The 51,262-nt window shown below is 44.0% G+C and carries 48 protein-coding genes; 26 read left to right on the top strand and 22 right to left on the bottom strand.

Features of this window, described 5'->3' with window-relative positions; translation table 11 throughout:
* From QQ041_RS20240 to QQ041_RS20230, 3 genes are all read left to right on the top strand, one after another.
* A partial coding sequence (locus tag QQ041_RS20240; protein WP_285954925.1) for a sigma-54-dependent Fis family transcriptional regulator occupies window positions 1-950 on the top strand: 950 nt, incomplete at its 5' end.
* Window positions 940-2,967, top strand: a complete 2,028-nt coding sequence (locus QQ041_RS20235) for a cache domain-containing protein (protein ID WP_285954924.1) — start codon at window positions 940-942, stop codon at window positions 2,965-2,967. The genes QQ041_RS20240 and QQ041_RS20235, both read left to right, overlap by 11 nt.
* 261 nt (window positions 2,968-3,228) lie before the next feature.
* Window positions 3,229-4,848 carry a methyl-accepting chemotaxis protein gene (locus QQ041_RS20230; RefSeq protein ID WP_285954923.1) on the top strand — a complete coding sequence of 540 codons (1,620 nt, stop codon included), beginning with the start codon at window positions 3,229-3,231 and terminating at the stop codon, window positions 4,846-4,848.
* Window positions 4,849-4,986: 138 nt separating this feature from the next.
* On the opposite strand, the gene QQ041_RS20225 is transcribed toward QQ041_RS20230, so the two are convergent.
* Window positions 4,987-5,874, bottom strand: a complete 888-nt coding sequence (locus QQ041_RS20225; RefSeq protein ID WP_048612067.1) for a mechanosensitive ion channel family protein — start codon at window positions 5,872-5,874, stop codon at window positions 4,987-4,989.
* A gap of 1 nt (window position 5,875) precedes the next feature.
* Entirely contained in the window at window positions 5,876-8,221 is a 2,346-nt protein-coding gene (locus QQ041_RS20220; RefSeq protein WP_285954922.1) for an ATP-binding protein, read from the bottom strand.
* A gap of 451 nt (window positions 8,222-8,672) precedes the next feature.
* Here QQ041_RS20220 and QQ041_RS20215 point away from each other — a divergent pair, with 451 nt between their 5' ends.
* A complete protein-coding gene (locus QQ041_RS20215; RefSeq protein WP_086711529.1) occupies window positions 8,673-10,256 on the top strand; it encodes an ABC-F family ATPase in 1,584 nt (527 codons plus the stop codon).
* A 133-nt stretch (window positions 10,257-10,389) separates the two neighbouring features.
* Here QQ041_RS20215 and QQ041_RS20210 read toward each other — a convergent pair whose 3' ends face one another.
* Together QQ041_RS20210 and fdhD are read right to left on the bottom strand one after the other, a co-directional pair.
* Complete coding sequence (locus QQ041_RS20210) at window positions 10,390-12,279, bottom strand: methyl-accepting chemotaxis protein (RefSeq protein WP_285954921.1); 1,890 nt, start codon at window positions 12,277-12,279, stop codon at window positions 10,390-10,392.
* 297 nt (window positions 12,280-12,576) lie between these two features.
* The gene (fdhD, locus tag QQ041_RS20205; RefSeq protein ID WP_285954920.1) at window positions 12,577-13,416 is read right to left on the bottom strand and encodes a formate dehydrogenase accessory sulfurtransferase FdhD; all 840 of its coding nucleotides are present in this window, start codon (window positions 13,414-13,416) and stop codon (window positions 12,577-12,579) included.
* Between the two features lie 354 nt (window positions 13,417-13,770).
* Here fdhD and QQ041_RS20200 point away from each other — a divergent pair, with 354 nt between their 5' ends.
* The 11 genes from QQ041_RS20200 (at window position 13,771) to cobB (ending at window position 25,366) form a co-directional block, all read left to right on the top strand.
* Window positions 13,771-14,235: a DUF3305 domain-containing protein gene (locus QQ041_RS20200; RefSeq protein WP_285954919.1), complete on the top strand. Its 465-nt coding sequence runs from the start codon at window positions 13,771-13,773 to the stop codon at window positions 14,233-14,235.
* Window positions 14,225-14,923: a DUF3306 domain-containing protein gene (locus tag QQ041_RS20195; protein ID WP_285954918.1), complete on the top strand. Its 699-nt coding sequence runs from the start codon at window positions 14,225-14,227 to the stop codon at window positions 14,921-14,923. The genes QQ041_RS20200 and QQ041_RS20195 overlap by 11 nt, the downstream gene beginning before the upstream one ends.
* A gap of 299 nt (window positions 14,924-15,222) precedes the next feature.
* Window positions 15,223-16,884: a 4Fe-4S dicluster domain-containing protein gene (locus tag QQ041_RS20190; protein WP_285954917.1), complete on the top strand. Its 1,662-nt coding sequence runs from the start codon at window positions 15,223-15,225 to the stop codon at window positions 16,882-16,884.
* A 9-nt stretch (window positions 16,885-16,893) separates the two neighbouring features.
* Window positions 16,894-17,526, top strand: a complete 633-nt coding sequence (locus QQ041_RS20185; RefSeq protein ID WP_285954916.1) for a molecular chaperone TorD family protein — start codon at window positions 16,894-16,896, stop codon at window positions 17,524-17,526.
* Window positions 17,527-17,602: 76 nt separating this feature from the next.
* Complete coding sequence (locus QQ041_RS20180; RefSeq protein ID WP_004733728.1) at window positions 17,603-17,803, top strand: twin-arginine translocation signal domain-containing protein; 201 nt, start codon at window positions 17,603-17,605, stop codon at window positions 17,801-17,803.
* Window positions 17,804-17,813: 10 nt separating this feature from the next.
* Window positions 17,814-20,669 carry a formate dehydrogenase subunit alpha gene (locus QQ041_RS20175; protein ID WP_285954915.1) on the top strand — a complete coding sequence of 952 codons (2,856 nt, stop codon included), beginning with the start codon at window positions 17,814-17,816 and terminating at the stop codon, window positions 20,667-20,669.
* Between the two features lie 11 nt (window positions 20,670-20,680).
* Window positions 20,681-21,289 carry a formate dehydrogenase FDH3 subunit beta gene (gene fdh3B, locus QQ041_RS20170; RefSeq protein WP_048658735.1) on the top strand — a complete coding sequence of 203 codons (609 nt, stop codon included), beginning with the start codon at window positions 20,681-20,683 and terminating at the stop codon, window positions 21,287-21,289.
* A 13-nt stretch (window positions 21,290-21,302) separates the two neighbouring features.
* Window positions 21,303-22,376 carry a formate dehydrogenase subunit gamma gene (locus tag QQ041_RS20165; protein WP_048658736.1) on the top strand — a complete coding sequence of 358 codons (1,074 nt, stop codon included), beginning with the start codon at window positions 21,303-21,305 and terminating at the stop codon, window positions 22,374-22,376.
* Entirely contained in the window at window positions 22,360-22,776 is a 417-nt protein-coding gene (locus QQ041_RS20160; RefSeq protein ID WP_048658737.1) for a hypothetical protein, read from the top strand. Before QQ041_RS20165 ends, QQ041_RS20160 begins: the two co-directional genes overlap by 17 nt.
* Before the next feature lie 376 nt (window positions 22,777-23,152).
* Window positions 23,153-24,373: an ammonium transporter gene (locus QQ041_RS20155; RefSeq protein ID WP_285954914.1), complete on the top strand. Its 1,221-nt coding sequence runs from the start codon at window positions 23,153-23,155 to the stop codon at window positions 24,371-24,373.
* A 258-nt stretch (window positions 24,374-24,631) separates the two neighbouring features.
* Window positions 24,632-25,366, top strand: coding sequence for a Sir2 family NAD+-dependent deacetylase (gene cobB / locus QQ041_RS20150; RefSeq protein ID WP_146489746.1), 735 nt, complete (start codon window positions 24,632-24,634; stop codon window positions 25,364-25,366).
* Window positions 25,367-25,461: 95 nt separating this feature from the next.
* Here the strand turns inward: cobB and QQ041_RS20145 are convergent, their stop codons facing one another.
* The 5 genes from QQ041_RS20145 to potA all read right to left on the bottom strand — a co-directional run bounded on the left by QQ041_RS20145 (window position 25,462) and on the right by potA (window position 30,618).
* Window positions 25,462-26,499: an extracellular solute-binding protein gene (locus QQ041_RS20145; protein ID WP_008217941.1), complete on the bottom strand. Its 1,038-nt coding sequence runs from the start codon at window positions 26,497-26,499 to the stop codon at window positions 25,462-25,464.
* 210 nt (window positions 26,500-26,709) lie between these two features.
* Window positions 26,710-27,744, bottom strand: coding sequence for an extracellular solute-binding protein (locus tag QQ041_RS20140; RefSeq protein ID WP_239715871.1), 1,035 nt, complete (start codon window positions 27,742-27,744; stop codon window positions 26,710-26,712).
* A gap of 147 nt (window positions 27,745-27,891) precedes the next feature.
* Entirely contained in the window at window positions 27,892-28,662 is a 771-nt protein-coding gene (potC, locus tag QQ041_RS20135; RefSeq protein WP_004733706.1) for a spermidine/putrescine ABC transporter permease PotC, read from the bottom strand.
* Complete coding sequence (gene potB / locus QQ041_RS20130; RefSeq protein WP_017059630.1) at window positions 28,662-29,519, bottom strand: spermidine/putrescine ABC transporter permease PotB; 858 nt, start codon at window positions 29,517-29,519, stop codon at window positions 28,662-28,664. Before potB ends, potC begins: the two co-directional genes overlap by 1 nt.
* Window positions 29,503-30,618, bottom strand: a complete 1,116-nt coding sequence (gene potA, locus QQ041_RS20125) for a spermidine/putrescine ABC transporter ATP-binding protein PotA (protein WP_048658741.1) — start codon at window positions 30,616-30,618, stop codon at window positions 29,503-29,505. Before potA ends, potB begins: the two co-directional genes overlap by 17 nt.
* A 329-nt stretch (window positions 30,619-30,947) precedes the next feature.
* On the opposite strand from potA, the gene QQ041_RS20120 reads away from it, so the two are divergent.
* The 4 genes from QQ041_RS20120 (at window position 30,948) to ttcA (ending at window position 34,573) form a co-directional block, all read left to right on the top strand.
* A complete protein-coding gene (locus tag QQ041_RS20120; RefSeq protein WP_285954913.1) occupies window positions 30,948-31,775 on the top strand; it encodes a hypothetical protein in 828 nt (275 codons plus the stop codon).
* Window positions 31,768-32,616, top strand: coding sequence for a glucosaminidase domain-containing protein (locus QQ041_RS20115; RefSeq protein WP_285954912.1), 849 nt, complete (start codon window positions 31,768-31,770; stop codon window positions 32,614-32,616). Before QQ041_RS20120 ends, QQ041_RS20115 begins: the two co-directional genes overlap by 8 nt.
* Before the next feature lie 122 nt (window positions 32,617-32,738).
* Window positions 32,739-33,389: a DUF2987 domain-containing protein gene (locus QQ041_RS20110; RefSeq protein ID WP_285954911.1), complete on the top strand. Its 651-nt coding sequence runs from the start codon at window positions 32,739-32,741 to the stop codon at window positions 33,387-33,389.
* A gap of 290 nt (window positions 33,390-33,679) precedes the next feature.
* The gene (gene ttcA, locus QQ041_RS20105; RefSeq protein WP_017059635.1) at window positions 33,680-34,573 is read left to right on the top strand and encodes a tRNA 2-thiocytidine(32) synthetase TtcA; all 894 of its coding nucleotides are present in this window, start codon (window positions 33,680-33,682) and stop codon (window positions 34,571-34,573) included.
* A 121-nt stretch (window positions 34,574-34,694) separates the two neighbouring features.
* On the opposite strand, the gene uspE is transcribed toward ttcA, so the two are convergent.
* The 10 genes from uspE to ccoN all read right to left on the bottom strand — a co-directional run bounded on the left by uspE (window position 34,695) and on the right by ccoN (window position 43,679).
* A complete protein-coding gene (uspE, locus tag QQ041_RS20100; RefSeq protein ID WP_285954910.1) occupies window positions 34,695-35,645 on the bottom strand; it encodes a universal stress protein UspE in 951 nt (316 codons plus the stop codon).
* 132 nt (window positions 35,646-35,777) lie between these two features.
* Window positions 35,778-36,524, bottom strand: coding sequence for an FNR family transcription factor (locus QQ041_RS20095; protein WP_017632474.1), 747 nt, complete (start codon window positions 36,522-36,524; stop codon window positions 35,778-35,780).
* Window positions 36,525-36,610: 86 nt separating this feature from the next.
* A complete protein-coding gene (locus QQ041_RS20090) occupies window positions 36,611-37,285 on the bottom strand; it encodes a sulfite exporter TauE/SafE family protein (RefSeq protein WP_285954909.1) in 675 nt (224 codons plus the stop codon).
* Window positions 37,275-37,511 carry a cbb3-type cytochrome oxidase assembly protein CcoS gene (ccoS, locus tag QQ041_RS20085; protein WP_285954908.1) on the bottom strand — a complete coding sequence of 79 codons (237 nt, stop codon included), beginning with the start codon at window positions 37,509-37,511 and terminating at the stop codon, window positions 37,275-37,277. Before ccoS ends, QQ041_RS20090 begins: the two co-directional genes overlap by 11 nt.
* Window positions 37,511-39,883 carry a heavy metal translocating P-type ATPase metal-binding domain-containing protein gene (locus tag QQ041_RS20080; protein ID WP_285954907.1) on the bottom strand — a complete coding sequence of 791 codons (2,373 nt, stop codon included), beginning with the start codon at window positions 39,881-39,883 and terminating at the stop codon, window positions 37,511-37,513. The genes ccoS and QQ041_RS20080 overlap by 1 nt, the downstream gene beginning before the upstream one ends.
* A gap of 5 nt (window positions 39,884-39,888) precedes the next feature.
* Window positions 39,889-40,368 carry a FixH family protein gene (locus QQ041_RS20075; RefSeq protein WP_123301700.1) on the bottom strand — a complete coding sequence of 160 codons (480 nt, stop codon included), beginning with the start codon at window positions 40,366-40,368 and terminating at the stop codon, window positions 39,889-39,891.
* An 85-nt stretch (window positions 40,369-40,453) separates the two neighbouring features.
* Window positions 40,454-41,428, bottom strand: coding sequence for a cytochrome-c oxidase, cbb3-type subunit III (gene ccoP, locus QQ041_RS20070; RefSeq protein WP_086711456.1), 975 nt, complete (start codon window positions 41,426-41,428; stop codon window positions 40,454-40,456).
* A complete protein-coding gene (locus tag QQ041_RS20065) occupies window positions 41,428-41,604 on the bottom strand; it encodes a CcoQ/FixQ family Cbb3-type cytochrome c oxidase assembly chaperone (RefSeq protein WP_004742291.1) in 177 nt (58 codons plus the stop codon). Before QQ041_RS20065 ends, ccoP begins: the two co-directional genes overlap by 1 nt.
* A 9-nt stretch (window positions 41,605-41,613) precedes the next feature.
* On the bottom strand, window positions 41,614-42,234 hold the full coding sequence (ccoO, locus tag QQ041_RS20060; RefSeq protein ID WP_004742292.1) for a cytochrome-c oxidase, cbb3-type subunit II: 621 nt from the start codon (window positions 42,232-42,234) through the stop codon (window positions 41,614-41,616).
* Between the two features lie 11 nt (window positions 42,235-42,245).
* Complete coding sequence (gene ccoN, locus QQ041_RS20055; protein WP_009846707.1) at window positions 42,246-43,679, bottom strand: cytochrome-c oxidase, cbb3-type subunit I; 1,434 nt, start codon at window positions 43,677-43,679, stop codon at window positions 42,246-42,248.
* 252 nt (window positions 43,680-43,931) lie between these two features.
* Here ccoN and QQ041_RS20050 point away from each other — a divergent pair, with 252 nt between their 5' ends.
* The 5 genes from QQ041_RS20050 to QQ041_RS20030 all read left to right on the top strand — a co-directional run bounded on the left by QQ041_RS20050 (window position 43,932) and on the right by QQ041_RS20030 (window position 48,389).
* Window positions 43,932-44,297, top strand: coding sequence for a hypothetical protein (locus tag QQ041_RS20050; protein WP_239715884.1), 366 nt, complete (start codon window positions 43,932-43,934; stop codon window positions 44,295-44,297).
* 111 nt (window positions 44,298-44,408) lie between these two features.
* Window positions 44,409-45,593 carry an FIST signal transduction protein gene (locus tag QQ041_RS20045; RefSeq protein WP_285954906.1) on the top strand — a complete coding sequence of 395 codons (1,185 nt, stop codon included), beginning with the start codon at window positions 44,409-44,411 and terminating at the stop codon, window positions 45,591-45,593.
* Window positions 45,593-47,317 carry an ATP-binding protein gene (locus QQ041_RS20040; protein ID WP_285954905.1) on the top strand — a complete coding sequence of 575 codons (1,725 nt, stop codon included), beginning with the start codon at window positions 45,593-45,595 and terminating at the stop codon, window positions 47,315-47,317. Before QQ041_RS20045 ends, QQ041_RS20040 begins: the two co-directional genes overlap by 1 nt.
* A gap of 446 nt (window positions 47,318-47,763) precedes the next feature.
* Window positions 47,764-48,186: a phage protein gene (locus QQ041_RS20035; protein WP_016787066.1), complete on the top strand. Its 423-nt coding sequence runs from the start codon at window positions 47,764-47,766 to the stop codon at window positions 48,184-48,186.
* 26 nt (window positions 48,187-48,212) lie between these two features.
* The gene (locus QQ041_RS20030; RefSeq protein ID WP_016787067.1) at window positions 48,213-48,389 is read left to right on the top strand and encodes a hypothetical protein; all 177 of its coding nucleotides are present in this window, start codon (window positions 48,213-48,215) and stop codon (window positions 48,387-48,389) included.
* 106 nt (window positions 48,390-48,495) lie between these two features.
* On the opposite strand, the gene QQ041_RS20025 is transcribed toward QQ041_RS20030, so the two are convergent.
* Entirely contained in the window at window positions 48,496-49,668 is a 1,173-nt protein-coding gene (locus QQ041_RS20025) for a hypothetical protein (RefSeq protein ID WP_285954904.1), read from the bottom strand.
* Window positions 49,669-49,963: 295 nt separating this feature from the next.
* On the opposite strand from QQ041_RS20025, the gene QQ041_RS20020 reads away from it, so the two are divergent.
* Both QQ041_RS20020 and QQ041_RS20015 read left to right on the top strand, forming a co-directional pair.
* The gene (locus QQ041_RS20020; protein WP_029224563.1) at window positions 49,964-50,212 is read left to right on the top strand and encodes a type II toxin-antitoxin system Phd/YefM family antitoxin; all 249 of its coding nucleotides are present in this window, start codon (window positions 49,964-49,966) and stop codon (window positions 50,210-50,212) included.
* Window positions 50,202-50,492 carry a type II toxin-antitoxin system RelE/ParE family toxin gene (locus tag QQ041_RS20015; protein WP_017059652.1) on the top strand — a complete coding sequence of 97 codons (291 nt, stop codon included), beginning with the start codon at window positions 50,202-50,204 and terminating at the stop codon, window positions 50,490-50,492. The genes QQ041_RS20020 and QQ041_RS20015 overlap by 11 nt, the downstream gene beginning before the upstream one ends.
* An 8-nt stretch (window positions 50,493-50,500) precedes the next feature.
* Here the strand turns inward: QQ041_RS20015 and QQ041_RS20010 are convergent, their stop codons facing one another.
* Together QQ041_RS20010 and QQ041_RS20005 are read right to left on the bottom strand one after the other, a co-directional pair.
* On the bottom strand, window positions 50,501-50,758 hold the full coding sequence (locus tag QQ041_RS20010; protein ID WP_285954903.1) for a hypothetical protein: 258 nt from the start codon (window positions 50,756-50,758) through the stop codon (window positions 50,501-50,503).
* A gap of 203 nt (window positions 50,759-50,961) precedes the next feature.
* The coding region (locus QQ041_RS20005; RefSeq protein WP_285954902.1) for a response regulator at window positions 50,962-51,262 on the bottom strand (301 nt) is incomplete at its 5' end.

The following is a 51,262-nucleotide window of genomic DNA, read 5'->3' as shown; positions in this document are numbered from 1 at the left end:
AACTATTGATCAGTCAATTTGCACCGTCTCGAGCATCAGTTTTAATAGAAGGTGAGTCAGGTACGGGTAAAGAGTTGGTTGCGCGTGGTGTACATGAAGCCAGCAAACGCACCGGACCATTTGTACCAATCAACTGTGGTGCGATTGCCCCGGAGCTTCTCGAAAGTGAATTGTTTGGACACACCTCTGGCGCATTTACTGGTGCGAAGAAAAACCGTGAGGGTCTGTTCAGAGTCGCAAGTGGTGGCACCTTGTTCCTTGATGAAATAGGTGAAATGCCACTGCCAATGCAAGCTGCGTTGTTACGTGTGTTAGAACAAAGAACGATTCGTCCAGTCGGTAGCGAGAAGGAAATTGCCGTTGATGTACGCGTGGTGGCAGCAACCAACAGAAATCTTCAGGAAGAGGTTGATAAAGGGCACTTTCGCCGCGATCTGTTCTACCGACTCAATGTACTTAAGATTGATGTTGTGCCACTAAGAGAGCGCCCATCAGACTTGATTGAGCTTGTTCCATATTTCACTCGTCTATTGTCGAATGAACTTGGCATGCCGGTTCCCAATTGGGCACATGAAGATATCTTGGCGATGAATGAATACGAATGGCCGGGGAATATACGTGAACTTAAAAACTTAGTCGAACGATGCATTCTTTTAGACAAGCCACCAGCACACTATTGGCGCGAGATTAATGGCGATCCTGTACCGGCTAGCATTTCAGTGACGGTGTCACATGGTGCGGAAATACCAAACTTAAATAATGCAGACGCTGCCGAGGGTTACCCAAACACTTGGACACTGAAAGAAGTGGAGAAGTCTCATATAGAACAACTTGTGAGCTTCCATGACGGTAATAAATCGGCTGCTGCGAGAGATCTTGGCGTCGCTCGTAAAACCCTAGAGCGTAAATATAAAGATTGGAACACAGAAGGCTCTGAATATGCCGATTAGACGCCATTGGTGGTCAAAGTGGGCGTTCCGGTTCAAAACCATGGTTCGCTATCGCTTATTATTCCTAACATCTGCTCCGATCATTTTGACCTTGTGTGCACTTGTGGCTATCACTCTCTATTGGTCTGTTCATTACACGTGGCAGGGGGCACTGATTGATGTCGATGAGCGCTTAGACGTGGCAGAGAACAGTATTCACTTGATTCAAAATCAGCAGGCATACAACGTTCGTGCGTTTGCTGAGTCTTATAATTTCCGCGTCAAACTCGCGAGTGATATTTCTAAAAAGGATCTCACGCGTTGGGTTTCTGAAAACAAATCTCGCTATGAGCTCGACTTTCTGCGCTGGCGCAGTGTCGAAAGTATGGCAAAGAAACTCGAATATCTAAATTTGACTCACAAGTCTTCGTTTTTCAGCGTCTTAAGCCGTAGCGAACTCAACCATCTCGATCGGGATCTTGCTAAAAAAGCGGAAGTTCCGATGCTTAATGGCCAAGAAGTTGAGACCCGCGGATTGGTAAGTCGAACCGTTGTGCCCGTAAAAGATGGCAATGATAATGTAATTGGTTTTCTTGATGGCGGGATTTTGCTTAATAACAGCACTCAACTTGTCGACCAAATCAGCAATCTTATCTATCCCCAAAGAGAAGACTTTAATCGTCATGTCGGTACCGTCACGGTCTTCCTTGATGATCTTCGTGTGAGCACCAACGTTCCTTTAAGCAGTGAAGACAGTGTAGGGCGGGCAATAGGTACGCGAGTTTCTCATGAGGTTCACTCAAAAGTCCTGAACGAAGGCAAAGAGTGGCTAGATCGAGCGTATGTGTACGATGCTTGGTACATCACGGCTTACCAACCGATCCACGACCAGTTTAATAACGTAATCGGCATGCTGTATACCGGCTATCTAATATGGCCGCTCATCGAAACTTACCTGACTAACCTTGGCGAAATCAGCATTATCATTGTGTTGCTGTTGCTTGCTTCTGGGTTGATCGTTCACCGTGGTGCTCGGGATCTTTTCGACCCAATTGAAAGAATTCATAAAGTGGTGAAGCTCGTGCAATTGGGTAAAGACAAACGTATCGGTACGTTAGGCTTAGATGACCAACACGAGCTTACTCTGCTCGCCAAACAGTTCGACAAGATGCTAGATCTGCTGCACGAACGTAATCAAGAGATTCAACAAGCGGCGTTAGAACTCGAGTGTAAAGTTCACTCTCGTACCGCCAGTTTGAAAGAGAAAACTGAAGAACTGGAACTGCATATCAAGCTTCTCAATCAAGCCCGAGATAAGCTGGTGGTTAATGAAAAATTAGCAGCACTCGGTGAACTCACGGCAGGCATTGCTCATGAGATCAATAACCCAACGGCAGTAATTCTTGGCAATGTTGAACTGATGAAGTTTGAACTCGGTGATGAAGTGGGCCGCGTCGATGAAGAGGTCCACGCCATCATGGAGCAGATTGACCGAATCCGAAATATTACACGAAGCCTACTACAATACAGCCGGCACGGTGGCGTACAAGACGAAATCACGTGGCAGCATATCAATCCAATTGTGGATGAAAGTATTACGCTCGTAAAGACTGGCGCGAAGAAGAAAGGCATTGTGTATGTCTCGCAATTGAATGCTAGAACCTCCGTAGAAGTGAACCGAAACCAATTGCTGCAGATTCTGGTTAACCTACAAATGAATGCGATTCATGCAATGGACGGACAGGGCACGTTAACCATTTCGAGTGAAGATTGGGTTGAAAATGGCGTGTCTCATGGCGCTATCGTTCATGTTCAAGATGAAGGCTGCGGCATTAAGGAAGAGCAACTGAAACGCATTTTCTCGCCTTTCTATACCACCAAAAGAGACGGTACAGGCCTAGGTTTGTCAGTTTCTCAAAGTATCTTGAGCCAAACGGGTGGCGAGATCCGAGTTGAATCTGAGGTAGGCAAGGGAAGTCGCTTTAGTATCTACCTCCAACAAAAAGCTACACCTCAATTATTGGTGTCGAATCTCTAAGTTAATTTTACCGGCTGTCACTCGACAATTACATTAAGTGCTTGGGCTGTTACTTGAGCTTTCAGGCCAAGCACGAAAATCCCGCACTACTAATCTATCGCAAGCGAGATCTCAACCTCTGCTGATTTGACGAGCACCTCTTTTTGCTTATGTAACACAGTGTATATCTTTCGATCTTGATGCATATCATCTGAACTGTACGAAATTTTGATACCTTGGCCGAAAATCCATAATCAAAACAAATAATAAAGTCAGTCAGCTATGAAATTAAGTAACCTATCTATCAAATCAAAACTCGTCTCCATCGTCATTCTATCGGTTGTTCTCTTGGTAATGACATCCACTTTTAATCTAATGCAACAGCGCGCTAGCTCCTTGGAAGAGCGGCAAGATAAACTCAGTGCTCAAGTCGAAACAGCAGTAAGCTTAGCTCAACACTATTATGACCAACGAAATATCCTTGGCGAAGAGACAGCAAAGAAACAAGCACTTCAAGCCATTGAGACGCTTCGCTATGACAGCACCAACTATTTTTGGATCTTAAACCAACAACTCAACATTATTAGTCATCCCCTTAAGCCAGAACTCAATGGCAAGAATGCGGGTAACTTAAGAGACGGTGCGGGCAAGTACCACTGGCGTGAGATGGTGACCATCTCTCAAACTGCACAACAGAAAGGCTTTCTTGACTACCAATGGAAGAGTCCGAATGGAGAGTTAAAAGATAAGATATCGTACGTACAACTTTTTCCTGAATGGAATTGGGTGTTAGGTTCTGGAATATTGGTCGCTGATATTCAAGATGCATTCTACGCGTTGGCGATTAAAGAAGGAATGGTTGCGGTTGTGTTGTCTGGCCTACTGTTTGCAATGGGCTACGCGATATCCAATAACATCCTTGTACCTCTTAATAAGCTTATCGATAACACCCATAAGATTGCCGATGGCGACCTTCGTGTACGTATGAACATGACGCGCAAAGATGAGCTGGGTGATATGAGCCAACAGATCGACACCATGCTTGATAAGCTGCAAAGTACACTACGTACCGCCAATGAATCTGCGGATCTATCGAGCAATATGGCAAGTCACATTGCTCAAGCGAGTGAAGAGGCGGCGACCAGTGTCAACTCGCAACATGCTCAGCTTGAATTATTGTCTACTGCGATGACAGAAATGAGCGCCACTATTTCAGATGTCGCGGTCAATGCAGAGAGCACGGCGGCAAGTACCAATAAAGTCGTCGATCATGCCAACCAAAACGATGACAACATGCAGGTCACTTCTAAAACCATCTCTCAAGTTTCAGAGAACATCTCTACGGCTAACGAATTGGTAAGAGACCTACAATCCGGTGTAAGCGAGATAAGTCAAGTTGTGAGCGTCATTCGTGATGTATCAGAACAAACGAACTTATTAGCACTTAACGCAGCAATAGAGGCGGCACGTGCAGGAGAGCAAGGAAGAGGGTTCGCGGTTGTCGCGGATGAAGTCCGTAATCTTGCTAGCCGGACTCAAAATTCAACGAACGAAGTTCAATCCACAATTGAAAAACTGACTCAACAAGCGGAACGCACCTTCAAAGCAATGCAAAGCAGCAATGAGAAGGTTGACCACAGTGTTGTCGCATCTAACGAGACTCGCCAACAACTTGATGTGATTGTGAATGAGCTTCACAACGCCAATGACATGGTCGCACAAATCGCAGCGGCTTCAGAACAGCAAAGTACGGTAGCAACTGAAATGAGTGAAAGTGTCACTGGGATTCACCTAGCTGCAAACGAAGTACTTCAGGCCTCACAATCGCTAGCAGAAGACAGCCAGAAAATGGCCAACACAACAGAGCACCTTACTGAACAGTTGAAATACTTTAAGGTATAAATCCAGCAGCGCTTACTCTTAGCGCAGACAAATCGAATAAAAAAACACCTCCGCACTCGAGATAAGTCCGGAGGTGTTTTCGTTTATTGGTATCTCGGGGATTACAATCTCCGAACGTAAACCTTAAACCAGCTTCAATTAATGCGCTGCCACTGAAATCTTCGGTGGGTTGATGTTGTGCTTTTTGAACTCTTTCATCACACGCAAGGTAATGTCTGTTTCAAACAACTTTTCATAAGCTGTATCGACGACGTAAGCCTTACAAGTTAACTGTATCGCCAGGTAGTTATCCGTAATCGTCTGTTTAACCAGAACCGTAACAGGCTTAGGCAAGTGGATGTAACGGCTTGAAGACGCAGCTTCTTGAATCAAGTCACGGGCTAGGGTGATGTCTTCATCCATTCCTACGTAAAACGGAATCACGACCTGCATATCCAATGCACCATAGTTACCGCTCGTCGTCACTTCATTTAAGAACTTGTTGTTCGGGATGGTAATGATGTCGTCATTCAAAGTTCTCATACGCACAGAACGCAAACCAATAGTGATAATGTCCCCGTAGTTACCTTCGAACGTGACGCGGTCACCTACTTGAAACGGTCTATCAATCATCACCGTAATACCCGCGATGAATGATGCCGCCAAATCTTTAAGCGCAAAACCAACGGATACAGCGAGGGTACCACCAATCAAAGCCAGTATTTGGTCGTTGATTCTAAAACTCATCATGAACACGATAAGACCGGTGCTCACGTAAATAAAGAACTGAGTAAACGACTGCAATTTCTGTAGCAACATTCGATATTGCACGAACTGACTACCAAAACTGGTCACCATCGAGTTGATGAACTTGAGCAATAACCACATTGCAGCAATAACAATCATGGAGAAGAACACGCCGCTCCAGCGCACAAGGCTAGCTATCTTTGAGATGTTTTCTACATTGGCTAACTCTTCTGTCGCAAAGGTCGGGAAACTGACAGCACTTGCCAAGCCAACAAATAGTAGGATAAATAACTTCTTCATTTTACTTCACCAGTAGATGTTGACGGTCGAGAACGTTCGTAATATGGCGGAACCAGTGCTCAGAAATCCGAGCCTTTTCTTCATGCCAACCAATATAACCACGGCTTTCAAAGTAACGCAGAATCCCCGTTATTTCTGCCGTACTCAGTTGTGTACATTCAGATAAAACTTCCGGAGATGCGATTTCCAATTGCACAATAGAGCGCAATACAGCCAACATCGGTTTCGGCATATTCTCCAGTTCCTGCGCTTCAGGAACATGGAACAAACGCACCACGGCTTGATCTGTCTCTTTATTTCGGTTCAAAGAGAGTCGGAAGAAACGCAACGCAACGGTAGGGTTACCATCAGAGTAGTGCCACAAGATTCGATAGAAACCTTGGCGTGCACGTTCTTCTTCACTCATATCATCTTGGTCCCACTGTTTAGGGACTACTAAGCCATCAAAAGACAACGGCTTTTCAAGCTCCTTGTTAATACGGCTATTCAAAAGCTCACCAACTTGTTTTTCTGTCCAACGAGGAAGGAAACACACCAAGTCAAACAACAGGCGTTCGCCACGCGCTCTATCAACAAACCGCCAGCTCGATTTGGCAATCGATATCACGACACGGTGGTTCTTTTTAGAGCGACGCAGAAGGTTGGTTAAACGAATCAAATCAGACAAGCCACCGACCATTGGTTTCACCAGTCGTTGTGCGTTATCAATCGCAATAAGGTAAGTCGTATTGCTCTTACGCAAATGCGCCAAGATCTGAATCTCAGTGGCTTCTTCTTCCAAACCAATACTAACGGCAAGATGCGCTAAAAGTTCTTGGTAACCGGCATAAGGACAGCTCACATAAACGGGCTCTGCGTTAGAGACTTTGTGCAATAAAGTATAAAGCAGCGTCGTCGCGCCAACACCACGTTCGCCTGACACAATACAGATAGCAGGGCTGTCCGACATCAAGTAGCGAGACAGTTGCTTAATTTCGTCACCCGCATAATCAATTAGCGTGCTGTCGATATTACCCGGCAGAATGTATTCATAGGTTTGATCGCCTTTGATTCGAACCAAGTTTTGCTGATTTTTATCAAGATCAGACTGCTTAGCCACTTCGATTCTAAACAGATACGCCAAGGCTTGGCTAAACAGCGTGTAATTGGATAGCAATGCCATGATGCGGTGTTGGAAGTTGTAAACACTCAACCATACGATGCCAATTGCTGTCGCGAGTATATTCAGTAGGAAGGTATCTTTTCGGTTCACCGCCCAATTCACCCATACGGGACGATCGGAGATGTGTTGCAGAGTATCAAAGACTTTCGCTCGCCATAATCTGAGTACCGAAATGGTAACCAGTACAAACCAGAAAAACAGAGCGCTGTAGATCCAACTATAGATAGTGCCTTTGCCTAACGTAATACTCGAAATTTGCAGAGTCACACCCGCAACAATGAAGCTCCATACATAACGGCGAATAGTCGATAGACGAAGCGCTATCACTTCTTTATTAGATGTACGACCCAAGCGGTAGGCCAGTTCAAGAATAAAGCTGATGGCAATCGAACCACCTAGAATCCACCAAGTGAAGATCTCGAGGAAAATCAGATGCTGTAGACTAGGGATACTCGAAAGTACCCTGAGTGAAAGGGTTATGGCAATGAGCCAAGCAATCGCACGATCAGCGCGACTGATATACCAGATTACCCTTACTAAAAAAGGAGGGTTCGTTTTCGCTTCAAGAAAATTAATTCTAAACAACTCGATCAAACGGGTGCTGTTGGCAAGCCACCACACTAAACCAAAGTAGATGAATAGCACTTTTAACGATGCACCAATCACAGGCACTGGCGAAATGAAGATGTCTTTAACAAGCGCTTTAAAGCTACGAATTTGGAAGTAAACAAGATACTCAATATTGAGCTTGGTTAATTCCCACTCTTGCTTAAATTGGGTGACACCATAAGGGCCAAAACCTGTTAAGCGATCTTTGTTTGCAGAGTTTGTCTGTTCTAACAGGTGCTGCTTACTCACGTTCAAGCTATTCAAAGTGACGTAACTGGTTTGAACGGCAAACCATTGATCGACGTCGCTGTTATCTCGGTAAGCTTTTATCTGTTGCTCGAAGGTTTTGATCTCTTGCTTTTGGACTCGCAGAACTTCGGCAAGCAAAATGTTGACCTGACGTCTATCCGACGCTTCCATAAATAGAGGGTCGGGTAACGAATCAATTCGCTCATCAAGGGCAACAGCAGAATCGGATACCTGCGGCTGAGATTGTAAGTCATATTCCAAGTTGGCATGACTAGGCCAAGAGAGAATGGCCAAAGTGAGGATTAAGAAGCGCGATAGTGAACGCATAAAAGTCTCTTAGAATTATGAGGTTAGGATTACTATAGTTAGTTAATCTGACTTTGTGAAATCCAATCCGGTATCGGGGGCGAGTACTTTATTCCTGTTTCGACCGATTTTGTCATGAAATTGTCAGGGATTAGGCTAGTCTTGCCTATGTCTGCTGTTGCTTTGGTCAGGTTAGTTTCACTGCGACCAATCAGCATACGATATATTCAATGGTTGGCATGATTTAGGACGTTATATACCGCCCATTATAGGTCGCTGTTCGATATTTTGTTTCCCCTGAAAATCGACGGATTTTAGGCAGCAAATTGAAAATCAAAAGTGTGAGTTAGCTCAAACTATGATTTGGCTGGGTTATCACTCACTTAATAGCGGGTAAATGCAATCAATACTTGCAGTTAAAGCCCTGAACAAGTAACGTTGCGACGTTTTTCACATTAAGAAGGTAATGGCATTGATCTCCACAGCAAATATCACCCAACAATTCGGCGCTAAGCCACTTTTCGAAAATATTTCAGTTAAGTTCGGCGAAGGCAACCGCTACGGTTTAATCGGCGCGAATGGCTGTGGTAAATCGACGTTCATGAAGATCCTATCGGGTGAACTAGAGCCGACTTCTGGTAACGTAAGCTACGATCCAAACGAGCGCGTCGCTAAGCTAAACCAAGACCAATTTGCTTACGAAGAATTCACGGTAATTGATACGGTTATCATGGGTCACAAAGAGCTTTGGGCTATTAAGCAAGAGCGTGACCGCATTTACTCTTTGCCAGAAATGAGCGAAGAAGACGGCATGAAGGTGGCTGACCTTGAAGTTCAGTTCGCTGAAATGGACGGCTACATGGCAGAAGCTAAAGCCGGTGAGCTTCTTCTTGCTGTAGGTATTGAAGAGTCAATGCACTTCGGTCTGATGAGCGAAGTGGCACCGGGTTGGAAACTTCGTGTTCTATTGTCTCAAGTACTGTTTGCAGACCCGCATATCATGCTTCTTGACGAACCAACGAACAACTTGGACATGGACACCATCAAGTGGTTGGAAGATACGCTAAACCAACGTAACTGCACAATGATCATCATTTCGCACGACCGTCACTTCCTAAACTCGGTTTGTACACACATGGCTGACCTTGATTACGGCGAACTTCGTCTATTCCCAGGTAACTACGATGAGTACATGACGGCTGCGACTCAAGCTCGTGAACGTCTACTGTCTGACAACGCTAAGAAGAAAGCACAAATTGCTGAACTTCAAACGTTCGTTTCTCGTTTCTCTGCTAACGCATCTAAAGCGAAGCAAGCAACGTCTCGTGCTAAGCAAATCGACAAGATTCAACTAGACGAAGTTAAAGCGTCTAGCCGTCAAAACCCATTCATCCGTTTCGAACAGTCTAAAGAGCTATTCCGTAACGCACTTGTGGTTGAAAACCTATCTCAAGGTTTTGAAGAAGATCTTTACAACAAGTTCGATGCCATCTTCGAAGTAGGTGAGCGTGTTGCTATCATCGGTGAAAACGGTGTAGGTAAAACAACACTACTTAACACACTAGCTGGCGCACTAGAACCTCGCACTGGTGAGTACAAGTGGTCTGAAAACTCAAACATCGGTTACTACGCTCAAGATCACGCACACGATTTCGAGACAGACATGAACCTGTTTGATTGGATGAGCCAATGGCGCCAAGAAGGCGAAGACGAGCAAGTTGTTCGTGGCTTCCTAGGTCGTATGCTGTTTGGCCAAGACGACATCAAGAAATCTGTAAAGGTTATCTCTGGTGGTGAGCAAGGTCGTATGCTTCTTGGCAAGATCATGATGCACAAGCCAAACATCCTTCTTATGGATGAACCAACGAACCACATGGATATGGAATCTATCGAAGCGCTTAACTTGGCTCTTGAGAACTACAAAGGCACATTGTTCTTCGTATCTCACGACCGTGTATTCGTAGACTCTCTAGCAACTCGTATCCTTGAAATCAAAGATGGCAAGATCAACGATTTCCGCGGTACTTACGCTGAATTCTTAAAAGCACGCGGCTAATGTCGTGTAGCGAGAGTTAATACGTAGCAACACGTTAGTACGTATTCAAAATTAGAAAGGCCTCTATCTTAGCAATAAGAGAGAGGCCTTTTGTTTTTTCATACTACATAAATTAACTAGTTTGCGCTAATCACTAGTACTTAAACTGCGCGACAATCTTCTCTAGCTTCACACTCACACTCGAGACTTGTTCACTACAACGCACGGATCCAGAAACCACGGTATAGGTATCACTGGCAAGATGAGCGATATCCGTAATGTTTCGGTCAATCTCTACTGAAACCATCGATTGCTCTTCGGACGCTGTTGAGATCTGACTGTTTAAGTCGAACATCTCGCCAACTTGGAAGTGTATGCCTTCTATCGCATTCACCACGTCTTTGGTTTGGCTTTTCACCAGCTCAGTTTGCTCTAAGCTCGCTGTCATCTTGGCGACGGTCTTGTCTATTCCAGTGGTTAAACCATGAATCGTGGATTCTATTTGATGGGTTGAGTCGTTGGTCATTAGTGAAAGCTCTCGGACTTCGGATGCAACCACAGCGAAACCTCGCCCATGATCGCCAGCACGCGCCGCTTCAATCGCAGCATTGAGTGCTAATAGGTTAGTTTGCTCAGCAATACCTTGAATGGTAGTGACCACCTGATTGATTTCACGACTCTGTTCTTCAAGCTGAACGATGAGATCCTGAGATTCTGCAATGTTTTCTGCCAAGACATTAATACTGTCGTTGGTTGATTGTGTCTTTTGTAACGCTTGATGGGCATTTTCTTTGATCTTCTCGGCATTGGTTGCGGCATTTTCGATGTTCGCCGTCACTTCATTACTGGTCATCACTAACTCGTTGACTGCCGTCGCTACCGATTCAGATTGCTGCTTTTGTTTTTCTGCATTGCTCATGCTTTTAACTGCCGCTTCTTCAGAGCTGCATGAACTGTCTGTCAGCACCGTCATCACGCCGGATAGCTCTTTGATGTTGCCGTGCAGTTTATTGATGAAGGTATCGAACGAGTGGGCAAGTTGAGCGAGCTCGTCATTGCCTTTTGCGTTCATGCGAACGGTTAGGTCACCATCGCCATGAGCAATAGACTCCATCATCACGTTTATCGCTTTAATACGCCCCAGGATGTTGCGACCGATGAACACCAATAACAGAGAAAGCAGAGCGACGATAGCTGCGCCAAACAGATGCAACATATTCTGTGTGTGTCTAACTGCCGCTGTAATCGCTTGGCTTATCTCATTCTGCACTTCTTCAATGGCTTGTTCCGTTTGGTGAACATTGCTACGTAAGGCCCCTCTAAGCCCCAACTCTGCAGACAAACCTAGATTGCTGTTAGCAACCAAAAGAGTTTCAACTGCAGCCTTATATTCGGAATAAGCTTGTTCAGTCGCAATCGAGGTTTGGGAGTAGGGTTCAAACTCAACAAGAGCATTGGTTAACGCCGCATTCGTTTGGTTATTAATATGTGCGAGGTAATGGAAGTCTTTTTCGATCAGCTCTAACAACGCAAGTTCTAGTGCCAAACTTGATTCTGATTCGATTGCCGATTTCAGCGCTGTTCTTTTTCCATCGAGAGCTGCCACAAAGCCCAAAGGTGCGGTTGTGCGTTCAATGTCGTTAACTTGATTGACGATCTGGTGGAACTGTTTCTGGTACTGATGAAGAGTATCGGAGATCTTGGTCATTTGATTGGTCAGTTGAAGCTCATGCGAGGTTAGGGTTTGGTTCAACGTCACCAATCTTTGATTCAATGTGTCGGCGGTTTTATCGAAACGCTCTGCGTATTTTTTATCGTGGCGAGACAAAAAGTCTTTCTCATGTCGCCTAAGCGTTAATAAATCAACTGAGCTTCTGAGGTTTTCGGTAGCAGCGATCTCCAATGATTCCAATTTGTCTAAGCTGAACTGCTCGTAGATGGCATAGATAAAAACAGAAATAAACAGGGTGAGGTTGATTAAAATAAACTTACTGCGAATAGAAAGAGACAGCAAACGATTCTGAGGTTCCGATGGATTGTTCATGGTTAACTCCCTTTAGCCTATGACGTTTCATGTCCATCAATGTTTAATAGTTATTAGATACATTTAAATGATGGATATGTAACTAATAGCTTATGGGGCTCGTAAAGCAAGATTGGTTTCGTATTGAAAGTTAAGGAGATGTAATTGTGTAAAGAAACGGAATTAATAGCCTTATGCGCTTAACTTAAATTGGGCATCATCGTTTCGCGAACCAACGACTTATCCCTACTTAAATAAAAATGCCGTTCATCAACCTTAATGAACGGCATTATTTATTCACTCGTAGCAGGGGGAGATCTAGTCTTCTGACGACGCTTGCTCACCCTTTACATCAAAATCGATCTTGTCTGCGCCCGTGAAGACTTGGAAGCGTAGACCTTTAGCACGAGCAATCGTGGTGATACCGAACTTCTGCGCCAAATCTAAGCCCATTTGGGTCACGCCAGAACGTGATAGAAGAACAGGGATACCCATCTGCGCAACCTTAATCACCATCTCAGAAGTCAAACGACCTGTAGTGTAAAAGATTTTGTCTTCACCTGACTCCTTGTTAAGCCACATCTCACCAGCCAATGTGTCAACGGCATTGTGACGGCCTACATCCTCCACAAACGACAACACTTGGTCGTCTTTGCAAACAGCACAACCGTGCACCGCGCCTGCTTTCTTGTAGGTATCGTTGTAATGAGTCAACGCTTCAAGCGCTGTGTAGATTTCAGATTGCTTAATCTTGTTTTGAGGCACCTGGTAATCTTCCAACTGCTTCATCACGTTGCCATACATGGTACCTTGACCGCAGCCAGAGGTTACTGTTTTCTTCTTAAGCGCTTGCTCAAGTTGGCTTGTATCTTCTTTGGTGATAACCGCTGCAGAGCTGGTTTCCCAATCGATGATAATAGATTCAACCGCTTCTGGGTCGGAAAGGAAGCTTTGGTTTTTCAAATAGCCCAATACTAATGACTCCGGACGAGAGCCCAATGTCATTAACGTTACGATCTCTTTCCAGTTCAACATAACGGTAAGAGGGCGTTCACAAGCGATCTGTTTGGTTAGCTTCTCACCATATTCATCAAACACTTCAACTTCGATTGTTTGAAGTGGGTTTTCGCTAGTTTTTATTATGTTTGGTTTTACCACAATCACTTCCTACTTAATGAGATAGGGTTGTAACAAGAGGGTCTAATGCCGTTCTTGTTCATCGATTCTTTAACTCATGCTTAAAGCAAATCTTATTCCAAAATAACGGGTATTCAGGAAAACATGAAGCATTCGATTAAAATAGCGCAAAATATGAGAGTTCACCGAGTGGAGTTGTCTGAAATAACCAGTATCGACTAACGTTATAGTGACAACTTGATAACGAACGCTATAGATACGCTCTCGTAGTTAATCTGTATTGGCGTGTTTATTGCTTTATGGGATGTATATGATTGCGCACAGTACAAAATGTCCTAAGTGCATTCAGACCAAAGAAAATCAATTGGGTGAAGTATGTCTGAGATAAAAGAATTCAAAGAACAATATGAAAAAACAGAAGCAGCTTGGCCAATCGGTGTCCAAAGAATAGAGAAAGAGATCAAAACAGGTATCTGGGTAACGACGCAATGGGAATTGATGGGGTTTGAACTGTCGCCAGAAGATGATGCCCAAGACGTTTGTTTACTCCAATTACATAAAGACGAGCGTACAGACTATCGTTTCAACCTAAGCTCTCAGCAACCTAAGCTTTTCTTAGTGATGGATAATGTCGATTCTGGTGTTAAGCCAGTTATTCAGTTACTTACAGCATCACAAACCGTTGCAGGGCAATACATGGACGGTGACAATCAAGTCCTTTCATACGACATTCCTTTGCCCGTACAGGCTTGGATGGAAGCATTCATCGGTCGTCATGGCGAACTACTAGAAGCAAGACGTAAAAAACGTAAAGGCGCGGGTCGATCAAATGGCAACTAACTTTTTTAGCCGTTGGTCTCAACGAAAGCTTGATGAATCGACTGATAAAGCACTTGAAGCGGAACAAATACTTGAGGATACCGAGCTTACTTCCTCAAAGGCTTCTTCTGCTGCTTCATCTATAGACGTAGAAACATCGGAATCACTAGAACGTGGGACTTTAGAAAATGAGTCTCCAGAACACAATGAAGATGCTCATGCTGTCGATTCTCAAGCTATTGACTCTCAGGAGATAGCATCAGAAACGACTGAAGACTTGTCTGTTGCTCAATTATTGGTGTCAGAAGCCTCAGAAAGCGTAAAAAAAGCGGCACTACGTAAATTATTTCTATCGGAAGAGTTTAACGTACGTGATGGTTTAGATGATTACGACGACGATTACAGTAATTTGAAGTCTCTTTCTGAAGGGGTTGCGGAAACCTTGCGTGATTGGGTTACAGACAAAACGGAAGAAGAAACTGCACCAGAAGAAGAGCAAGTCATTGATAATAAGGATGAAGGTGAAGTTTTAGGAAATTCTGAAAGCGATTTTGAGGTATCTGATAATGAACTTGAAACGTCAGAAAGTGCTGAAATAACCGAAGAAGAAAAACAACTGTACAAAAGAACAGTGGTAAGTAATAACGCTACAACATCAGACGAAGATGACTTGAAAGAGATGGGACAAAATATACCACACAAAGAATAGGTACATTTTGACTAAATACTCAATGAACCGCTTGCGACAAAATGTCCCAAGCGGTTTTTTTATACGCACAATAAACGCTATAAAGGATTAAATTGCTGATATATAAGGGTTATTAAATTGGCATGGCATTTGCTAAATAACGTTTATTATCAACTTTTTTGTAGATAGGCGAATTCATAGTCTGACGATCGGGACACTGGCTAAAGGGTTAGTTGTTAACGGATTACTCAGCAAGTTCTCTATCGCTTACTACAATGAAGGTTGAACAGATTATCCATGTCCAAAGATGGAACTGAGCAATGCTTAAACAATTATTAGAACAAGCAACTTCAAATAACGCTAAAGCAAGGCTGTATGCATTTGAAAATACAGTTGAGTTAACAAATCTGATTCCACCGACAGTAAGTTATGAAAGTGGTGGTAATACGCTAATTATTGGTCCAACTGCGATCATTGAAAGTGCTGCGGCTCAATTACCTCAATTGACGAGCTTAACCTTATTGTCGACAGACGGCGAAAAGGGCAAAAACCCAGAACTGTACTTCGCGAATTCGGTTCAAGTATCCGGTTTCCTTGGTACGTTTGAAGTTGTGATTGAGAGTAAAGGCACATCAAGCAACTTGGCGAAAATCGCGATTAATCACGATTGTTTCGATGTTGTTCTAGACCTATGTCTGAATAGCTGCATGACAGAAGAAGTTCCTGTACCGGGTTATTACCCAGTGGGCCGAGGCTATCCAAAACTGGCCGAAGCACTGGAAGAGATTCCAACGCTAATGGGGACATTTGATAAGCCTAAGTTCTTCCGTTTAGACACTGACCTTTGTGCGCACAGTTCTCGTGGCGTAAAAGGGTGTGAACGTTGTGTTGACGCTTGTCCTGCTGGCGCACTATCAAGTGAAGGCTCAGACAAAACAGGTCACAAGATCGAGATTAACCCTTATCTATGTCAAGGCGTAGGAACTTGTGCAACAAGCTGTCCTACCGAAGCGATTACCTATGCGCTTCCAAGCCCTGACGATACTCAAAAGTTCATTGAACGTACGCTAGCTAACTATGAACATGCGGGCGGTCTGGATCCAATCGTACTTATCTGTAGCTCTCGTCATGAGACTTACAATGTAATGGCGCTAAAAGCACTACCAGATAACGTTATTCCAATCGTGGTTGAAGAACTGCCTTCTATTGGTATTGATACTTGGTTTGCAGCGCTAGTGAATGGGGCGACTCAGGTTCTGTTTGCTGCTTCTCGTTTTATGCCAGAGACGATCATTCGTGTTCTGAATAACGAAGTCGGGATTGCTCAAGAGCTACTAGACCAAATCGGTGTTCCAAAAGAAACCATCGATATCCTGTATTTAGAGTCTCTACGTGAAGGGCCTCCAACACTGTGCGTTGATTCTTTCGACCTTGCACTTGGCGATCTTCAAGGCAACAAACGTCAACGTCTATTCACTGCACTCGATGCTATGTCTTCATCTCGCATTCCTGTCGAGAATATCGTTGAACTTCCTTCGAATGCACCATACGGCACGGTTTCGTGTGAAAGCAAAGATTGTACTTTGTGTATGAGTTGTGTGGCTGTGTGTCCTACACGTGCTCTTCATACTGACGGTGCTTCTCCATCACTTAAGTTTGTAGAACAAGACTGTATTCAATGTGGTCTGTGTGAAAAGGCATGTCCTGAGAATGTTCTCACTCTAACGCCTCGTATGAATTGGGTGAAAGAAGAACGTCAACAAGCAGTTGTGATTCATGAGGAGAAAGCAGCGGAATGTTTACGTTGCCATAAGCCATTCGCTCCACAGTCTATGATTGACATGTTACAGAACAAGTTACGCGGTCACTCTCATTTTTCAGATGAAACTGCGATTAATCGTATTGCGATGTGTGAAGACTGTCGTGTAGTGGACATGTTCGACTCAATGGCTCAAGACCCATTGAATCAATTGAAATACTAGGAGTTGGCATTGGAAACTAATTTAGATCAAGAACAGACACTAAGAACTGAAATCTATTTGGTTCTTTCTGCATTGTTCCGTAGCGCACCTTCTGAAGAGGTCATTGATTTCCTAAAGACGTTAGACATTGAAGCGTCTGAGAGTGCAATGCAAAAAGCTTGGATTGCCATTCAACAAGCGGCAACGGAATCAAATCGCGAAGCGTTAGAAGATGAATATCAAGATCTGTTCATTGGCATTGGCCGTGGAGAGATTGTTCCATTTGGTTCATGGCATAGAACTGGCGCCATGATGGAAAAACCATTGGCAGAGATTCGTCATGACCTAGAGCTTTTAGGCATTGAGCGTGATGAGCAAGTGAAAGAGCCAGAAGATCACATCGCGGCGCTTTGTGAAGTGATGGCGATGCTAACGGCTGAGGAAGAAGCGCTGCAACAAGCGGTATTCAATAAGCACCTTGGCCCTTGGTTTAACTCTTTCACGCGTCAGCTTGAAGGGGCAGAAAGCGCGAACTTCTACAAATCGGCCGCTCAGCTTTGTGAAGCATTCTTAACGTTAGAACAAGTGCGTTTTAGCGTGAATACAAAAAGCAGTAAGCATAAATTAAAGATTGATGTGAAAAACGTCACTGATTACGAGTAATCGAGCAGTACGCGATTATATCGATAGAGGGGCATTAAGCCTCCAAAAAGATCTACCGTAAGGTAAGGAAGCAATGATGAAAGATAATAAAGAAATAAACACAAGCCGTAGGGACTTACTCAAAGGCTTAACGACTGCAGCCGTAGCTGGTGCCGTTGTCGCTGGTACAACGAAAGTGGCGACTGCTTCAGAAACGGTTGAAATGCCAAAAGAAGACATGAAGAAGACGGGCTATCGTGAAACGCAACATATTCGCGATTACTACGACACGCTTTAGGAGATAACGGATGAAACTTGTCAAACGCTCCGATAGTGTGAGCAAAGAAACCAATCAGCTAGGTGTGTCTCGACGTGCCTTCATGAAAAATACTTCATTAGCCGCTGGTGGCGCAGTGGTAGGCGCAAGTCTATTTGCACCTGGCATGATGAAGAAAGCACAGGCTAAATCAGTCGATCCAGAAGCGAAAACAGAAGTGAAACGTACTATCTGTTCTCACTGTTCTGTGGGTTGTGGTATTTACGCTGAAGTTCAAAACGGTGTTTGGACGGGTCAAGAGCCTGCATTCGATCACCCATTCAACGCTGGTGGACACTGTGCGAAAGGTGCAGCACTTCGTGAGCACGGCCACGGTGAACGTCGTCTTAAGTACCCAATGAAATTGGAAGGCGGTAAGTGGAAGAAGCTTTCTTGGGAACAAGCGATTGAAGAGATCGGTAACAAAGCGCTAGAACTTCGTAAAGAGTCTGGCCCTGATTCGGTTTACTTCCTAGGTAGTGCAAAACACAGTAACGAGCAAGCTTACGCATTCCGTAAGATGGCGTCGCTTTGGGGCACCAACAACGTTGACCACCAGGCGCGTATTTGTCACTCAACCACAGTTGCCGGTGTTGCAAACACTTGGGGTTATGGTGCGATGACAAACTCGTTCAATGACATGCACAACTGTAAATCGATGCTGTTCATTGGTTCAAACCCTGCAGAAGCTCACCCAGTAGCGATGCAGCACATCCTTATCGCGAAAGAGAAGAACAACTGTAAGATCGTTGTTGCGGATCCTCGTCGTACGCGTACTGCTGCGAAATCAGATCACTACGTTTCTCTTCGTCCAGGTTCTGACGTTGCGTTTATCTGGGGTGTGTTATGGCACGTCTTTGCAAACCAATGGGAAGACAAAGAGTTCATTAAACAACGTGTATTCGGCATGGACGAGATCCGTGAAGAAGTAGCGAAATGGAGCCCAGCAGAAGTTGAACGTGTAACGGGTGTTAGTGAAAAAGACGTATACCACACAGCGAAACTACTTTCTGAAAACCGTCCGGGTTGTATCGTTTGGTGTATGGGTGGTACTCAGCACACGACTGGTAACAACAACACACGCGCTTACTGTGTACTGGAGCTTGCGCTAGGTAACATCGGTAAATCAGGTGGCGGTGCAAACATCTTCCGTGGTCACGATAACGTACAGGGCGCGACTGACCTTGGCGTACTTTCTGACACACTTCCAGGCTACTACGGCTTGTCTGAAGGTTCTTGGCGTCACTGGTCAAAAGTTTGGGATATCGACTTTGACTGGGTAAAAGGCCGTTTCGACGACAACGCATACGCTGGTCAAAAACCAATGAACTGTGCAGGTATTCCTGTATCTCGTTGGGTAGATGGCGTACTTGAAGACAAAGACAAGATTCGTCAACGCGAAAACATCCGCGCGATGTTCTACTGGGGTCACGCGGTGAACTCTCAGACTCGTGGTCCAGAGATGAAGAAGGCGATGCAGAAGCTGGATATGATGGTTATTGTTGACCCATACCCAACGGTAGCAGCGGTAATGAACGATCGTACCGACGGCGTTTACCTGCTACCAGCAACGACTCAATTTGAAACCTACGGCAGTGTAACGGCGTCAAACCGTTCTCTACAGTGGCGTGACAAAGTCGTTGAGCCTCTGTTCGAATCTAAACCTGACCACGAAATCATGTACCTGCTTTCTAAGAAGCTTGGTTTCTCTGATCAGCTGTTCAAAAATATTCGAGTTGAGAACAACCAACCACTGATTGAAGACATTACACGTGAATTCAACAAAGGTATGTGGACGATTGGTTACACAGGCCAAAGCCCTGAGCGCTTGAAAGAGCACCAACAGAACTGGCATACGTTCCACAAAACGTCTCTAGAAGCAGAAGGCGGTCCAGCAAATGGCGAGACTTACGGTCTACCTTGGCCATGTTGGGGCACACCAGAGATGAAACACCCTGGTACACATATCCTTTACGATACGTCTAAGACGGTTGCTGAAGGTGGTGGTAACTTCCGAACTCGTTTCGGTGTTGAGTTTGAAGGTCAAAGCCTACTTGCTGAAGACAGCTACTCGAAAGGCTGTGAGATCAAAGACGGTTACCCAGAGTTTAGTGACAAACTACTTAAACAACTGGGTTGGTGGGATGATCTAACTGCAGAAGAGAAAGCGTCTGCTGAAGGCAAAAACTGGAAGACTGACGTTTCAGGTGGTATCCAACGTGTGGCAATTAAACACGGTTGTATCCCATTTGGTAATGCGAAAGCACGTGCGATTGTTTGGACATTCCCAGACCGTGTACCACTGCACCGTGAGCCTCTTTACACGCCACGTCGTGACCTAGTTGCTGATTACCCAACGTGGGATGACAAAGAAGCTATCTTCCGTGTTCCTACGCTTTACAAGTCGATTCAAGAGCAAGACAAATCTGGTGAATACCCGATTATCCTGACTTCTGGTCGTCTGGTTGAGTACGAAGGTGGTGGTGAAGAGACTCGTTCAAATCCATGGCTAGCTGAACTTCAACAAGAAATGTTCGTTGAAGTGAACCCGAAAGACGCAAACGACATCGGCTTCAAAGACGGTGATGATGTTTGGGTTGAAGGTGCAGAGAAGGGCCGTATTAAGGTGAAAGCGATGGTAACACGTCGTGTTAAACCTGGCTTGGCGTTCATCCCATTCCACTTCGGTGGTAAGTTCCAAGGTGAAGATTTGCGTTCTAAGTACCCAGAAGGCACGGATCCTTACGTTATTGGTGAAGCTGCTAACACAGCAACCACTTATGGTTACGACCCTGTCACGTTGATGCAGGAAACGAAAGTAACCCTTTGTAATATTCGTAAAGCGTAAGGAGTCTTAAAATGGCTAGAATGAAATTTCTTTGTGACACCAAGCGTTGTATCGAATGTAACGGTTGTGTCACTGCATGTAAGAATGAAAATGATGATGCCCTGGAATGGGGTATTCAACGTCGTCGCGTTGTCACACTGAACGATGGCGAACCGGGTGAAAACTCTATCTCAGTAGCGTGTATGCACTGTACTGATGCGCCATGTATGGCGGTTTGTCCTGCAGACTGTTTTGAACATACAGAAGACGGCATCGTACTTCACAATAAAGATCTGTGTATCGGTTGTGGTTACTGCTTGTTTGCTTGCCCATTTGGCGCACCTCAATTCCCTAAACAGGAAGCATTTGGTGAGCGCGGTAAGATGGACAAATGTACCTTCTGTGCTGGCGGCCCTGAAACAGAACCAGGTTCTATAGAAGAGCGTCAGAAATACGGTGCGAACCGTATTGCTGAAGGTAAGCTTCCAATGTGTGCTTCGCTTTGTTCAACTAAAGCACTGCTAGCGGGTGACGCAGAGAAAGTTTCTGATGTTTTCCGTCAGCGTGTAGTTGAACGTGGTGCGAAAGGTGCAGGTTGGACAGACGGCAACGACCTTTCTTACGATGCGACTAAGAGCTAAGTAGGAGAGACATATGCTTACAATGTTTAAGCGTCTCTTCCTTGTTGTGCTGCCGATGTTGGCAGCACTAACAATGCTTTCTCCTATGAGTCATGCATCTGAGACGAACTCATCACAAACTCAATCGAGCTCTGCTCAACGAGAAATCACTCAGCTTGCTGGTGCCGATTTTTGGCGACAAGTAAGAAATGGTGAGGAAGGTTACACCACATCTCAATCGGCTGAGCACGGTGTGTTAATCAGTACTCCAGGTCAAACGTGGTACATATTGAAAGAGAAGTGGATGTCACCAGCCGGTGCGGTCGCTATCTTTGGCAGTATTGCTTTTGTGACTTTGATGTACGTTGTGATTGGCCCGCTAATGCTAAGTGCACCAAGAACAGGGCGTAAGATCAAACGTTGGTCTCGACTTGATCGTGCATTGCACTGGAGCATGGCGTTTACCTTCTTAACACTGGCGTTCAGTGGTTTGATGTTGGTTTACGGTAAACACTTCTTGAAACCTTATATCCCAACGGATCTATGGGGCTTCATTGTTCTACTGGCTAAGCAATACCATAACTACATCGGCCCGATTTTCTATGTGCTGTTGATGGCTGTTCTTATCAAGTGGTGGCGTAAGTCTATCTTCAAGATGGTCGATATCCAGTGGTTCATGAAACTAGGTGGTATGGTCGGGAAACATAAAGGTTCTCATCCATCTGCAGAGTTTTCGAACGCGGGTGAAAAAGCACTGTTCTGGCTATTGATTGTTATGGGTAGTGTGGCTGCGATCAGTGGCTTGGTTTTAGACTTCCCAATCTTCGGTCAAACGCGTCGAGATATGGAGCTTTCAAACCTAGTACACATGTTGGCTGCTTTGATCCTTATCTGTGGTTTCGTGTTCCACATCTACATCGGCTTGTTCGGTATGGAAGGGGCTCTAGAAGGCATGGTAACAGGCGAAGTTGATGAGACTTGGGCTAAAGAGCACCATGACCTTTGGTACAAAGAAGTGATGGAACAAGAGAAAAACGACGTTGAACAAAGCGCAAATGCCACAACAGAGAAAACGGAAGGGGTGAATAAGAATGAACAAACCTCATAAAGGTATTTGGGTCGCTTACATACTAAGCTGCTTTACGCCATTTACTTGCCTTCTCTCTGGTGTGGTTGCCATCATCTACGCGGGCTATCGTTTAGATAAAGGTGAAGACGGCGAAGTAGTGGATACCCATTACTACGGCTTGATTCGCTCGTTCTTCTTGAACCTGACGTTCTTTGTGGTGCTTATCGTAACGGTAGCGACCTCTAATGGCGTGTTAATTGGTGTGAACGATTACTGGTATCAAAACCATATTATCGATGACATCGCTTACTACATCCCGTATGTAGGCATGTTGTTCGGTGGGGTTGCGATTGTGGTTTGGTTTATCCGTATGTATCAAGGTATGCAGCGTTTGAGTCAAAATCTACCGCAAAACCCGTCTACAGGACCAAACCTGTAACGCCAGTGCGTTAGCTAAAGCTCAAAAGCAAAGCCCAGTGATCGATTCACTGGGCTTTTTGTTTTAAGTCTCTCGAACCGTAAATAGTCGCAGCCACTCTCTGGATCAGAACCTAATTATTGACCGCTTTAATATGGTGCAACTCCCTCATTTGGTGCAATTGTCGGTGTGATTTTTTCGATTTTCAAGATCCATAAAAGTGCACCTAAATATTTAGTCAATAATAATCAGTAACTTAAAAACAAAATCTGTTGCACGAAAATTACCCTTCGCACTTGGAACACATCTTGCGTTCACTGTTGAGTCTTTAATTAATTACGATATTGAATCGCACGATATCAGTGCAAATCAGATAAAGCGAAAGGAGAATGCTTTAATGAGTGAAACGGTGACTCAAGTTCATAGTGCAGTACAAACCCTTACCCAAAGTTCAGATACTTTATTCCTCTTACTCGGCGCGATCATGGTCTTCTTGATGCACGCTGGCTTTGCTTTTCTCGAAGTCGGTACTGTGCGAAAGAAGAACCAAGTCAACGCGCTGGTAAAGATCCTTTCCGACTTTGGTGTCTCCGCCATCGCTTACTTCTTTATCGGCTATTGGGTGGCTTACGGCGCTCACTTTTTTGCTGATGCAGAAACATTGTCCCAAGGTAATGGGTACGAATTGGTTAAGTTCTTTTTCTTAATGACCTTCGCAGCAGCAATACCTGCAATCGTTTCTGGTGGTATCGCAGAGCGTGCACGTTTCTATCCAATCCTAATTGCAACGTTATTTACCGTTGGTTTTGTCTACCCATTTTTCGAAGGCATCATTTGGAACGGTAACTTTGGCTTCCAAGATTGGCTAGAAGGTCAATTTGGTTATGGATTCCATGACTTTGCGGGTTCTGTCGTGGTTCACGGCGTTGGTGGTTGGATTGCATTGGTTGCAGTTTACTTCCTCGGCATGCGTAAAGGCCGTATCCGTGCTGGCAAACACACTAACTTCGCGCCATCTAACATTCCTTTCTTAGCGCTTGGTTCGTGGATCTTATGCGTTGGTTGGTTTGGCTTCAACGTGATGTCTGCTCAAGCTATCAATGGCATCAGCGGTCTAGTTGCGATGAATTCATTAATGGCAATGGTCGGCGGTATTCTAGCGGCTTTAGTCGCAGGTAAAAATGACCCAGGCTTTATCCATAATGGTCCTTTGGCTGGTCTAGTAGCCATTTGCGCAGGTTCAGACTTAATGCACCCATTAGGCGCGTTAGTGACTGGCGGCGTGGCAGGCGCATTGTTTGTTTACCTGTTCACGTACATGCAAAACAAAACACAGATTGATGATGTATTAGGTGTGTGGCCTCTACACGGCGTATGTGGCGCTTGGGGTGGCATTGCAGCTGGTATCTTCGGTCAACAAGCTTTCTGGGGCCTAGGCGGCGTGAGCTTTGCTTCTCAGGTAGTTGGTACGTTGGCGGGTATCACCGTGGCTCTAGTTGGTGCACTCATTGTTTATGGTGTATTGAGCAAAATGACTGGCTTGCGTTTAAGCGAAGAAGACGAATTTAATGGTGCAGATCTTTCAATCCATAAGATCTCTTCTATCAATGAAGATTAACACTGGGCACTGCCATTAGTTTTAAGCTCTTCAGTACACATCAGTTAAATCAATACTAGGCGGCTTCGGCCGCTTTTTTGTGTTTATTGAAAGTCAGTCGGAGAGTTTTATTGAAAAGTTAAGTAAACGACTAGCGAGTTATGTCACAAATAGCCAATGAATTCAGTTGCCTAAGACTATGGTCTAATCCCTAAAACTATTGTTGGAATTTGAACAGTGCTAAGCTGTTACAAAGTGACATATTGAAAAGGACGTTGTATGCATTTCCCATATCGAAATATCGTAATTCTTACTGGCGCTGGCATCTCTGCGGAGTCGGGGATACAAACATTCCGAGCACAAGACGGGCTATGGGAAAACCATAAAATCGAAGATGTCGCGACACCTGAAGGGTTCGTAAAAGATCCAGACCTTGTACAAGCCTTCTATAACAAACGTCGTCACGGCTTACAAAGCGAGAGCATCTTGCCGAATGCCGCTCACAAAGCCCTAGGAGAGCTTGAAGACAAACTTGATGGCAAAGTAACAATCATCACTCAGAACATCGACAACCTGCACGAGAGAGGCGGTAGTAACAACATTATCCACATGCACGGTGAACTTTTAAAAGCACGTTGCAGTGAATCGAATCAAGTTATCGAACATAAAGGTGACATCGAAACCGGTGAACTTTGTCACTGCTGTCAAATTCCAGCGCAAATGCGCCCTCATATTGTGTGGTTTGGCGAGATGCCATTAAGAATGGGTGACATCTATTCAGCACTGGAAGAAGCGGATCTGTTTATCTCTATCGGAACTTCAGGGGTAGTTTATCCCGCTGCAGGCTTTGTTCATGATGCGAGAATGCATGGTGCACATACTATCGAAATAAACCTCGAACCAAGCGCGGTTGAAAGTGAGTTTGAAGAGAAACGTTACGGTAAGGCGAGTATCGAGGTGCCTAAACTCGTCGGGGAATTGTTATGTTCAGAGAAAGGTTCTTTAACGGCCTAAGCCTTGTCTTTAATAAAGCACATCAGTTTCTGAATCTGAAAAAAATAAAGCGGCTTACGCCGCTTTATTTACTTAACTGATTAACTAACAATAACTTAGTTGTTTACTTTAAGTTTTTGGAAGTACTCGTCATAAATGACGCTCGCTTCGCCAACTTCATCTTGCCAAACGCCGTTATCCATCACTGATTGTGGTGGGAAAACGTTCTTGTCTTCAGCAAATTCTTTTGGAAGAAGAGGGTAAGCGGTTTTCACCGGAGTCGGGTAGCCGATCTCTAGAGCAATTTTCGCTGCGTTCTCTGGGCGAAGAAGGAAATCGATCATCTTATGTGCGGCTTCGATGTTCTTAGCTCCTGATGGAATCGCTAGGCTGTCCATCCAGAAGATAGCGCCTTTCTCTGGCCAGATAATGTCAATCGTTGCGCCTTCTTGGCGTGCCATGTAAGCAGAGCCATTCCAAAGCATACCAAGAGACACTTCACCTGCAAGGTAAGGGTTCGCTGGGAAATCTGAGTTAAATACCAATACGTTTGGCATTAGCTTACGAAGTTCTTCGTAGGCTTCTTTGATCTCTTCAGGGTTAGTTGTGTTTGGAGAGTAACCCAATTTAGATAGTGCGATATGGAAAACCTCACGAGAGTCGTCCATCATCATCAGCTGACCTTCCCACTGTGTATCCCACAGGTCGCCCCAGTTTTTCACTGAAGATTTGTCTAGCATGTCTGAGTTGATACCAATACCCGTCGCACCCCAAATGTATGGGATAGAGTAGTTGTTACTTGGGTCAAATGGCTTATCCAAGTAGTTTGGATCCAAATCAGCAAAGTGGCTTAGCTTGGTTTTATCAAGCTCTTGAAGCATGCCTTCTTTACGCATCTTAGAAACGAAGTAAGTAGAAGGAACAACTAGGTCATAACCCGTACCTTGAGTTTTTAACTTAGCGTACATGCTTTCGTTAGACTCATAAGTAGAGTAATAAACTTTAATGCCCGTCTCTTTTGTGAAGTCTTCTAGCACTTCATTTGGAATATATTCAGACCAGTTGTAAAAATACAATTCTTGGTCAGCTGCGAAAGAGGGTGTAGAAAGTAAAGTAGCAGCACACAATGCGCCGGTATACAGTGTTTTTTTCATTACTGTTCCGTTCATTTGTTTGATTTGGAGCTGGGTAGTGACCCAAAGTAAAAGGATTTCGAAAAATCGCGCTATATTATAGCAGTGAAAAAATAAAATAGGCAGCCTAAGCTGCCTATTCATTGATATTCTTATTTTTAACTTGTTGATTATCTACATCGTCTTGTTAAGTAAACCTGCTACTTACTCGCGGTTAGATAATAAGCTAAGTTACTGGCCTGCTTTAAGTTTCATGAAGTAATCTTCGTACTTCACTGTCTTATCACCAACCGCGGCTTGCCATTCAACACGGTCAAGATCTTCTTGCGATGGGAACAGCGCTGGGCTGTCTTTAAACTTCTCATTAGACGCTTTAACTGCAGTTAGGTAGCCTGTGTCACGAGAAATTTGCTCAGCGATTTCAGGGCGAAGTAGGAAGTCGATCATCTTGTGAGCCGCTTCTACGTTTGTTGCGCCAGAGCTGATTGCAAAGTTATCAACCCAACCGATGCCGCCTTCTTTAGGGAACACCAGTTTAATTGGTAAACCTTCGTTTTGAGCCGCTGCTGCAGAACCGTTCCAAAGCATACCAAGACCGACTTCACCAGACATGTATGGCGCGCCTGGGTTGTCTGAGTTAAATACTAGAACGTTAGGCATTAGCTTTTGTAGCTCAGCGTACGCTTCGTCGATCTCTTTCTCATTGGTTGTGTTACCTGAGTAACCTAACTTACGTAGAGCAATGTGGAACACTTCACGGGTGTCATCCATCATCATTAGTTGACCTTCGAGCTCAGGCTTCCATAGGTCAGCCCAGCTTTGAAAATCTTCTGGATCGTACATGTCAGTGTTAACAGCAAGACCTGTGATCGCAACTACGTGTGGAATAGAGTAGTCGTTACTTGGGTCGTACGGCTTATCCAGGTAGTTAGTATCTAAATTCTTGAAGTTGTCCAACTTAGTTTTGTCGATCTTTTGTAGCATACCTTCGTCGCGCATCTTAGATACGAAGTAAGTCGACGGAACAACCAGGTCATAACCTTTGTTGTGTGTTTTTAGCTTTGCGTACAAGGTTTCGTTCGACTCGTAAGTTGAGTAAATCACCTTGATGCCAGTTTCATCGGTGAACTGTTCTAGGATCTCACTATTGATGTAAGGTCCCCAGTTCATAAATACCAACTCTTTGTTATCTTTTGCAAAAGATGGTGCAGATAACATTGAAAGCGCACATGCACTACCAGCTAATAGAGTAGCCCATTTTTTCATTGACGTTAGCTCCAAACTAAACGTTGCCCGAAGGCAGTAGATAGAAAAACAGAATGGCAATTTACCATTCTGTTTATGATTAACACTTTTTTGAACTTGAAGTTTCTTAACTTCTAATCAAGTCTGTCTCTTTATAGAGTAGGAGACTTACTTGATTTTTTCTCTCGCTAATAACTGAGAAATAATCACCAGTATTAACGACACCACTAACATCACTGTTGCTAGGGCGTTGACCTCAGGAGAGATACCCACTTTAACCATTGAGTAAATCTTCAGTGGTAAGATTTCATACGTTGGCCCTGTTACGAAAGAGCTGATGATCACATCGTCCAAAGACAGAGTGAAGCTCAATAACCAACCCGCAGCAACCGCAGGCTTAGCAAGAGGAAGAATGATCTGTTTTAGAATCGTCCATTCACTTGCACCCAAGTCTTTTGCAGCTTCAAGCATTTTCACATCAAAGCCATTCAAGCGACTGTAAACCGTTACCACAACGAACGGTAGACAGAAGGTAATGTGAGCAGCCAGTAGGGTAAAGAACCCCAGTTGAACACCCATTACCAAGAATAGCGCAAGAAGCGAAATTGCCATTACGATATCTGGTGACATCATTACGATGAACAGCATGCCATTTACGATGCCTTTACCTTTGAATTGGTAACGGAATAGGGCTACTGCTGTTAGGCTGCCGACGATCGTTGCTGCTGTTGCTGAGAACACCGCTACGTTGATCGAGTGCCACGCAGCCTGCATTAGGCTGTCGTTGTTAATAAGCGCGTCATACCATTTAGTGGTGAAACCACCCCATTTCATACCAAACTTATTGGCATTAAACGAGTTAGCGATCAATACGATAATAGGTAGGTATAGAAAGGCGTATACCAACGCCATAAAGCTGAACTTAACTGTGCGACCCATTAGTCTAGCTCCACTTTCTTGTTCAATAGCTTACCTGCTCGGTAGTAGGCATACAGCATCACAGCCATTGCCATGGTCAGTGCGATACTCGTCGCTGCACCAAATGGCCAGTCTCGAGCGTTGAGCACCTGGCTCTTAATCACGTTACCAATCAATAGGTTCTTAGCTCCACCTAATAGGTCAGAGATGTAGAACATGCCCAACGCAGGCAATAGCACCAACAGACAGCCGCCGATAATGCCTGGCATTGTTAGTGGCAGTACCACTTTCAATAGCGTTTGCAGTTTGTTCGCACCTAAATCTTTAGCCGCTTCTAAGTACGTATCGTCCAGTTTTTCAATCGCTGAATACAGCGGAAGAATCATGAACGGAAGTAGGATGTATACCAAACCGATCATTACAGCGGTTTCTGAGTACATGATACGTAGCGGTTTATCAATGATATCTAGCGCTAACAAACTTTTGTTTAAGACACCTTGAGTACCCAGTACAATTTTCAACCCGTAAGTACGAATCAAAGAGTTCGTCCAAAATGGCACTATCACTAGGAATAACATGATTGGACGCCACTTCGCAGGCATCTTGGCCACGATATAAGCGAACGGGTAACCAATAATTAAACAAAGTAGGGTTGCGACAATTGCCATATAGAAAGAGTGCATCAACACTTTAAAATACAGCGGGTCAGCCAAACGCACGTAGTTATCGAGAGTGAAGGTCATCTCGATCAAGTTCGCTTCATCACGAGTTAAAAAGCTAGTACCGATGATCATGATGTTTGGAATCATCACGAACAGTACTAACCAACCTGTGATTAAAGCAACAATTGCGTTTTGTAAATTAAACTTCTTGCTCATCTTCTAATACCACTTCCCAGCTCTCAACCCAAGTTACTGCAACTTTTTGGCCCAGTGAGTGATCAACATCAGGGTCATCTTCGTTGAAGAATTCGCTAACCATGACACGCATACCAGATTCAAGTTCTACGACTGAATCTAATGTCATACCTTTATAGGTTCGCTCGACAATGTGGCCAACAATACCGCGTTGCTCAGACTCTTTGATTTCTTCGATACGAAGATCTTCAGGGCGAAGCAATACTTGCAGTTTTTGACCCGGTGTTACGTCTTTATCGTGATAGATAACTGACTCTTCACCTTCAATTGTCGCAACAATGCGCTTTTCATCTAGACGAGATTTCGCTGTCGCTTCGAATACGTTAATTTCACCAATAAAGCGCGCAACGAATAGGTTCTTAGGCTCTTCGTAGATCTCTCTTGGTGTGCCATCTTGTTCAATCACGCCATCACGCATAACGATAATGCGGTCAGACATAGACAGCGCTTCTTCTTGGTCATGCGTTACAAAAATGAACGTGATACCAAGTTGGCGTTGTAATTGTTTCAGCTCGATTTGCATCTGTTTACGTAACTTGTAATCAAGAGCAGATAGAGATTCATCCAATAGAAGAACTTTTGGCTTATTAACGACAGCACGAGCGATTGCGATACGTTGCTGTTGGCCACCAGATAGCTGGTGTGGTTTTCGTTGTGCCATTTGTTCTAAGCGCACCATTTTTAAAGCATCCATTACACGAGGCTCAATCTCGCTGTTTGGAACTTTCTGCATGCGTAAGCCAAATGCCACATTGTCGAAAACGGTCATATGTGGGAATAGGGCATAGCTTTGGAATACAGTGTTTACATGCCTTTGTTCAGCAGGAACTTGGGTTACGTTTTGTTCAGCTAATAGTATTTGACCACTATCTGCCGTTTCAAAACCCGCAATCATTCTTAGTACGGTTGTTTTACCACAACCTGATGGGCCTAAAATCGTGAGAAACTCACCATGATTTACGTTTAAATCCAGATTGCCGATGACTTCCTTACCATCGAAACTTTTACTGATGCCAGTTAGCTGTACTACTGGCTTTCCTACTGATTTTTTAGCGTTCAACGTCTGTTTTTCTCCACCTTGGTTCTATTTGAGACCTGTTGCTATACACCTTTAAGGCGCGCATCATAATCACCAAAAACGTGAATTCAAAGCATTTTTTACCTTTCGAAGATAAAAAATTTCGCAGGTAAAAGTAAACATCCTTTACCATACTGTTATTTACTGGGTTTACACCCCGACAAGTGTCTAATTATTAACCATCAAGACGCAAAAGCAAGCCTTGTTACAGATTCATATTTTAGTTTGTATCCGACATATGAGTATAATGAAGGTAATTTTTTATCAATAAGTTAGGTCGCTTAGTTTAATTGGCGCACCTAGGTATCAATATGAACAACGACATCGAAAAAGATTTTAATTTGGGCGGTAGTATCAACCGTGCACTTTCTGGCGATTATGAGCTCAAAGCAACGGCTGTATTCCAAGAAGCTTGGAAACATACGATAAGTCACTTTCTTTCGTTCTCCCCTGCGATTATTGCTTTGATGTTCGTGCAACTGGCCATCTTTTATATCGCACTTAAACTGCAGCTTGGTGATCCCGCGGTTATCTTGGATGCGGTTATCGACCCAGAGTCATTCACGCCACAAATCGTTGAATCGATTTTTATTGCGAACTTTAGCTATGAGGTGATCAGCGCGCCGATCTATGCCGGTATTTGTTTAATGGCAATGAGTCACGCTGCTGGTCTACAAACTAAAGTTCGTCACATCGGAAAAGGTTTGCAGTTTACGGTTCCCGTTATTCTAGTGACTTTGTTTAGCCTAATGCTTCAAGGCATCGCAGGGATGATTCTCCCATTCTTGTCTATCTACTTCTCACTTGCGTTCAGCCATTCGATTCTGCTGATTTGTGATAAGAAAGTGCCGCCAATGCAATCGCTACTGCTTTCATTAAGAGCGGTAAACAAGAAGATCTTCGTAGTCGCGTCTATCTACCTAATGGTTATGTTGATGTTCATCGTGGCTGCAATGATGTATGGCATTGGCTTAATCTTTGTTCTTCCATTCTTCTTCCACGTGAAAGGTATCCTTTACCGTGAGATGTTTGGCATCAAGTTAAAACTGATTGCTTCAGATCGTCCAAAGGGCGATGACGATAACAACGACAGCAATAACGACGACAATAACAAAAACCCACAGGTGTTCGATGCATAAAAACACACAGGGAGGCGCAAGCAAATCACTTGCGCTTAAAGTGACTGCACTGGCTCTTGTTGGCTCTATTTCACTGGTTGGTCCTTATATTTACCAAGAAGAAGAACGACGACGCACGACAGAGCAGAGTGCCAATTCAACTGATCAATTTGGCGACTTGACGGCTTCTTCGAACACACCAAACTTCGCGGCCATCGAAGATGTGAACGAGAAAAAGAACACTTTCTTTTCGTTCCTACGTCCAAGCATCAATATTGAAAACAAACGTATCAGCAAAGAACGCGCGTTTTTAACTAAGCTCTCTGAATCTGGTTTAAACAGTATTGATTCTGAAGACGCGTCTTATGCGAAAAGGTTAGGGAAGTTATATAGCTTACCGGTGCCGAGTGAAGGTTTGGATCAGGCATGGCTGACAGAGATGCTTAACCGCGTCAATGTACTGCCAGAAGCGCTTGTACTGACACAGGCCGCGAATGAGTCAGCTTGGGGAACGTCGCGTTTCGCCACCAAAGCCAACAACTATTTCGGACACTGGTGTTACACCAAAGGTTGTGGTCTTGTTCCGCTACAACGTAACGAAGGTAGCTCGCATGAAGTCGCAACATTCTCTTCAAGCCAAGAATCAGTACACCGTTACTTCATGAACCTTAATCGCAACCGAGCTTACGCCGATTTAAGAGCGATTCGTGCAAAACTTGCTGCGCAAGGTGACGATCTTTTAACAACCGAAGCAGCGACAGAGCTCACTAATGGCTTATTAAAATATTCTGAGCGAGGTTCAGAGTATGTGACTGATTTACAAGCTATGATCCGTCACAACAAGGTATACTGGAAAAAGTAACTCGATCAGATAGTCATTTGGTGAGCTTAAACGGTAAGTTTGACCAAATAACATCACAAAAAGAGCAGCTCATTGGCTGCTCTTTCTATTTATAAACGCTCAACTTCGACAAGATTATAATAATGAAAAAGACAGCACTCGCTTTATTAGCCTCATTAAGCCTTGGGGTTTCTCTTCCAACTTCAGCGCAAGAGTACATGTTCACGTATTCTAAGCTTTATACTCAGCTGAAAAACAACACCAAAGAAGGGCATGATGATGTCAAAGTTGCGGTCTTCTTTGTTGATCAACAAGCTCAGCAAACCTGTCACATCAGCAAAGCTTGGATGGAAAAAGAAGAGCACTACGAAGAGCTAAAAGTCTCTCCAGCCAATGAACTGCTTCTACCGGTAGATCAAAATCTGCGTTCAGCAAACCCTCTTATCTTTGTACAAACACAAGAACAAGAGTGTGCGTATTCTTTAGTTGTGATGACGCAAGAGCCTTTAGTTGGAACTGTTGAAGTTGCACAGCTAGAAAGCCTATTACCACAGATGCAGGCGATGCTTGAAGATGTCAGCGGTATGTTCTCTGGCTGGTTCACACCAGATATCCAAGGGTTAACGCTGGAGTTCGCTAATAAGCTTGAAAGCAACATCGAGCTTTCAAACGGCAAGCAAATACCAATCAAAAAAGGGCGAGCGAAATTCACCTTAGCGGAGTTGAATGGAAGTGACAGCATCACGTTACCAGAAGCAACAGTGCGCGTATTGCCGTACATTCCCGCGCAATAATTTTTAGCGGAATCATTCCCCTAAGCTTTCATTACATACTTTAAAGCGGCCTAATCGAATAAGAGCAGGCTGCTTTTCTTTATCTGCGATATAGACCGAGATCTTGCTAAGACACGTTTCTCTATCCGCTGAGGGAGCTTATCGCACAATAAAAGCAGAATCTTTCTAATACTCAGCTTGTTTATCCTACAGTTACTATTTCAACATGAAATAAAAATCCGTATAATCCACGCCCTAAAACAGTCCCACTAGCAATCTACAGTCGGTAATACGACGGTGTGAGAGTCGCAATGAACCAAAACGATAATAGAAAAGAAACACTTGAATTCAACAAACTTCAGAAACGTCTGAGAAGAAATGTTGGAAATGCCATCATCGACTACAACATGATCGAAGAGAATGATGTGGTAATGGCATGTATTAGTGGCGGTAAAGATTCATTTGCGATGCTAGATATTTTGCTACGTTTGCGTGAAGCAGCACCAATCAAATTTGATGTTGTGGCAGTAAACCTAGATCAAAAACAACCAGGATTCCCTGAACACATTCTTCCTGAGTACTTTGAAACGCTGAACATTCCTTACTACATCGTAGATAAAGACACGTATTCAGTGGTTAAAGAGAAAGTGCCAGAAGGCAAAACAACGTGTGGTCTATGTTCTCGTCTTCGTCGTGGTACTTTGTACTCATTCGCAGAGAAGATTGGCGCAACTAAGATCGCACTTGGTCACCACCTAGACGACATCGTTGAGACCATGTTCCTTAACATGTTCCACGGCGCTCGTCTTAAGGCTATGCCACCTAAGCTTCGTTCAGATGATGGTCGTAACGTTGTTATTCGTCCACTGACTTACTGCCGTGAAACGGACCTAATCAAATACGCTGAGCACAAAGAGTTCCCAATCATTCCTTGTAACCTATGTGGGTCACAAGAGAATCTACAGCGTCAGAACATTAAAGCGATGCTAATTGATTGGGATAAGAAAACGCCTGGTCGAGTTGAGAAGATCTTCAAGTCAATCCAGAATGTAAGCCCAAGCCAACTGGCTGACCGCGAGCTGTTTGATTTCGTGAACCTTCCTCTAGACCGTAGTGAAGACCGCAAAGCATACGAATTCGAAGAAGCTGAAATCTCATCTTCAAACATTGATGAGTCAATGTTCATCGACGTGACGAATGTTTAGCTATTTGAGTGGATAAAGATGATATTAGCCATTCTGTATTTGGAATGGCGTTACTCTAGATAAACAAAAACGCCTCAAGCAATGTTTGAGGCGTTTTTTATAAGTTAAACTTTTCGCTGACTTAACCTTTCGAAAGGTTAGGGTCTAATGGGCTCACGTAACCAGATGGCTTAAGAGCCAACACATCACAGTTAATCTTGTCGATAACATGTTCCGCTGTATTGCCAATAAACACGGCAGACAAGCCAGTACGACCCGTTGTCCCCAGGATCACCATCGCTGCGTTATTTTCAGAAGCTACACGAGGAATAACATCTTCAGGTAAGCCTTGCTCAACCACAGTTTGCTCTTCACACATACCGTGCTTCTGGCGCAACGCTTTCATGGCTGTTAAGTGATGGCCACGAACCGCGTCGGTATAAGACATTGGATCAAACTCTGGTAGTTCAATAGTAATATTTGCAGGGGTTACTGGGTAGGCATTGACCAAGAACGGTTCAGCATCTAAACGACCCGTGATCTCTAGTAACCTATCGACTATTGTATCGTTAAGCTCTAAGTGAGCTTCTGTTTCCGAACCAACATGAACTGAAGCAAAAATCTTCGCGTGATCTGGCCAGAAATCGTTTTTAACCAATAGTACTGGGCTAGGGCACTTTCTCAACAGATGCCAATCGGTTGGAGTGAAGATGACAGATTCCAAGGTATCGTGCTTGCGCGTACCTTTGATCAAGATATCATGCTCGCCACTATAAACCTCGGCAATGATCGCTTCGTATGGGCGGTTATGCCAAACCACTTGTACATTAAATTCAATAGAATCATCTAGGTAAGGTTCTGCGACTTTATTCATCCAGATTTCACGCTGGTGAATCACGCCTTTACGCATTGCGTCTCTCTCATCGACAGAGAGCATAGATGTCATTTCATACGAGAAGTCGTATATCGACAAAAAGAAAGTGATGTGGCTTGTTGAGGTGCTTTTCTTGGCAAGTTGGATAGCACGAACTAGAGCAGGTTGCTCATCGTGATTAATGTCTGCGACAACTAAAATTTTGTTATAGATACTCATAACTAAGCCTACTTTTCAGACCGAACATATAAATAATGTAGCGTAGTTATGGAGAGATTAAGAGAAATATAAGAGGTTTTAAGAGAGAAACATGATGTAGCTCATTATTGAACTACATCATTGATATCTAGACTATTCTTTTGAAACGCCAGCAAGTTCCATCAACGCATCGTGATCTTCGATAGTGATGTATTTGCCTTTAACGCTCAAGATGTCTGCTTTTTGGAAACGACCTAAAAGACGACTAATTGTTTCAACAGTCAACCCAAGGTAGTTACCAATATCGCCACGAGTCATCGTTAGACGGAACTCACGCGGGCTGAAACCACGTTGAGAGAAGCGAGTAGAAAGGTTGTAAAGGAATGCAGCAAGACGCTCTTCCGCGTTCTTCTTTGAAAGAAGCAGAATCATTTCTTGGTCACCTTTAATCTCGTTGCTCATCAGGCGCATGATTTGCTGACGCAATTTAGGCATTTTTCCTGATAGGTCATCAAGAATCTCATATGGAATTTCACATACCATAGAAGTTTCTAGCGCTTGTGCGAAACTAGGGTGTAGGTCACCAGTAATCGCATCGAAGCCAACAAGATCGCCCGCTAGGTGGAATGCAGTAATTTGCTCATCACCTTGCTCGGTAATCGTGTAGCTCTTGATCGTTCCAGAGCGAATAGCATATAGAGATTTAAGCTCGTCACCGGCTTTAAATAACTCTTGGCCTTTTTGAATAGGCTTTTTTCTCTCAATGATCTGATCAAGTTGATCGAGTTCAGATTCATTCAAAGTAAACGGAATACAGAGCTGGCTAATACTACAATCCTGGCAATGGATCGCACAGCCACCAGACTGAACACGTTTCGTCACAGGCTTTTCAGAAATCATAACAATCTTTCACTATTTGATATACGTCAATATTTTAGCATTCCTTAATCCTAAAGGGTAGTAAAAAAACCGGATTTAAAGAACAGCTATACGGTATAAATAATGAGCTGCAATGCCATATAACCAGTATAGAAACCGTAAATGAGGATTAAAATTGCGCCTAATTGACGAAATAAGTCAGCTTGTTGCAGTTTTTTGAGGATATTAGCGCCCATACCCACTGTGAGCATTGCTGGAAGCGTACCTAAACCGAAAGCAAGCATGATACCAGCGCCGTTGTACCAACTCCCTGATACTGCTGCCCATGTAAGCATCGAATAAACGAGACCACACGGAAGCCAACCCCAGATAAAGCCAAACGGCAAAGCGTGGCTAGGGTGCTTCAATGGTAAAAATGATTTACCTAAAGGAGAGATATAACGCCATAGTTTCTGTCCGACTTTTTCAAAGAACAGCAAGCCAAACCACCATTTACCAATATACAAACCTAGTATGATCATAAAGCCAGCAGCAAACAAACGCAGCCAACCCAGCAGAGCATTAAAATCGCTGAGCTGGCCAATCGAAGAAATTGCACCACCAATCACGCCGCCAATCACGGCATAACTGAGCAAGCGCCCTAGGTTATAAAGTAGGGGAATAACAGGGGAAGGTTTACTGTTGCCAATTGACAGAAGCGACGCAATACCACCACACATTCCCATGCAGTGGCCTGCGCCGATCAACCCAACAACAAAGGCTCCGATCCAATCAGGCGTCATCGTTCTTTTTGTCTACGTTAGTTTGGCTTTCGCTGTTAGCTTTCTCATTCTTAACAGGTTTGCTATCAGAATGGTTGTGAACCTTTTCGTCTTCATCAAACAGAATATTGTGACCTTGGCGTTCGAGGTCTTCAAACTGCTCGCTTTTAACTGCCCATAGAAAGATTCCAACAGCGATACATACAAGTACGATCGCAATTGGAATGAGTATGTATAAACTTTCCATTATTTACCTTGCTCTTTTAAAAGCCTTAACGAATTAGACACGACAATAATAGAGCTAGCGGACATGCCAACAACTGCAATGTACGGAGCAACCAAACCTGCGACAGCCAATGGAAGAATAAGTAAGTTATATCCTAATGACCACGCCAAGTTTTCACGGATTATCTTACGCGTTTTTAGCGCCAATGTACGGGACTTAAGTAATCTATCAAGCTTATCACCCAGTAACACCATATCTGCAGAGGCTTTCGCCACATCGGTACCGCCGCCCATAGCAACGGAAAGGTGGGCACCCGCAAGAATAGGAGCATCATTAATGCCATCGCCAACCATCATGGTAATGTCACTTGCATCTCGAGAGTTCAGGTAAGCAAGCTTATCTTCAGGTTTCGCGTTAGCAACAATGTCTGTAATACCGATCTCTTCAGCAACAGGCTTCGCGTTAATCAAAGAATCGCCAGTAAGCAGTGTCGTTTTGATTCCCGCATCTTTAAATTGCTTAATAAACTCGATGCTTTCTTTGCGAATGGGATCTTCATATGTAAACGTTGCGATATGACGGCCCGCCATCGACAAGTAAATACCGTTACTTTCCAATGGTTGAGCTTGACCTAAAATGAATTCACTACTGCCGATAGCGACTTCATCGCCATTCCATTCACCAGTGATGCCTGAACCAATCACGTTATTAACTGATTCTACTTGGATATCATCAGAAATATGAGTCTTGAACGCTTTCGCAATAGGGTGGTTAGCATGTTGTTCTAAGCTCGCCGCTACTTTGAGACAGGTGTCTTTATCAAGTTCAGCGAAGGTTTCAACTTGGCTGATACGAATATCACCCTCAGTCAATGTGCCAGTTTTATCAATGATCAAGTGATTCACTTTGCACAAGGTTTCGAATACATGGCCTTTGCGCAGCAAAATACCGAAGTTACCCATGCGAGAAGTTGAACAGGTTATTGCAGTCGGTGTTGCAAGCGATAGAGCACAAGGACATGTCGCAACAAGTACCGAAAGCATAATCCAGAAAGCATCTTCTGGGCGTGTTTGGTGCCAGTAGAACCAAGTACCAAAAGAAATGATCAGGATAACCGCAACAAAGTATCGAGCCACCACATCAGCGATTTCAGCAATTCTAGGCTTAGAAAGTTGCGCTTCATCTTGCAGACGAACGATATTGGAAATCACCGAATCCGCTTTTGATGTCATCACTTCCAGTTCAAACGACTCGTCACCATTCAATGTACCAGCGAAGACAGTATCACCCTCGTTTTTCACTACGTGGATAGATTCACCAGTCAGCATCGATTCATCAATATGAACTCGACCAGACAATACTTTGCCATCGGCAGGAATGTGTTCACCAGGAAGAACGCGAATTTGGTCGCCAACTTTTAAGGTTTTTACCGGAACTTGTTCGCCATCTAACGTTGTTGCCATCGCAGGAACAAGCTTAAGCAGATTACCGCTAGCGGCTGCTGCTTTACGACGAGCACGCATTTCAAGAAAGCGACCAAGCAATAGGAAGAAAGTGAACATCGAGATAGACTCAAAGAACACTTCACCTTTCTCTGTGACCGTCGCCACCAAACTAGCAACGTAAGCAAACAACAGAGCAATCGAAACGGGCACATCCATGCCTAATGTTCGACCTTTGATACTTCGCCACGCATTAATATAGAAAGGCAATGCAGAGTAGAGCAGAACCGGCGTCGCGAAGATCAAGCTGACCCAACGGAAGTAGTTTTTAAACTCAGGCTCAAGGTTACCAAACACTTCAAGGTAGAGCGCTACCGCTAGCATCATGACTTGCATGGTTGCCAGGCCAGCGACACCCAGACGATACAAATAGTTCTTCATTGAGCGGTGGTAGGCCGCTTCTTGTTGGTCGGCCTCAAAAGGCGCTGCTTTATAGCCAAGGGTATGGATTGCCGATAACAACTCGCTCAGTTTCACTTGCGTGTTGTCCCAGCTAAGTAGGGCACGGTTAGTAGTGGTATTCACACGAATGCTACCAACACCTTGTTTTGAAGAGACTTGCTTCTCAATAAGCCATGCACAGGCGGCACAAGAAACACCTTCTAGTGACAATGTCACTTCAGAAGTATTTTCAGAGTTACGAACGAACTCTAATTGAACATCTTCATTGTCGTAATGACTGAGTGCCAGCAGTTGCTCTGGCACTAGATCAGCTTTTTCAGCAGGAGCGGTGCGATATTGGTAGTAAGAAACCAAACCGCTATCAACGATTGTCTGGGCTACGGTTTCGCAACCCGGACAACACATCTTACGAGTCGATCCTAAGATCTCTACTTTAAAATCCGTTTCCGCTGGTACATCTTCACCGCAGTGATAACAGGATTCACACATAAGCTTTAGTTCGTTAGTTGAGTAGGAGTTTCAATAGGGAAGTTCATACGACCTTGCACTAGCCATTCTGAATCGTGCGGAGAAAGCTCGATAAACCATGGACCTTGCATTTCGTGGTCTAGAGTCAAGGTGTAGTTGCCTCTCGCATCTGCAGTCAGCAGTTGAGTGAAATCACGGTCAGGCAGCGTTCTGTGAACGAACATCGCGCTAATAGCAGGAAAGTGCTCAAGTTTACCTTTATCTAGAGTAATGATAACCGAGTTACCTTTTTCGTTAACTAAAGCTGACAGACCTAATTCTTTAGCGATGTTTACTTTCGAAATATCGACATTAATGCCTTTTCCTTTTTTATAGTAATCCTCAGTCACTAGGTCTACAGAGTTCTGCGTAAACACAATAACCGTCATGATGGTCCAAATAACTACTGTCGCTGGCAACGCGATTAAGAACCACGGCCAAAACTGTTTATACCAAGGCTTTACCATAAAAAATATCTCAAAAAAGAATAAAAAGAAGGGGTTATAAAATAAAGGAAAGACAGCCTCTTAGAAAGAGGCTGTTATTGAAATGTTACTTATTATCTGAGTTGCTTAAGCTCCACACGTAAGATGAAACTAGCTGTACTTTGTCTTCGCCTAGAATGTCTTTCCAAGCAGGCATTACACCAGAACGTCCGTACATAACTGTTTCAGTTACATCTGCGCGAGAATCGCCAAACAACCAATCGCGGTCAGTTAGGTCAGGAGCGCCAACAGCAGGGTTACCCTTACCATCAGTACCGTGACACGCAGCACACACTACGAAACGAGCTTTACCAGCTTCTGCTTCACGTGCGTTTACGCTACGACCAGAAAGGCTAAGCGTGTAGCTAACTACTTCTTTTACGCCTTCTTCGCCAAGCGCGTCTTTCCAACCAGGCATTTGACCAACACGACCGTGCATAACTGTTGTTACGATAGCCTCAGGCTCACCGCCATATAGCCATGCATCGTCAGTTAGGTTAGGGAAACCTTTCTGACCACGTGCATCAGAGCCGTGACACTGAGAACAGTTTTGCAAGAATAAACGTTGACCCACTTTGATTGCGTCAGCATCTGATGCAATGTCAGGGATTGAACGTAAACCGTTTTCGTCGTGAGCAAGCTTTCTGAATGCTTCACCGAAGTAGGTGTCTGCATCATCAAGCTCTTTCGCGTACGCATCTAACTGTTTGTTTGCTTGCGCAGCAGCAATTGCAGAGCGAGACTCTTCAATGCTACGCACTTCTTGGTTTGAACTTGTCCAACCTAGTAGACCTTTAAAGTTGCCAAGGCCTGGGTATAGAGCAAGGTAAACCGCTGCAAAAACAATCGTACTGATGAAAAGGTATGTCCACCATTTTGGTAGTGGGTTGTTAAGCTCACGAATACCATCGTATTCATGGCCCATATCATGACCTTCTTCAACGCCTGTTTTATCTTTAAAACACCAACGAAGTAAGACAGCACAACCAATTAGGGTACCAATCGTAATCGCACTAACCCAGATACTCCAGAATGTACTCATTACTTTGTCACTCCTTCATTTTTAGAACTTGTTGCTGGCTCGTCGTCAGCAAACACTAGGTTCGCGTCTTCGTCGAAACGTGATTTACGGTTCTTGCCGTATGCCCACCAAACGATGCCGATGAAGCAAGCAAAAACAGTCACAGTCCAAACACTTTGAAATGTAATAATGTCCATAATTATTCCTTATTTCATTGCGTGGCCAAGCGATTGAAGGTAAGCGATGATTGCATCCATCTCTGTTTTTCCTTCAACATCTTGTTTAGCGTTAGCAATTTGTTCATCTGTGTAAGGAACACCAAATTGATTACGGAAGAGTTCAAGCTTCTGTTGAGTCAATTTGCCATCAAGTACATTCTCAGCAAGCCATGGGAAACCAGGCATGTTTGATTCAGGAACAAGTTCACGAGGGTCGATAAGGTGAACACGGTGCCACTCATCAGAGTAACGATCACCAACACGCGCTAGATCAGGACCAGTACGCTTAGAACCCCATAGGAATGGATGTTCCCAAACGCTTTCGCCAGCTACAGAGTAGTGACCGTAACGTTCAGTCTCGGAGCGGAAAGGACGAATCATTTGGCTGTGACATACGTTACAACCTTCACGAATGTAGATATCACGACCTTCCATTTCGAGAGCAGAGTAAACACGTAGGTTTTCTACGGGTTCAGTTGTCTGCTTTTGGAAAATAAGAGGGGTAATTTCTACTAACGCACCAAAACTGATAGCAATAACGATCAAGATCGCTAGTAGGCCAACGTTCTTCTCTACCAACTCATGGCGATTATTTGAATTTGAGCTCATTCTAAATCTCCTTAAGCCGGTTGAGGGATAGCTTTAAGGCTATCTTTAGGTGCAGAAACAGTTTTGTACGTGTTGTATGCCATTAAGAACATACCAGATAGGAAGATGAAACCACCTAAGAAACGTACAAAGTAGAACGGGTAAGAAGCTTCTACAGATTCAACGAAACTGTAAGTCAATGTACCGTCAGAGTTAACTGCACGCCACATCAGACCTTGCATCACACCAGAGATCCACATTGCAACAATGTAGAAAACCGTACCAATCGTTGCCAACCAGAAGTGAACATTGATTAGAGATACAGAGTACATACGCTCTTGACCGAATAGTTTAGGAACTAAGTGGTAAACCGAACCGATAGAAACCATTGCAACCCAACCTAACGCACCAGAGTGAACGTGACCGATAGTCCAGTCCGTGTAGTGAGATAGTGCGTTAACCGTTTTGATTGCCATCATTGGGCCTTCGAAAGTCGACATGCCGTAGAATGATAGAGAAACGATTAGGAAACGTAGGATTGGGTCGTAGCGAAGCTTATGCCACGCACCAGATAGAGTCATAATACCGTTGATCATGCCACCCCAAGATGGAGCAAACAGAACCAAAGACATAACCATACCTAGAGATTGAGTCCAGTCAGGAAGTGCAGTGTAGTGTAGGTGGTGAGGACCAGCCCAGATATACAAAGACACTAGAGCCCAGAAGTGAACAATCGACAAACGGTAAGAGTAAACAGGGCGACCAGCTTGTTTAGGAACGAAGTAATACATCATACCTAGGAAACCAGCTGTCAATAGGAAGCCTACCGCATTGTGTCCGTACCACCATTGCACCATTGCATCGATCGCACCGGAATAAATCGAGTACGATTTAAACGCAGATACAGGAACAGCAAGGCTGTTAACGATGTGCAACACGGCAACCGTGATGATGAAGGCTCCGAAGAACCAGTTTGCTACATAAATGTGCGATGTCTTACGCTTTATCATTGTTCCGAAGAACACGACCGCATAAGCTACCCACACAAGAGTAATAGCAATATCGATTGGCCATTCAAGTTCCGCATATTCTTTACCAGAGGTTAAACCTAACGGTAAAGTAATTGCAGCGGACAGGATAATCGCTTGCCAACCCCAAAAGGTAAAGGCTACGAGAGGGCCACCAAAGAGACGCGTCTGACAGGTACGTTGTACAACATAATATGATGTTGCAAACAGCGCACTTGTACCGAACGCAAAAATAACCGCATTAGTATGCAGGGGACGTAAACGACTGTACGTCAACCACGGCGTATCAAAGTTTAGCTGTGGCCAAACTAATTGAGCGGCAATCAAAACACCAACGCCCATACCGACAATACCCCACAAAATTGTAACTAGGGTAAATTGACGGACGACCGTATAGTTGTAGTTTTGTTCAAGCTGCTTTTCTTGGCTCATTTGCATGCTTCCAATTTCTTATTTACTACACTTTACTTCCAACACGACTCACGTCGTAATGCCACCCAAATTAGAAAAGGAAATTCAGCCTATTCAGGGCTTTATTTCCACTTGCTGATTTTAAAAAAAAGTGGCATTTTCAACGCGACACTATACTTGAATTAACAAATCAATGACAGAGTAGTAACCTTACGCTTGGTCTGGAATTGGATTTTTATTTAAAAACTTTGAACTTTGTAACAAGGAGTAAAGATTATAATGGCGGCACAAAAGCTAACAAAAGGCAGGCTTGTTCAAATTATCGTCATGTTGATTATTTTAATAGCTGCATTTACTTGGAGAACAGTAACATACGATAATAACGAAACAGTAAGCTGTATAGTTTCAAAACCTTGTGAATTTGGTATTGATAATAATAATGTTTCGATTTCGGGCAATAGTCAGGGGTATTCAATTGAAACATCTAAAACTGGCAAATTTATCATTAACTATGATGGAAGCGGAGTTTTAGAATCGAAAGGGGCTTCATCTTGGCTTTTACAAACCAATGATAAGACTTCCTCAATAACGGTTACATTTCCACAACAGGTCATGACGTATACAGTAAATCTCTCAAAAGAATAAAACTCAAAACTGAGCAACACCTCGCTCTTTAATAGAAATATTGACTAAACCAGTGAAACATTGCGTATTAAAGTGTTATAAAGACAACATTAATAAAGTTTCCAGAACTCTATGAAATTTCTATCAAAAGTCTCTTATTCTCTAGATGATAAAATCGCCGTAGATGAACTTCTTCTTGGGGTAGAAAACCCCGAGGATATCGCTTGTCTTATTTGCTACTGCACAGAAGAGTACTCGACACTAGCTGTGCAGAGATATTTCGTAGATGCTCTCCCTAATATTCCAATACATGGATGCACGACATGCCATGGAATTATGACTGAAACTGGATTCCATTCAGGGCCTGTGATCGGTGTGCTCATCATTTATGATTCAGGCATCAACGCTTACGGCACGGGCATTGAGCACTTCGGTGACTCCATAGACGCCAGCACCTTCAGCGCGATCGATAAAGCACTCAAGAACGCCAACCGAGAAGGTGAAATTCCCGACCTTATCTTGCTTCATTCCACTCCTGGTAATGAAGAGAAAGTGATGGCGGCTCTCGATAAGAAATTCGGCACTGAGGTTCCAATTATCGGTGGCAGTGCTGCAGACAATCAGGTTTCTGGAAATTGGAGTATCTTTACCGAAGAGTCACTCTCAATTAATGGCGTCTCATTAACCGTCTTTTTCTCCTCTCAGTCTATCTATTCATCATTCAGTGCAGGGCACACGCCTACGCGATACTTAGGAACCGTGACCAAAGTAAGAAATAGAATCTTGCTTGAGATAGATCACAGGCCAGCCGCCACGGTTTACAATGAATGGACTAATTTCCATTTAGGTGGCAGTGACGACGGCTATATCTTTGAAAAGTCATCTGTCTATCCACTAGGCAGAAAAGTCGGTACATCTTACAACTATCCGTATTTCAAACTATCTCACTCAATTCGCGAAACGGAGTGCAACGGTATCGAGCTCTTTACGGATATCAGTGAAGGCGACACCATTTATTTGATGCAAGGCTCCAAGCAGCAATTGATCAGCCGCGCCGCAAACATCATTCACTCCTCGTACTACAACGATATGGATCTTGAAGAGAAATTAGGGGCGATCAATATATTTTGTGCCGGTCCAATGTTGAATCTAAAACAAGACATGGAGGAGGTTTGTGAGCAAATAAATCAAGCACTTAACGGGCTTCCTTACATATGTCCATTCACGTTTGGTGAGCAAGGTAGGCTATCTGGCGGTGAGAATGCACACGGGAATTTAATGGTATCGTCTGCAACGTTTTATAGGTTGAGAAAGTAATGGGGTCTGAAGGTCAAGAAGCGCTGCAAGAAGCTCGTATTGAACTGCAAAAACTAAAAGCCCGTGAGCGAAAACTGGCTGAAGAGAACAGGGTGATCTTATCAACCATCTCAGCGATCAGTAAGGCGAGTAATATATCTGAGATATTCTCCAGCCTTGAGTTCGTACTCAAAAAATACATTAAATTTGATGACTTTATAGTGGTATCAAGGGTAGGGAACGAAGGTAGCTTCAAAACTTTGCTAACCAATAACAAAGTCTTCGAACAGATGAATTGGAGTGATTGTGGCAAACTATCGCGAGTCATTAATGGTGAATGTGCCATCCTTTTCGAACCCAAATCTCTTGGGGAATTTAACTCTCTGCATCCCATTATTCTCGACCAAATCAATTCAGTGCTGATTACTGGGATAGATAGTGGTCTAACACAGTCCGTTATCATTTTTATCCACTCAAATACTAAGCACTTTAGTATTGAAACCAAAGCCACACTAAACCGTTTCCGCCCGCTAATAGAGCGCGCTGTTTTCGATATTGAGAACAAAGAAAAGCTTGAAGCGACAGTTAGAGAACGTACTGCAGAACTAGTCACGGCAAGAAAAGACGCAGAAAGAGCTAACAAGGCCAAGTCTGAATTCCTCGCGATGATGAGTCACGAGTTGAGAACACCGCTAAATGCTATCATTGGCTTAATCGACACACTAAAATCCACGTCACTCAACGAAGAACAACAGTCTATAGTTCTTAATATGAGCACGTCATCAGAGCTTCTATTAGCAATTATCAGTGACGTGTTGGACTTTTCTAAAATTGAATCTGGATGTTTCTCGCTAACACCTCAATGGAGCAATGTAAGAGACACTGTAACTTTTGTATTATCTGAACAAAAGAAGACAGCAGACGATAAAGGTTTGGCGCTAACAGTAACAAGCGATATCCCTGAAGGCGAACTTCATTACATAGATCCAAGTCGCCTGGCACAAATCCTATTTAATCTGATTGGCAACGCGATTAAGTTCACTGAGCGTGGGCATGTCCACGTTTCTATCAAGTACCAGCAGAGCTCTTTCTATATAACGGTAGAAGACACCGGTATTGGCATTAGCTCGCAACAACTTTCGTCGCTATTCAGTCCATTTGTACAAGCTGATAGCACAATCACACGCAGATTTGGTGGCACTGGTTTAGGTTTGGCAATCACCAAAAGACTAGTTGAACTGATGCGTGGACGTATATCGGTAGAGAGTGAGCCAGGAAAAGGTTCAAAATTCGAAGTACATTTGCCAGTGCTTACCAGAGTTAAGAACAATCTGGCCAATAATGAAGACAATAAATGTTCACCCGAGTTAAGAAGCCGTTATTCGGTGTTAGTTGTCGAAGACAATCCAACGAATCAAATGGTCATTAAGTTAATCCTGACGCGACAAGGCCACAAAGTTTTCATCGCCAGCAACGGTGAAGAAGCTATTGGCTTTGTTGAAAAAGCCATTGACTCGATAGACATTATTTTAATGGATATGTCGATGCCAGTGATGGATGGACTAACCACAACCAAGCACATGAGAGATGCCAACATCAAAATACCAATCGTCGCACTAACAGCACACACATCAGTAGAAGACAAATGTTCGTGCTTAGACGTCGGCATGAATGATTTCGTGACCAAGCCAGTAAGAACCAAAGAGATCACAGAAGCAATTGATCGATTAATGCTTGAAGTCTAATAAACGTATTCTTAATCGAAGATTAGGAAATATGTTTATTAGGTATTTTATGGTAAATAGCTTTACTGTTAAATAGAACGTCAATTTGGTAGATAAACAAAAGGCAGGGCATCATAGAATGGCACCCGCCTTATAAACATCAAACCCAATTTAACATAATATACATAATACGCACTAATATAGTGATAAATTATAATCTTTTCAAGTTGTTAACCTTAGTCGATTTTTGCTTATCTGAGCGCCTAACAGCCTTGTTTTCCTTAATCTTTACTCTGAAATTATCCTATTAATTACTTTTTTGGTCGCTTGGCTTCGCTATAGTGTTCCAAACGCAATATTTAATTTTCAAGAAACCGCTGCGTTTTGATAGTCACTAGCTATCAAAACGCCAAAGTAAAATAGGAATAAACTATCATTAACCACTAATATTTTATGAGGTCGATCACATGAGAACCCCGCCATTTGCTGAGTTGGTGAACCAACATTTTGATTCTTTGAAAGACGCTGCGGCGTTTTTTCATGTGACGGTGCCAACCATGCGGCGTTGGTTGTCGGGTCAATGCTCGATCAACCCGATCGCCGAGAAACTCATGAATGTGCATGCTCGGGGTTATTTGCCACTGGATCACCGTTGGGACGGATTTAAAATCAACGTCGACCGTGCCACCTTGATCACACCAGAAAGACGCGAATTCAATCCCAAAGAATTGCTCAGTTTTGCCTACTGGCGTGATGAGCATCGTCAATTGGTTGAGCGCCACGGCAAGATTGATTCACCGAAATATTACCCACCCAAGGAGCATCCATTGCCGTTTCGTGGCGGTCGTCGAATGCCCGCCAAACCTTGGGTGCCCAGTAAATTCAAATAAAAGAAGTAAGATAAAAAGGATTAGCGATGAAAGTAAGTGTCTATATCGATCAAGTGCTGTTCAACCAAGCGCTCAGAGCCGCCAAAGACTCTGGACTGACGCCGTCCCAAACCATCGCCCATTGGGCGGCAATGGGTCAATTCATGGAAACCAAATCCCTTGGCTCACTGAGGCTCATACAGAGTGGTCAGAAAAAGAAGTGACTCGCCTGCCCGCTTTTACCGATTTGGGGAAAGCTCCCCAGTCAATATCGGTGACTGAAGACATAAATAAAGCCGAGTCAGTCCTCGGCCTTTCACTCACGTTTGATTATGGAACTTGAATGGTATCTTGAATTTCCGACACACAGATCGCCATTAACGCCATTCTCTTATGGTATTTTTGAATTCTTGAGCTGTTACCAAACCCAGTGGCATACAGAAACTCTGAAGTGCTAGCGGATTGCGTGGTGAGCTCTGCCGTACTGTTACTCGACGTCCAAAAAGCGTAACTCGTAGGAAACCCAAAGGCTGTATATAACTCACCATGATCCTGGACGAGCGCTGCGACTTCGTTGGCGGTGGCTCGACGCCAATTCACTCGGCTCGCGTACGCTAACTCTGCCAAATCCTGACAATAACGGTCGTATTGGCCACCGACGCCGTCATTTTCTCCCGCACCATCTTGCCGAAAACGGGCATAGAGCCCCGCTATCGGTGCGTGATACCCTAAGCCTTGAACGCTTTTCGCATAAGATCTGCCCACATTATCTGCCGTATTATCAACACTATAATTGAGCTGTTTTAAAAACGCCAAACTGGGAGAAGAACTAAAATACTTGCCGTTCGCGTCGCCAGTTAACCCTTCTATCACCTTTAAGCAGTCGCCTTTTGCATTATTCCGATCGGTATCATTGAGTGCGCCACACATTTTCAGCGGTGGTGTGATCGTAATGGTTAAAGAAGGGCTTGTGATCCCATAAGCCTCAACAGAAAGCGTCACTTCGCCCTGTTTTAGACCGATGATTTTCCCCGTCTCAGTCAGCCGTATCGCCGTGGGATCATTCATGTTCAAGGTAAACTGATCGCGCTTGAGTACTTCAATTGTGTCTTGAGATATTTTGAGTTCAACGGTCAATTCAGTTGAGCTAAAGATGGGCATCTCGAGTTTACTGGCATAAACCCTGAGAGACTGGATGTGTGGAGGCTCACTGTTTGAGGGCTCCAGGTTTGACTCATTACTTGTCGAAACTTCCTCCGTCTCTTCCCCTTCATTGTTTTTCTCAGGTGGGATCTCTCCCATTGCACTTTGGCTTGAGATGGCACCTGAAACTTCTGACTCCACTCCTTCTACGGTTTCAACGCCCCATACGACGTGCGTATCTTCGACTCCTATGAGTTCAGGAGCTTTGGGCTCCTCATTCTTTGAGTCTGAATTTGGGCACCCCATTAAACCCCCCATCAGCGCTCCTAAAACAAGCACTCTCTTCATGTTCATGTTCATGTTTAATCCTCTGGCTTTACACTTTTCAAAAATGAGCGCTGATATAAACATTTAGAATGAAAGCGATTTGTATAGAGAGTAAAAAATTCCGTTTTAATTATGATTAATTATTCAAAATCAAGAACAATAACCAGATAAGCTATTGTTTTTCTGAATTTAATGTTAAGAATCTAATCATGTATAACCTGTCTTTTCTTCCCTCGAGCGTGCCCTCAGTGGGTGTACTCGGCGCTTGTTATCACACAACATTGAGGCTAAAATGACCGAATTAGAGACCACTTTAGAGACCGATTATATGACTACTCGAATTTTAGCGGACGTCGCTGCCAGTATTACCGAGTTAAAAGCAAACCCAATGAAAGTGGCCAGCAGCGCCTACGGTGAGCCTGTGGCCGTGTTGAATCGCAATGAGCCTGCCTTTTACTGCGTACCAGCACAAGCGTACGAAATGATGATGGACAGACTGGAAGATTTGGAGTTGCTGGCAATTGCACAAGAGCGCGAATCGGAAGAGACAATTTCGGTCAACATCGATGAGTTATAAACTTAACTTCAAAAAGAGTGCACTGAAAGAGTGGCAAAAGTTAGGCGCGACACTGCAACAACAGTTTAAAAAGAAACTCGTGGAACGCTTAGAGAACCCACACGTGCCCGCTTCCAAGCTTTCTGGCGCCGATAACCTCTATAAAATTAAGCTACGTCAATCGGGTTATCGCTTAGTTTACAAAGTCGAAGATGACGTCATTATTGTCACCGTACTGGCGGTTGGTAAACGTGAGCGCAGCGATGTGTACCGCAAAGCGATGAAGCGGTTAGACGACTAATCACAGACTTAACCCTCTACTCTTAATACGACCTCACCCTGCTCTAGCAACTCGACAATGGCTTGTTGGTACGCTTCTTCAACAATGGTTTGCTCCCAAACACGTTCGTAATTGGGTAAGACTTGCTGCCTGGAGATGGTCGATACGCCGAAGCTTAATGCCCCTTCGACACGATGTCGCCGAATAGTGACCAGCTTGGCCTCCGTCCATGAGGGATTGGGGTTAGTGAGACGTTTAGATTGCAGTGTTTTTTTCTTTTTCGCCATGTTGAACCCTCGTCTATGTAGACCATCAGCCTATCAGAGGTGGCAAAAACGTTTCACTGTTTGCTTAGCAAAAATCGACGTAAATCTCATTCCAACGTTAGCTCAAAATCACTTCCGCCACTTTTAGACCCAGCCCTTTGATACGCAGAGGCGACAAACATATCGAGCCACACGTTGAGCAAAACGACCTCAGTAAACGCTGGTTAGCCTACTCTTGTCGTCGTTTTAATATCATTGAGATGACGAGAAAGCGCCTCGATAAGATCCCGCTTTATCAGAGGTTTAGTTAACACTTCGTTCGCTCCGGCTTTTATAAACGCGTGAGTCGACGTTTGCATAATATCTGCCGTCCACCCGATGATGATAACGTCCTTATAGCCTGCTTCTCGTATTTTCTTAACCGTCTCCACACCGTTCATTTTCGGCATATGGTTATCAATTATTACAAGGTTGAAGTTGTCCGACTCCAGTAGACTTAATGCCTCATAACCATCCCCACAAGTA

It is taken from the genome of Vibrio sp. TMPB1044, assembly GCF_030442075.1.
GTDB lineage: Bacteria > Pseudomonadota > Gammaproteobacteria > Enterobacterales > Vibrionaceae > Vibrio > Vibrio satsumensis.
Note: the sequence above shows the minus strand (reverse complement) of the source record. Positions and strands in the feature narration are given on the sequence as shown.

What these genes read in the sequence shown, in the direction of transcription:
- QQ041_RS20195 (WP_285954918.1), top strand. Translation starts at nt 14,225, where the DNA reads ATGGCAACTAACTTTTTTAGCCGTTGGTCTCAACGAAAGCTTGATGAA.
- QQ041_RS20120 (WP_285954913.1), top strand. Translation starts at nt 30,948, where the DNA reads ATGAACAACGACATCGAAAAAGATTTTAATTTGGGCGGTAGTATCAAC.
- QQ041_RS20010 (WP_285954903.1), bottom strand. Translation starts at nt 50,758, where the DNA reads ATGGCGAAAAAGAAAAAAACACTGCAATCTAAACGTCTCACTAACCCC.
- ttcA (WP_017059635.1), top strand. Translation starts at nt 33,680, where the DNA reads ATGAACCAAAACGATAATAGAAAAGAAACACTTGAATTCAACAAACTT.
- QQ041_RS20235 (WP_285954924.1), top strand. Translation starts at nt 940, where the DNA reads ATGCCGATTAGACGCCATTGGTGGTCAAAGTGGGCGTTCCGGTTCAAA.
- QQ041_RS20225 (WP_048612067.1), bottom strand. Translation starts at nt 5,874, where the DNA reads ATGAAGAAGTTATTTATCCTACTATTTGTTGGCTTGGCAAGTGCTGTC.
- cobB (WP_146489746.1), top strand. Translation starts at nt 24,632, where the DNA reads ATGCATTTCCCATATCGAAATATCGTAATTCTTACTGGCGCTGGCATC.
- QQ041_RS20025 (WP_285954904.1), bottom strand. Translation starts at nt 49,668, where the DNA reads ATGAACATGAACATGAAGAGAGTGCTTGTTTTAGGAGCGCTGATGGGG.
- QQ041_RS20165 (WP_048658736.1), top strand. Translation starts at nt 21,303, where the DNA reads ATGCTTACAATGTTTAAGCGTCTCTTCCTTGTTGTGCTGCCGATGTTG.
- QQ041_RS20045 (WP_285954906.1), top strand. Translation starts at nt 44,409, where the DNA reads ATGAAATTTCTATCAAAAGTCTCTTATTCTCTAGATGATAAAATCGCC.
- QQ041_RS20110 (WP_285954911.1), top strand. Translation starts at nt 32,739, where the DNA reads ATGAAAAAGACAGCACTCGCTTTATTAGCCTCATTAAGCCTTGGGGTT.
- QQ041_RS20160 (WP_048658737.1), top strand. Translation starts at nt 22,360, where the DNA reads ATGAACAAACCTCATAAAGGTATTTGGGTCGCTTACATACTAAGCTGC.
- QQ041_RS20155 (WP_285954914.1), top strand. Translation starts at nt 23,153, where the DNA reads ATGAGTGAAACGGTGACTCAAGTTCATAGTGCAGTACAAACCCTTACC.
- potB (WP_017059630.1), bottom strand. Translation starts at nt 29,519, where the DNA reads ATGAGCAAGAAGTTTAATTTACAAAACGCAATTGTTGCTTTAATCACA.
- potC (WP_004733706.1), bottom strand. Translation starts at nt 28,662, where the DNA reads ATGGGTCGCACAGTTAAGTTCAGCTTTATGGCGTTGGTATACGCCTTT.
- ccoP (WP_086711456.1), bottom strand. Translation starts at nt 41,428, where the DNA reads ATGAGTACATTCTGGAGTATCTGGGTTAGTGCGATTACGATTGGTACC.
- QQ041_RS20075 (WP_123301700.1), bottom strand. Translation starts at nt 40,368, where the DNA reads ATGGTAAAGCCTTGGTATAAACAGTTTTGGCCGTGGTTCTTAATCGCG.
- ccoN (WP_009846707.1), bottom strand. Translation starts at nt 43,679, where the DNA reads ATGCAAATGAGCCAAGAAAAGCAGCTTGAACAAAACTACAACTATACG.
- uspE (WP_285954910.1), bottom strand. Translation starts at nt 35,645, where the DNA reads ATGAGTATCTATAACAAAATTTTAGTTGTCGCAGACATTAATCACGAT.
- QQ041_RS20015 (WP_017059652.1), top strand. Translation starts at nt 50,202, where the DNA reads ATGAGTTATAAACTTAACTTCAAAAAGAGTGCACTGAAAGAGTGGCAA.
- QQ041_RS20115 (WP_285954912.1), top strand. Translation starts at nt 31,768, where the DNA reads ATGCATAAAAACACACAGGGAGGCGCAAGCAAATCACTTGCGCTTAAA.
- QQ041_RS20230 (WP_285954923.1), top strand. Translation starts at nt 3,229, where the DNA reads ATGAAATTAAGTAACCTATCTATCAAATCAAAACTCGTCTCCATCGTC.
- QQ041_RS20220 (WP_285954922.1), bottom strand. Translation starts at nt 8,221, where the DNA reads ATGCGTTCACTATCGCGCTTCTTAATCCTCACTTTGGCCATTCTCTCT.
- QQ041_RS20050 (WP_239715884.1), top strand. Translation starts at nt 43,932, where the DNA reads ATGGCGGCACAAAAGCTAACAAAAGGCAGGCTTGTTCAAATTATCGTC.
- QQ041_RS20065 (WP_004742291.1), bottom strand. Translation starts at nt 41,604, where the DNA reads ATGGACATTATTACATTTCAAAGTGTTTGGACTGTGACTGTTTTTGCT.
- QQ041_RS20090 (WP_285954909.1), bottom strand. Translation starts at nt 37,285, where the DNA reads ATGACGCCTGATTGGATCGGAGCCTTTGTTGTTGGGTTGATCGGCGCA.
- QQ041_RS20030 (WP_016787067.1), top strand. Translation starts at nt 48,213, where the DNA reads ATGAAAGTAAGTGTCTATATCGATCAAGTGCTGTTCAACCAAGCGCTC.
- QQ041_RS20095 (WP_017632474.1), bottom strand. Translation starts at nt 36,524, where the DNA reads ATGATTTCTGAAAAGCCTGTGACGAAACGTGTTCAGTCTGGTGGCTGT.
- ccoS (WP_285954908.1), bottom strand. Translation starts at nt 37,511, where the DNA reads ATGGAAAGTTTATACATACTCATTCCAATTGCGATCGTACTTGTATGT.
- QQ041_RS20080 (WP_285954907.1), bottom strand. Translation starts at nt 39,883, where the DNA reads ATGTGTGAATCCTGTTATCACTGCGGTGAAGATGTACCAGCGGAAACG.
- QQ041_RS20020 (WP_029224563.1), top strand. Translation starts at nt 49,964, where the DNA reads ATGACTACTCGAATTTTAGCGGACGTCGCTGCCAGTATTACCGAGTTA.
- QQ041_RS20175 (WP_285954915.1), top strand. Translation starts at nt 17,814, where the DNA reads ATGAAACTTGTCAAACGCTCCGATAGTGTGAGCAAAGAAACCAATCAG.
- QQ041_RS20200 (WP_285954919.1), top strand. Translation starts at nt 13,771, where the DNA reads ATGTCTGAGATAAAAGAATTCAAAGAACAATATGAAAAAACAGAAGCA.
- QQ041_RS20210 (WP_285954921.1), bottom strand. Translation starts at nt 12,279, where the DNA reads ATGAACAATCCATCGGAACCTCAGAATCGTTTGCTGTCTCTTTCTATT.
- QQ041_RS20145 (WP_008217941.1), bottom strand. Translation starts at nt 26,499, where the DNA reads ATGAAAAAAACACTGTATACCGGCGCATTGTGTGCTGCTACTTTACTT.
- ccoO (WP_004742292.1), bottom strand. Translation starts at nt 42,234, where the DNA reads ATGAGCTCAAATTCAAATAATCGCCATGAGTTGGTAGAGAAGAACGTT.
- QQ041_RS20180 (WP_004733728.1), top strand. Translation starts at nt 17,603, where the DNA reads ATGAAAGATAATAAAGAAATAAACACAAGCCGTAGGGACTTACTCAAA.
- QQ041_RS20040 (WP_285954905.1), top strand. Translation starts at nt 45,593, where the DNA reads ATGGGGTCTGAAGGTCAAGAAGCGCTGCAAGAAGCTCGTATTGAACTG.
- QQ041_RS20035 (WP_016787066.1), top strand. Translation starts at nt 47,764, where the DNA reads ATGAGAACCCCGCCATTTGCTGAGTTGGTGAACCAACATTTTGATTCT.
- fdh3B (WP_048658735.1), top strand. Translation starts at nt 20,681, where the DNA reads ATGGCTAGAATGAAATTTCTTTGTGACACCAAGCGTTGTATCGAATGT.
- QQ041_RS20190 (WP_285954917.1), top strand. Translation starts at nt 15,223, where the DNA reads ATGCTTAAACAATTATTAGAACAAGCAACTTCAAATAACGCTAAAGCA.
- QQ041_RS20140 (WP_239715871.1), bottom strand. Translation starts at nt 27,744, where the DNA reads ATGAAAAAATGGGCTACTCTATTAGCTGGTAGTGCATGTGCGCTTTCA.